This window comes from Pseudomonas sp. JC1203 (assembly GCF_056175065.1).
Map to the genome: position 1 here is coordinate 332,234 of NZ_JBWCAM010000004.1, position 57,671 is coordinate 389,904.

46 protein-coding genes and 1 tRNA gene are annotated in these 57,671 nt (G+C 64.0%); 11 read left to right on the forward strand and 36 right to left on the reverse strand.

What is annotated here, in order from left to right; genetic code table 11:
- Positions 1–19 precede the first annotated feature (19 nt).
- From ptsP to AC0SZ7_RS09010, 4 genes are all read left to right on the forward strand, one after another.
- Positions 20–2,527: a phosphoenolpyruvate--protein phosphotransferase gene (gene ptsP / locus AC0SZ7_RS08995; protein ID WP_475504059.1), complete on the forward strand. Its 2,508-nt coding sequence runs from the start codon at positions 20–22 to the stop codon at positions 2,525–2,527.
- Between the two features lie 32 nt (positions 2,528–2,559).
- On the forward strand, positions 2,560–4,212 hold the full coding sequence (gene nagE / locus AC0SZ7_RS09000; protein ID WP_475504060.1) for an N-acetylglucosamine-specific PTS transporter subunit IIBC: 1,653 nt from the start codon (positions 2,560–2,562) through the stop codon (positions 4,210–4,212).
- 399 nt (positions 4,213–4,611) lie between these two features.
- Positions 4,612–6,234, forward strand: a complete 1,623-nt coding sequence (locus AC0SZ7_RS09005) for a ShlB/FhaC/HecB family hemolysin secretion/activation protein (RefSeq protein ID WP_475504061.1) — start codon at positions 4,612–4,614, stop codon at positions 6,232–6,234.
- A gap of 25 nt (positions 6,235–6,259) precedes the next feature.
- Positions 6,260–10,570 (forward strand): hemagglutinin repeat-containing protein, encoded by a 4,311-nt coding sequence (locus AC0SZ7_RS09010; protein ID WP_475504062.1) that lies wholly within the window; start codon positions 6,260–6,262, stop codon positions 10,568–10,570.
- Between the two features lie 79 nt (positions 10,571–10,649).
- On the opposite strand, the gene AC0SZ7_RS09015 is transcribed toward AC0SZ7_RS09010, so the two are convergent.
- On the reverse strand, positions 10,650–10,961 hold the full coding sequence (locus tag AC0SZ7_RS09015) for an NGG1p interacting factor NIF3 (protein ID WP_475504063.1): 312 nt from the start codon (positions 10,959–10,961) through the stop codon (positions 10,650–10,652).
- A 4-nt stretch (positions 10,962–10,965) separates the two neighbouring features.
- Complete coding sequence (gene purL / locus AC0SZ7_RS09020) at positions 10,966–14,862, reverse strand: phosphoribosylformylglycinamidine synthase (protein ID WP_475504064.1); 3,897 nt, start codon at positions 14,860–14,862, stop codon at positions 10,966–10,968.
- A gap of 215 nt (positions 14,863–15,077) precedes the next feature.
- Between purL and mltF the strand changes: the two genes are divergently transcribed.
- Complete coding sequence (gene mltF, locus AC0SZ7_RS09025) at positions 15,078–16,538, forward strand: membrane-bound lytic murein transglycosylase MltF (RefSeq protein ID WP_475504065.1); 1,461 nt, start codon at positions 15,078–15,080, stop codon at positions 16,536–16,538.
- 97 nt (positions 16,539–16,635) lie between these two features.
- Here mltF and tadA read toward each other — a convergent pair whose 3' ends face one another.
- Both tadA and AC0SZ7_RS09035 read right to left on the reverse strand, forming a co-directional pair.
- A complete protein-coding gene (tadA, locus tag AC0SZ7_RS09030; RefSeq protein ID WP_475504066.1) occupies positions 16,636–17,118 on the reverse strand; it encodes a tRNA adenosine(34) deaminase TadA in 483 nt (160 codons plus the stop codon).
- 1 nt (position 17,119) lies between these two features.
- Positions 17,120–18,496, reverse strand: coding sequence for a multicopper oxidase family protein (locus AC0SZ7_RS09035; protein ID WP_475504067.1), 1,377 nt, complete (start codon positions 18,494–18,496; stop codon positions 17,120–17,122).
- Between the two features lie 175 nt (positions 18,497–18,671).
- Between AC0SZ7_RS09035 and AC0SZ7_RS09040 the strand changes: the two genes are divergently transcribed.
- The gene (locus AC0SZ7_RS09040) at positions 18,672–21,551 is read left to right on the forward strand and encodes a dermonecrotic toxin domain-containing protein (protein WP_475504068.1); all 2,880 of its coding nucleotides are present in this window, start codon (positions 18,672–18,674) and stop codon (positions 21,549–21,551) included.
- Between the two features lie 171 nt (positions 21,552–21,722).
- On the opposite strand, the gene guaA is transcribed toward AC0SZ7_RS09040, so the two are convergent.
- The 4 genes from guaA to AC0SZ7_RS09060 form a co-directional block, all read right to left on the reverse strand.
- Positions 21,723–23,300: a glutamine-hydrolyzing GMP synthase gene (gene guaA / locus AC0SZ7_RS09045; RefSeq protein ID WP_455922349.1), complete on the reverse strand. Its 1,578-nt coding sequence runs from the start codon at positions 23,298–23,300 to the stop codon at positions 21,723–21,725.
- 105 nt (positions 23,301–23,405) lie between these two features.
- Positions 23,406–24,875, reverse strand: a complete 1,470-nt coding sequence (gene guaB, locus AC0SZ7_RS09050; protein WP_158154807.1) for an IMP dehydrogenase — start codon at positions 24,873–24,875, stop codon at positions 23,406–23,408.
- Between the two features lie 94 nt (positions 24,876–24,969).
- Positions 24,970–25,518 (reverse strand): sugar ABC transporter ATPase, encoded by a 549-nt coding sequence (locus AC0SZ7_RS09055; RefSeq protein ID WP_475504069.1) that lies wholly within the window; start codon positions 25,516–25,518, stop codon positions 24,970–24,972.
- 58 nt (positions 25,519–25,576) lie between these two features.
- Complete coding sequence (locus tag AC0SZ7_RS09060; protein WP_475504070.1) at positions 25,577–26,335, reverse strand: TSUP family transporter; 759 nt, start codon at positions 26,333–26,335, stop codon at positions 25,577–25,579.
- Between the two features lie 152 nt (positions 26,336–26,487).
- On the opposite strand from AC0SZ7_RS09060, the gene xseA reads away from it, so the two are divergent.
- Together xseA and AC0SZ7_RS09070 are read left to right on the forward strand one after the other, a co-directional pair.
- Positions 26,488–27,867: an exodeoxyribonuclease VII large subunit gene (xseA, locus tag AC0SZ7_RS09065; protein ID WP_475504071.1), complete on the forward strand. Its 1,380-nt coding sequence runs from the start codon at positions 26,488–26,490 to the stop codon at positions 27,865–27,867.
- A 3-nt stretch (positions 27,868–27,870) separates the two neighbouring features.
- Positions 27,871–28,695 (forward strand): peptidoglycan DD-metalloendopeptidase family protein, encoded by an 825-nt coding sequence (locus tag AC0SZ7_RS09070; RefSeq protein ID WP_475504072.1) that lies wholly within the window; start codon positions 27,871–27,873, stop codon positions 28,693–28,695.
- A gap of 140 nt (positions 28,696–28,835) precedes the next feature.
- On the opposite strand, the gene AC0SZ7_RS09075 is transcribed toward AC0SZ7_RS09070, so the two are convergent.
- Complete coding sequence (locus AC0SZ7_RS09075) at positions 28,836–29,171, reverse strand: hypothetical protein (RefSeq protein WP_475504073.1); 336 nt, start codon at positions 29,169–29,171, stop codon at positions 28,836–28,838.
- A gap of 344 nt (positions 29,172–29,515) precedes the next feature.
- Between AC0SZ7_RS09075 and leuA the strand changes: the two genes are divergently transcribed.
- Complete coding sequence (leuA, locus tag AC0SZ7_RS09080) at positions 29,516–31,186, forward strand: 2-isopropylmalate synthase (protein WP_475504074.1); 1,671 nt, start codon at positions 29,516–29,518, stop codon at positions 31,184–31,186.
- Positions 31,187–31,240: 54 nt separating this feature from the next.
- On the opposite strand, the gene AC0SZ7_RS09085 is transcribed toward leuA, so the two are convergent.
- The 21 genes from AC0SZ7_RS09085 to trmJ all read right to left on the reverse strand — a co-directional run bounded on the left by AC0SZ7_RS09085 (position 31,241) and on the right by trmJ (position 50,073).
- The gene (locus AC0SZ7_RS09085; RefSeq protein ID WP_475504075.1) at positions 31,241–32,032 is read right to left on the reverse strand and encodes an amidohydrolase; all 792 of its coding nucleotides are present in this window, start codon (positions 32,030–32,032) and stop codon (positions 31,241–31,243) included.
- A complete protein-coding gene (locus tag AC0SZ7_RS09090; protein WP_475504076.1) occupies positions 32,020–33,168 on the reverse strand; it encodes a pyridoxal phosphate-dependent aminotransferase in 1,149 nt (382 codons plus the stop codon). The genes AC0SZ7_RS09085 and AC0SZ7_RS09090 overlap by 13 nt, the downstream gene beginning before the upstream one ends.
- A gap of 185 nt (positions 33,169–33,353) precedes the next feature.
- Entirely contained in the window at positions 33,354–34,817 is a 1,464-nt protein-coding gene (der, locus tag AC0SZ7_RS09095; RefSeq protein WP_475504077.1) for a ribosome biogenesis GTPase Der, read from the reverse strand.
- A 145-nt stretch (positions 34,818–34,962) separates the two neighbouring features.
- Positions 34,963–36,114 (reverse strand): outer membrane protein assembly factor BamB, encoded by a 1,152-nt coding sequence (bamB, locus tag AC0SZ7_RS09100; protein WP_475504078.1) that lies wholly within the window; start codon positions 36,112–36,114, stop codon positions 34,963–34,965.
- Positions 36,107–36,748, reverse strand: coding sequence for a YfgM family protein (locus tag AC0SZ7_RS09105; protein ID WP_475504079.1), 642 nt, complete (start codon positions 36,746–36,748; stop codon positions 36,107–36,109). Before AC0SZ7_RS09105 ends, bamB begins: the two co-directional genes overlap by 8 nt.
- Before the next feature lie 40 nt (positions 36,749–36,788).
- Positions 36,789–38,078 carry a histidine--tRNA ligase gene (gene hisS, locus AC0SZ7_RS09110; RefSeq protein ID WP_475504080.1) on the reverse strand — a complete coding sequence of 430 codons (1,290 nt, stop codon included), beginning with the start codon at positions 38,076–38,078 and terminating at the stop codon, positions 36,789–36,791.
- A gap of 20 nt (positions 38,079–38,098) precedes the next feature.
- Complete coding sequence (gene ispG, locus AC0SZ7_RS09115; RefSeq protein WP_475504081.1) at positions 38,099–39,208, reverse strand: flavodoxin-dependent (E)-4-hydroxy-3-methylbut-2-enyl-diphosphate synthase; 1,110 nt, start codon at positions 39,206–39,208, stop codon at positions 38,099–38,101.
- A gap of 3 nt (positions 39,209–39,211) precedes the next feature.
- Positions 39,212–40,222, reverse strand: coding sequence for a RodZ domain-containing protein (locus AC0SZ7_RS09120; RefSeq protein WP_475504082.1), 1,011 nt, complete (start codon positions 40,220–40,222; stop codon positions 39,212–39,214).
- A complete protein-coding gene (gene pilW, locus AC0SZ7_RS09125; RefSeq protein WP_475504083.1) occupies positions 40,222–40,980 on the reverse strand; it encodes a type IV pilus biogenesis/stability protein PilW in 759 nt (252 codons plus the stop codon). Before pilW ends, AC0SZ7_RS09120 begins: the two co-directional genes overlap by 1 nt.
- Before the next feature lie 12 nt (positions 40,981–40,992).
- On the reverse strand, positions 40,993–42,141 hold the full coding sequence (gene rlmN / locus AC0SZ7_RS09130) for a dual-specificity RNA methyltransferase RlmN (protein WP_475504084.1): 1,149 nt from the start codon (positions 42,139–42,141) through the stop codon (positions 40,993–40,995).
- Positions 42,142–42,169: 28 nt separating this feature from the next.
- Positions 42,170–42,595 (reverse strand): nucleoside-diphosphate kinase, encoded by a 426-nt coding sequence (gene ndk, locus AC0SZ7_RS09135; protein ID WP_008366138.1) that lies wholly within the window; start codon positions 42,593–42,595, stop codon positions 42,170–42,172.
- A gap of 90 nt (positions 42,596–42,685) precedes the next feature.
- Positions 42,686–42,886 (reverse strand): Fe-S cluster assembly protein IscX, encoded by a 201-nt coding sequence (gene iscX / locus AC0SZ7_RS09140; RefSeq protein WP_416422726.1) that lies wholly within the window; start codon positions 42,884–42,886, stop codon positions 42,686–42,688.
- Positions 42,887–42,899: 13 nt separating this feature from the next.
- Positions 42,900–43,241: an ISC system 2Fe-2S type ferredoxin gene (gene fdx / locus AC0SZ7_RS09145; RefSeq protein ID WP_475504085.1), complete on the reverse strand. Its 342-nt coding sequence runs from the start codon at positions 43,239–43,241 to the stop codon at positions 42,900–42,902.
- A gap of 2 nt (positions 43,242–43,243) precedes the next feature.
- Complete coding sequence (gene hscA / locus AC0SZ7_RS09150; RefSeq protein WP_475504086.1) at positions 43,244–45,106, reverse strand: Fe-S protein assembly chaperone HscA; 1,863 nt, start codon at positions 45,104–45,106, stop codon at positions 43,244–43,246.
- A 41-nt stretch (positions 45,107–45,147) separates the two neighbouring features.
- Positions 45,148–45,669, reverse strand: coding sequence for a co-chaperone HscB (hscB, locus tag AC0SZ7_RS09155; RefSeq protein WP_475504087.1), 522 nt, complete (start codon positions 45,667–45,669; stop codon positions 45,148–45,150).
- Between the two features lie 8 nt (positions 45,670–45,677).
- Positions 45,678–46,001: an iron-sulfur cluster assembly protein IscA gene (gene iscA / locus AC0SZ7_RS09160; protein WP_475504088.1), complete on the reverse strand. Its 324-nt coding sequence runs from the start codon at positions 45,999–46,001 to the stop codon at positions 45,678–45,680.
- 31 nt (positions 46,002–46,032) lie between these two features.
- Positions 46,033–46,419, reverse strand: a complete 387-nt coding sequence (gene iscU / locus AC0SZ7_RS09165) for a Fe-S cluster assembly scaffold IscU (protein WP_093463004.1) — start codon at positions 46,417–46,419, stop codon at positions 46,033–46,035.
- Positions 46,420–46,521: 102 nt separating this feature from the next.
- Entirely contained in the window at positions 46,522–47,736 is a 1,215-nt protein-coding gene (locus AC0SZ7_RS09170) for an IscS subfamily cysteine desulfurase (RefSeq protein ID WP_475504089.1), read from the reverse strand.
- A 40-nt stretch (positions 47,737–47,776) separates the two neighbouring features.
- On the reverse strand, positions 47,777–48,271 hold the full coding sequence (gene iscR / locus AC0SZ7_RS09175; RefSeq protein ID WP_475504090.1) for a Fe-S cluster assembly transcriptional regulator IscR: 495 nt from the start codon (positions 48,269–48,271) through the stop codon (positions 47,777–47,779).
- 240 nt (positions 48,272–48,511) lie between these two features.
- Positions 48,512–49,297 carry a serine O-acetyltransferase gene (cysE, locus tag AC0SZ7_RS09180; protein ID WP_475504091.1) on the reverse strand — a complete coding sequence of 262 codons (786 nt, stop codon included), beginning with the start codon at positions 49,295–49,297 and terminating at the stop codon, positions 48,512–48,514.
- Positions 49,298–49,299: 2 nt separating this feature from the next.
- The gene (gene trmJ / locus AC0SZ7_RS09185) at positions 49,300–50,073 is read right to left on the reverse strand and encodes a tRNA (cytosine(32)/uridine(32)-2'-O)-methyltransferase TrmJ (RefSeq protein ID WP_475504092.1); all 774 of its coding nucleotides are present in this window, start codon (positions 50,071–50,073) and stop codon (positions 49,300–49,302) included.
- A gap of 144 nt (positions 50,074–50,217) precedes the next feature.
- On the opposite strand from trmJ, the gene suhB reads away from it, so the two are divergent.
- On the forward strand, positions 50,218–51,033 hold the full coding sequence (gene suhB, locus AC0SZ7_RS09190) for a type III secretion system regulator SuhB (RefSeq protein WP_475504093.1): 816 nt from the start codon (positions 50,218–50,220) through the stop codon (positions 51,031–51,033).
- Between the two features lie 69 nt (positions 51,034–51,102).
- On the opposite strand, the gene AC0SZ7_RS09195 is transcribed toward suhB, so the two are convergent.
- The 6 genes from AC0SZ7_RS09195 to queA form a co-directional block, all read right to left on the reverse strand.
- A complete protein-coding gene (locus AC0SZ7_RS09195; RefSeq protein ID WP_475504094.1) occupies positions 51,103–51,639 on the reverse strand; it encodes a glycine zipper 2TM domain-containing protein in 537 nt (178 codons plus the stop codon).
- Positions 51,640–51,759: 120 nt separating this feature from the next.
- The gene (gene secF / locus AC0SZ7_RS09200; RefSeq protein ID WP_416422715.1) at positions 51,760–52,671 is read right to left on the reverse strand and encodes a protein translocase subunit SecF; all 912 of its coding nucleotides are present in this window, start codon (positions 52,669–52,671) and stop codon (positions 51,760–51,762) included.
- A 9-nt stretch (positions 52,672–52,680) separates the two neighbouring features.
- Positions 52,681–54,549: a protein translocase subunit SecD gene (secD, locus tag AC0SZ7_RS09205; RefSeq protein ID WP_475504095.1), complete on the reverse strand. Its 1,869-nt coding sequence runs from the start codon at positions 54,547–54,549 to the stop codon at positions 52,681–52,683.
- Between the two features lie 63 nt (positions 54,550–54,612).
- The gene (gene yajC, locus AC0SZ7_RS09210; protein ID WP_008366112.1) at positions 54,613–54,951 is read right to left on the reverse strand and encodes a preprotein translocase subunit YajC; all 339 of its coding nucleotides are present in this window, start codon (positions 54,949–54,951) and stop codon (positions 54,613–54,615) included.
- 44 nt (positions 54,952–54,995) lie between these two features.
- Positions 54,996–56,111 carry a tRNA guanosine(34) transglycosylase Tgt gene (gene tgt, locus AC0SZ7_RS09215; RefSeq protein WP_199267081.1) on the reverse strand — a complete coding sequence of 372 codons (1,116 nt, stop codon included), beginning with the start codon at positions 56,109–56,111 and terminating at the stop codon, positions 54,996–54,998.
- Between the two features lie 14 nt (positions 56,112–56,125).
- Positions 56,126–57,190: a tRNA preQ1(34) S-adenosylmethionine ribosyltransferase-isomerase QueA gene (gene queA / locus AC0SZ7_RS09220; protein ID WP_475504096.1), complete on the reverse strand. Its 1,065-nt coding sequence runs from the start codon at positions 57,188–57,190 to the stop codon at positions 56,126–56,128.
- Positions 57,191–57,299: 109 nt separating this feature from the next.
- Here queA and AC0SZ7_RS09225 point away from each other — a divergent pair.
- Positions 57,300–57,384 (forward strand) — tRNA-Leu (locus tag AC0SZ7_RS09225).
- Positions 57,385–57,671: the final 287 nt, after the last annotated feature.

Genomic DNA, 57,671 nt, shown 5'->3' on the forward strand with positions numbered 1-57,671 from the left:
CCGAACGAGTACCGCGCCCATGAATAACAATAATGAAGTGACCCTAAGCGCCCCCTTGAGCGGCCCCGTACTCACCCTGGCCCAGGTCCCCGACCCGGTGTTCGCCAGCGGCACCATGGGCGATGGCATCGCCATCGACCCTACCGACAATTGCCTGGTGGCGCCCTGCGCCGGCGAGATCCTGCACGTGGCCCGCACCCTGCATGCCATCACCCTGCGCGCCGACAACGGCACCGAGTTGCTGATGCACCTGGGGCTGGACACCGTGCAGTTGAACGGCGAAGGTTTTCACCTGCTGGTGCAGCCTGGCATGCACGTAACCCCCGGGCAGCCCTTGCTGCGTTTCGAGATGGACCGGGTGGCGCGCCACAGCACCAGCCTCATCAGCCTGATCATCGTCACCAACGGCACGCACTTTCGCGCCGAACGCATGGCCGGTAGCCAGGTGCGCGCGGGCGAACCGCTGCTGCGCATCGTCGCCATCCAGGCCACCGGCGCAGTGGCCCAGGCCGCTGGTGAAACCGTGGAAGGCAGCGCCACCGTCGCCCACGTCGGCGGCCTGCATGCTCGCCCCGCCGCGCGATTGCGCGAAGTGGCGCAAGGCTTCGATTGCAGCGCGCAACTTCGCCACGAAGGGCAACTGGCCGACATCACCAGCCTGGTGGCCGTGATGGGCCTGGGCGTGGACGAACACGCCCAAGTGCAGGTGATCTGCCGCGGCCCGCAGCGTGAAGCGGCGCTGGCCGCATTGCTCAAGGCCTTGGGTACGGCCATCGCCGGCGACCACCCGGCCCCACCGCCCAAGCCCTTGCAAGCGCCAGCGGCGCAACAGCCCGGCATGCTCGCCGGGGTGTGCGCTGCCCCCGGCCTGGCCACCGGCCCACTGGTGCTGCTGGGCGGCATAACCCTGGCAGCCGACCCGGGTGGCCACGTCGCAGGCGAGCAGCAGCGGCTGCTGGACGCTGCGGTGGCCTGCGTCGCCCGCGCCCTGAAGCAAGCCCAGGCCCAGGCACAGCTACGCCAGGACGCTACCGAGCAGGCCATTTTCGCCGCCCACCTGGCGCTGCTCGAAGACTCGGCCCTGGCCCAGGCGGCCCAGGCTGCCATCAGCACCGGCAGCGCCGCCAGCCATGCCTGGAGTGACGCCATCGACGGCCAATGCCGCGTGCTGCAAGCCACCGGCAAGCCGCTGCTGGCCGAACGCGCCAATGACCTGCGCGACCTGCGCCAGCAGGTATTGCGCGAGTTGCTGGGCGACAGCGGCCGCGCGGCCCTGCCGCCTGGCGCCATCGTCAGCGCCCATGAACTGACCCCCTCCGACCTGCTGTACCTGCACGAACAGGGCGCGGCCGGCCTGTGCATGGCGGCGGGCGGCGCCACGGCCCACGTCGCCATCCTGGCGCGCGGCAAGGGCTTGCCCTGCCTGGTCGCCATGGGTGACGCGTTGCTGGCCCAGGCCATCGGCACCCAGGTGGTGCTGGACGCCGACAACGGCCGCCTGGAACTGACGCCCAGCGCGCAGCGCCTCGACCAGGTCGCCACCCAGCTTGCCGCCCGGCGGGCACGCCAGCAGTTGCAGCAAGCCCACGCCCATGAACCAGCGCGTACGCGCGATGGCAGCGTCATTGAGGTAGCCGCCAACATCGCCTCCCGCCAGGACGCCGAGCAGGCTCACCAGGCCGGCGCCGACGGCGTGGGCCTGCTGCGCACCGAATTCCTCTTCGTCACCAGCCACGCCGCGCCAGACGAAACCCGGCAACTGGCCGCCTACCAGGCCGTGCTGGAGGCCATGGGCGACAAGCCGGTGATCATCCGCACCATCGATGTGGGCGGTGACAAGCAACTCGACTACCTGCCCCTGCCAGTTGAAGCCAACCCGGTGCTGGGCCTGCGCGGCATCCGCCTGGCCAGCGTCAACCCGCAGCTGCTCGACCAGCAACTGCGCGCCCTGCTGCGCACCGGCCAGCCCGAGCGCTGCCGGATCATGCTGCCCATGGTCACCGAAGTGAACGAGCTGCTGCAGGTGCGCCAGCGCCTCGCCCAACTGGCGGCCGAACTGGGCATAACGCGACTGCCGCAGCTGGGGGTGATGATCGAGGTGCCCGCCGCCGCGTTGCTGGCCGCGCAACTCGCCGAGCATGCCGACTTCCTCTCCATCGGCACCAACGACCTGTCCCAGTACACCCTGGCCATGGACCGCGACCACGCAGGCCTTGCTGCCCGCGTCGACGCCCTGCACCCGGCGGTGCTGGCGCTGGTGGCCCAGACGTGCGCGGGCGCCCGCTTGCATGGCCGTTGGGTGGGCGTGTGCGGCGCGTTGGCTAGCGACCCGCTGGCCACCCCGGTGTTGATTGGCCTGGGCGTGCAGGAACTGTCGGTCAGCCCGCCCTTGGTGGCCGAGATCAAGGCACGGGTGCGCGACCTCGACCTCGCGGCCTGCCAGGCGCGAGCCCCGCAGTTGCTTGCCCTGCCCAGTGCCGCCGCAGTGCGCCAGGCCTGCCACCAGCACTGGCCCCTGAACGGCTAAGCCAATAACAACAACAGATCGGGAGACACGCCATGTACCAACACTTCATCGAAGGCCTGCAACGCCTGGGCCGCGCGCTGATGCTGCCCATCGCCATCCTGCCCATCGCGGGCCTGCTGCTGCGCCTGGGCGACACCGACCTGCTGAACATCGCCATCATCCACGATGCCGGCAACACCATCTTCGCCAACCTGGCGCTGATCTTCGCCATCGGCATCGCCGTGGGCTTTGCCCGCGACAACAATGGCACCGCCGGCGTGGCCGGCGCCATCGGCTACCTGGTGATGGTCTCGACGCTGAAGGTGCTGGACCCCAGCATCAACATGGGCATGCTCGCCGGCATCATCAGCGGCCTGCTGGCGGGCGGCCTGTACAACCGCTTCAAGGACATCCAGCTACCGGCCTACCTGGCATTCTTCGGCGGCCGACGCTTCGTACCCATCGCCACCGGGTTCGCCTCGGTGGGCCTGGGGGTGCTGTTCGGGCTGATCTGGCCGCCCATCCAGAACGGCATCAATAGCCTGGGGCAACTGCTGCTGGCCAGCGGCAGCCTGGGCGCGTTCATCTTCGGCGTGCTCAACCGCCTGCTGATCATCACCGGGCTGCACCACATCCTCAACAACATGGTGTGGTTCGTGTTCGGCAGCTTCACCAACCCGGTCACCGGCCAGGTGGTGAGCGGCGACCTGGCGCGCTACTTCGCCGGTGACCCCAACGGCGGCCAGTTCATGACCGGCATGTTCCCGATGATGATGTTCGGCCTGCCTGCCGCCTGCCTGGCCATGTACCGCAACGCCCTGCCCGAGCGGCGCAAGCTGATGGGCGGGATACTGCTGTCCATGGCGTTGACCTCGTTCCTGACCGGGGTCACCGAGCCCATCGAGTTCGCCTTCATCTTCCTGGCGCCGCTGCTGTATGGCTTGCATGCGTTGCTGACCGGCCTGTCCATGGCCATCACCAACCTGCTGGACATCCACCTGGGCTTCACCTTCTCCGGCGGCGCCATCGACATGGCCCTGGGCTGGGGCAAGTCCACCAACGGCTGGCTGATCTTCCCCGTGGGGCTGGTGTACGGGCTGCTGTACTACCTGGTGTTCGACTACTGCATCCGCCGCTTCAACCTCAAGACCCCGGGGCGCGAAGCCGTGGCCAGCAGCGAAAGCCCTGCGGTGGCTGACAGCGACCGCGCCGGTGCCTATATCCAGGCCCTGGGAGGCGCAGCCAACCTGCTCAGCGTCGGCGCCTGCACCACCCGCCTGCGCCTGCAACTGGCCGACCGCGACCAGGCCGACGACGCGCGGCTAAAGGCACTGGGCGCCATGGGCGTGGTGCGCCCCGGCCACGGTGGCAGCCTGCAGGTGATTGTCGGGCCGCTGGCCGACAGCCTGGCGGACGAGATTCGCCTGGCGTTGCCGGCGGCGGCCAAGCCCACACAACCGCTGCAATCCTGGCTGCAGGCACTGGGCGGGGCGGCCAACATCGACACACTGGAGTGCCTGGCCGTGACCCGCCTGCGCGTACAGCTCAATGGTGCGCCGCTGGACCTGCAAGCGCTGAAAGTGTTGGGCTGCCAAGGCAGCACCGACCTCGGCGATGGCGCCTGGCACCTGCTGGTAGGCGAACAGGCGCAGGGCCTGAGCCAGGCCCTGCAGCCACTACTGGCCCGCCGCGAAGCACTGGCCTGAACCACGCTCGCAACCGCTAACGTCTATGTGGGAGCTGGCGTGCCAGCGAGTTTTTGGGGGCCCCAACAGCTCGCTGGCAAGCCAGCTCCCACAGGACGCAGCCTACGGCGGCTGCTACGTCATCGGGGCTTCAGGCAAACGTTCAGGTCAACATGGCCCTCTGTAGGAGCGGCCCGTGGCCGCGAAGGCCTCACCGCGCAGGGCCTGAAAGCCTGCGGCGTCTGCTTCGCGGGCACAGCCCGCTCCTACAGGTGCCAGGCTGAACCCAACAGACAGTTGCTGCTACGGAGCCGAAACACCAGAGCCGTCCTACAGAAACCCTGGAAGCGTCTGAACTCATTTGAGTGGATATCTCGGTAGATTCCGTACCAACGGATAGCCACTCAAAAGAATAACAAGATGCCCAAGGTGACCGGCCTGCTGGCCTGCTGTGCCCTTTTTCTCGCCCCCCTGGCGCTGGCCGACGACACGTTGCGTTGGCTGGACCAGCAGCGCCGCGAACGCGAAACCCAGGAGCGCGACCAGCGCTTGCGCCAGCTGCAACAACCCCGGCCGGCGCCACAACCCGCCGAATCGACGGTGGCCGCCGAGGCCCGCTGCTGGCGCCTGGGCGGGCTGCGCCTGGCCGGCAACCGGCTGGTCGACGAGCGCACGCTACAAGGTGTGATCAGCCAGCGCCTGCGGCCGTGCATGGGCGTCAATGCCCTGCGCCAGGTACTCACCGACATCACCCAGGCTTATGTGCAGCGCGGTTACATCGCCGCCCGCGCCTACCCGGCGCAGACGCCAGTGGACGGCCAAGCGCTGGATATCGTCATTGAGGAAGGCTTTGTGGAGGCCATCGAACTGGCGGATGACAGCCTGCCAGTGTCCCTGGCAAGCGCCTTCCCTAACCTGGTCGGCCGCCCCCTGCACCTGCCCACCCTGGAGCAAGGCCTGGACCAGCTCAACCGCCTGCGCAGTGTCGACCTGCAGGCCCAGGTGCAGCCGGGCGAACTGCAGGGTGGCTCGGTCATCCGCCTGGTATCGCGCAGCCACCGCTCGCCATGGGGCCTGCGCGTGGGCTACGGCAACGCCGGCGACATCACCAACGGCCGCCACGGCCTGAGTCTGGTGGCCAGCCGCGACAACCCATTGCAGCTCAACGACAGCCTGCAACTGAGCGTGTTCGGCACCTTCGGCAACGCCCCCAACTACACCCGCGGCCTGGGCCTGTACTACAGCGTGCCCTACGGCCCCTGGACCCTGGGCGCCAGCCTGGGCCACAGCGAGCAACGGGCGTTCAGCGGCCAGCGCACACGCCACGACTACACCAGCGAAAGCCGCGGCCTGAGCGTGAGCCGCAGCCTGTGGCGCAACCAGCACACGCTGCTCGGGGCCAGCCTGCGGCTGAACCGCAAGACCCGCGAATACCAGCTCAACCACAAACCCATCACCCAGCAGGACGCCAGCCTGACCAGCGCCGGCCTCGACCTCAACCTGCTGTGGCTGGGCCGCGCCACCTGGAGCGCGCAACTGGGCTATGCCCACAGCCTGCCGTGGCTGGGCGCCGACACCCGCGCCTTCGAGCAATGGCGCCTGGGCGTACTACGCAGCCAGACCTGGCTCGGCAACCGCCATCAGTGGCGCTGGGACAGCAGCCTGGAAGCCCAGTACAGCCCCACCCTGCTGCCGGCCAGCGAACAGTGGCTGCTGAGCAGCCCCGGCAGCGTGCGCGGCCTGCGTGACAGCAATATCGCCGCCAGCAGTGCACTGGTAGTGCGCAATAGCCTGGGGCTGGCGCTGCCACTGGCGCCGGCGCTGGTACTGACCCCGGCCGTGGCCGTGGACTACGGCCGTGGCCGCGGTACCTGGAATGGCCGTGGCCGCCAGCATCCCGCCCTTGCCGGGGTCAGCGCGGGCGCCAGCCTGGGTTGGCGCGGCGGCGAAGTGAAACTCGATTATCGCCACGCGATGGTGATCAAGGATGGCCCTCCCTCAGAGCCCGGCTTCTGGAACATGGAGCTGAAACTGGACTTCTGATTCAACAATAAGAGAAATAAAAAACATGACTCAGCGACCCCCACGTTTTACTGCCAACCGCCTGCACTGGGCGATTTCCGTCGCCCTGCTGGGCACCAGCCTGCCCGCGCTGGGCGACGGCCTGGTGCCTGCGCCCGGCCCCAACGGCTATGCCGTGCTCAGTGAGCACAACGGCGTGCCCGCGCTGGACATCGTGCGCCCGGACGGCAACGGCCTGTCGGATAACCACATGAACCAATTCAACGTCGGCAACCAGGGCCTGGTGCTGAACAATTCGCTGGCCGCAGGCCAGGCGCAACTCGGCCCGCAGCTGGACGCCAACCCGCACCTGCAGGGCCAGGCGGCCAGCACCATCCTCATGCGCGTCGTCGGCCAGGGCGATTCGCGCATCGACGGCCCGCAGGAAATCTTCGGCCAACGCGCCGACTACCTGCTGTCCAACCCCAACGGCATCAGCCTCAACGGCGCCAGCTTCATCAATGCCAACCGCGCCACTTTCCTGGTGGGCATTCCCGAGCTTGAAGACGGCCGCATCGTGCGCCTGGACGCCAGCCTTGAGCGCGGCGTGCTGCAGGTGGGCGAACAGGGTGCCAGCAATACCGAGGGCGCCCTGGACGTGATCACCCCACGGCTGGACACCGAAGGGCGGCTGGATGCCCGCGATGACCTCAACGTGCTGATCGGCCGCAACACCGTGGCCTACGCCGACCGCAGCGTGCTCAGCACCGCACAGCCAGTGGCGGGCGCGGTGGATGCGCACCTGTTGGGCGCGATGCAGGCCGGGCGCATTCGAATCATCAGCACCACCGAAGGCGCCGGGGTGCGCATGCCCAAGGCCCAGCTGGTAGGCCGCGACGGCGTCGAGGTCGACAGCCGAGGTGGCCTGCAGATCAGCGGCAGCCAGACGCGCAACGGCATCGTCAGTTCTGCCGAGGGCAACGTGCGCCTGCACAGCGGCGCCGACATGCAGCTCACGGCCGTGGATGTCGAGGGTGGCACCATCACCGCGAAAGCGGGCAAGGCCCTGCGCATGGACACCCTGACCCGCGAGCAGGTCACCAAGAACCACGACCAGTGGAGCCGCAAGGCCTGGTTCATTCCCACCGAGGAATACTCCAAACGCACCACCGACACGATCCGCCAGCACCTGGCCACACGACTGGAGGCGCGCCAGGACATGACGGTGGAGGCCGGCACCGATATGCACCTGTCCGCCGCCCAGCTCAAGGCGCCTGGCGACCTGGGCGTGCGCAGCGGCGCCAGCCTGACCATCGATGCAGCCCTGGACAGCAAAGCCAGCTTCCAGACCGTCCGCCACCGCAAGCACTTGTGGCGCGGCGACAGCAACACCACCGACGTGCGCGAGACCGCGCGGGGCAGCAACCTGGAAGGCGGCACCGTGCAGGTCAGCAGCGCCGGTGACACCCACGTGCGCGGCAGCCGCCTGCACAGCCAGGGCCCCGGCACACTGCGCAGCGCCGGGGGCGTCACCCTGGACGGCGTCAGCGTGAAAACCAGCCACGACAAGGACGACTACCGCGGCGACCTGATCGGTGGCGCCTTCTTCAGCAAGACCGCCAACGACGAACGCCGCAGCAGCGCACCGCACCGCACCGAGGTGCGCTCGGAGAACAACCTGCAGATCATCGCCAATGAAAAAGTAGCGCTGGTCGGCCCCAAGGTCAGCGCCGCCGGCACCCTGGAGGTCAGCGCTGAAAAAGGCGTGGCGCTGCTACCCGCTGCAGCCGAACACACGAACACCTCCACCACCCGAACCCAGGGTTTCACCGTCAAGGCCGGTGAAACCAAGGCCGCCGCCGATGACAAGGCTGGCAGCAGGCAATACTTTGCTGAAGTCGGCTACACACAGGCAGACACCCGCAAGGCCAGCTCGGCCAAGAGCCACGTTGCCACCGAGGTGTCAGGCGTTACCGTCGACATCAGCGACAAGACCGCCATCAAGATGGTCGGCGCCAAGGTCGACAGCCAGCAGGGCACGCGCGTGCAGGCCCCTGATATCGCCATGCTGACGGCCGTCGACCAACAGCACGACAGCGAGCAGGCCACCACCAGGGACGGTGCCCTGCGCCTGAACGGCGGCATGGACCGGGTTGGAAGCGCATTCAGTGGCGGCATGGCCAACAAGGACAAAACCTCCGAACAGGCCACTCACCTGGCCACTACCCTGCGCAGCGAAGGCACCACCGATATCGTGGGCAAGACGCTGCACACCCAAGCCGCGAGTATCACTGGTGCAGGCGAAACCCGAATCCAGGCAGACAACGCCACCCTGGGCGATGCCCATGACCTGCACAAGGTCAAGGAATCGAGCAGCAGCACCCGTGGGCAACTGGGCGCCAGCCTGGAATACACCGACCTCACCCGCCCCATCGAGAAAGTGGTCAACGGCGAAGACCAGAGCCGCTTCCAGCACCAGGCGCTGGAAGACAACCTGTTCGCCCCCAGCGTGGGCGCCGACCTTGAGGTCAATCACCTCCAACGCAAAACCAGCGCTACCCATGAAACCGCGCGGGTTACCGAGGTGGGCGGTAGTGGCGTGACGGTGAACGTGGCGCAGCAACTGACTGACATTGGCACTGGCTACAAGGCTACCAGCGGCAAGCTGGCCATGAACCTGGGCAACCACCAGCAACATGCCAGCCACGACCGCGAAGCCAGCACCCTAGACCGCCTGGACGTGGACGTTCGCGCGCGCGTAGACACCAACAGCGGCAGCGACATCAACGCCAAGGTAGTGGGCAGCGGCGGCTCGCTGAACAGCAGCAGTGACAACAGCAAGGCCGTGCCCAGCTTGAACCAGGGCCACGCCGGGGTGCAGATTCAGTTGGGCACCGATGGCCGTTATGAAGGCTCGCGCTTCGCCAGCACCGATGGGCCGCTGACGGTAGACGCCGGCGGCACCGTGGCAATTGCGCAGGCCAACGATAAGCAGGTACACGCCAGCACCAGCATCGACGGCTCGGCCTGGGCCAAGGGCGGCACCAGCCCCACCGCCGGCAAGAGCATGGGCGGCAGCGCCATCGGCAAATACACCACCGCCAGCAGCGCCGACAACCAGGGCCGCGCCGCCCAGTTCCACACCCCGGGCGCAGTCAGCCTCAAGGCTGGCAAACAGGTAAACATGGATGGCCCACAGCTTGGCGCCATCGACCGCCCTGTGGCCAGCGTCGAGGTCAGCGCCGGCGACACCGCCAACATCGGCAGTGTCACCGACAGTCACCAGGCCGACGGCCGCGTGTATGGCGGTGGCCTGCAATTGAGCCTGGCGCGCAATGCGCCCCAGGGTGGCAAGGGCGGCGGCATCGGCGCCAGCCTGGAGCTGGGGCAGACCGACGAGCACAGCACCAGCGGCCGCCCGGGCGACTGGCACGTCAAGGGCACTGCCAGCGTCAAGGCGGGCAGTGGCGCCGACACGGCCATCGACATTGAGGGCTTGAACGTCAATGCCCAGCGCCTGGCGCTGAACGCCGAGAAAGGCGGTATTGCCATCAGCAGTGCCGGGACCGATGAACAGCGCAACAACAAGAGCGTGGGCGTTGGCCTGGGCGTCAACGGCGCCAACAGCACCGAGGGCAGCAAGGGCTACAGCGCCGTCCACGGCCGCGCCACCCTCGAACTCGACAAACTGGCCAGCACTACCCACCGCAACAGCGAGATCCGCGTTGAACAACTGGCCATCGACAGCCGCCGTGACACCCGCCTGAGCGGTGTGCGCGTGGAGGCGGACAAGGTGGCTGGCAATGTCGGCGGCGACCTGATTGTCGAAAGCCGTCAGGATCAGGTCAACGGCCATGCAGTGAAGCTGGACGCGCGCCTGAATGCCGAGAAAAACCCCCAGGGCCTGGTCAACGGTGCCACGGCCCTGGCTGGCCCGGCGGGCAGCAAGGTCAAGGAGAAGATCGGCACCGGCCTGCAGAAGGTCGACCTGGGCTTCGCCCCTACCCTGCACCTGGACGTGAACAAGACCCAACGCGACACCGCCGGCGCAGCCAGCGTGGTCACCGGCCGCGACGGCATTGCCCTGAACGTGGATGGCGACACCCATCTGCGCGGCGCGCAGCTGAAAAGCCCGCGTGGCCAGGTAGCGCTGGGTGGCAGCAACGTCAACAGCAGCACCTTGAGCGGCAGCGATTATTCGTTCGGGTTGGAAGGCAAGCTGTCACTGGTACCCGAGGAGATGACCCAGAACCTGGTCGACGCGTTTAGCGGCACGCCGGCCGGCAAGGACCGCACGTCCGACCTGGGGCTGTTGCGCACCAAGGGGCATGATCAGCAGCAAACGTTGGAGGGGGGGATAAAGCACAAGGAGGGGTGATGGGTGTGGACTGCTGACGCGGCCTTTGGCCGCTGCTACGAAAAACCGTAGCAGCGGCCGCAGGCCGCGTCAGGGAGGATCAGAAATCAGCCAGGCGCCACACTTCATAAGCCGGCGTCTCGTAGGGGTGGCTGGCCTTGAGGGCCGCCACCACCGGCTGGATCAACTCATCCGCCACCACAAGTTCCACCTTCCACTCTTCCACCCGCTCAAGCAGCCCAGCCTGGCCCAGGAACGGCGTTGCGCCGTCCATGGGCCGGAACTGGCCTTGCCCCAGCACCTGCCAGGCGCAGCTGTCATAGGCGCCGATGCGACCGCCACCGGCGGCAAACACGGCGCTTTTCACAGCTTCCACATGGCTGGGTGGCACGAAGAAGGCAAGCTTGTACACCGCCTTAGTTCACCCAGACGCGGGCGTTGCGGAACATGCGCATCCACGCCGCGTCTTCGTTCCAGTCATCGGGGCGCCACGAGTTCTGCACGGCACGGAACACACGCTCCGGGTGCGGCATCATGATGGTGACGCGACCGTCGCGGCTGGTCAGGCCGGTGATCCCGCGCGGCGAGCCGTTCGGGTTGGCCGGGTAGGCTTCGGTGACCTTGCCGTGGTTGTCGACGAAGCGCAGGGCCACGCAACCCGACACGTCGGCTTCAATCAGCGCCTGCTCGTTGGCGAACTCCGCATGGCCTTCGCCGTGGGCGATGGCGATCGGCATGCGCGAACCGGCCATGCCCTGCAGGAACACCGAATTCGACTTCTGCACTTCAACCATGGCCACGCGCGCCTCGAACTGCTCGGAGCGGTTGCGCACGAAGTGCGGCCAGAATTCAGTGCCCGGGATCAGCTCGTGCAGGTTGGACATCATCTGGCAACCGTTGCACACACCCAGGGTGAAGGTGTCGTTGCGCTCGAAGTACTGCTGGAACGCATCGCGGGCACGGGCGTTGAACAACGCCGACTTGGCCCAGCCCTCACCGGCACCCAGCACGTCGCCGTAGCTGAAGCCGCCGCAGGCCACCAGGCCCTTGAACTCGTTCAGGTCGACACGGCCAGCGAGGATGTCGCTCATGTGCACGTCGATGGCATTGAAGCCGGCGCGGTCGAAGGCAGCTGCCATCTCGACCTGGCCGTTGACGCCCTGCTCACGCAGCACGGCAACTTGTGGGCGAACGTTGGTCTTGATGTACGGCGCGCTGACGTTTTCGTTGACGTCGAAGCCCAACTTGACGCTCAGGCCCGGGTTGTCTTCTTCCAGCAGGGCGTCGAACTCCTGATCGGCACACTCGGCGTTGTCGCGCAGGCGCTGGATCTGGTAGCTGGTCTCGGCCCACTGGCGTTGCAGCAGGCGACGGTCGCCTTCGAACAGCTGCTCGCCGTTCAGGCTGATGTACACGTGGCCGTTGTTGACCGGCTGGCCGATCACGGCCACGCAGTCACCCAGGCCGGCAGCGCTGAATTGGGCGAGGATGTCGGCGGTGGCATCCTGGCGAACCTGGATGACCGCGCCCAGCTCTTCGTTGAAGAGGATGGCGTTGATCTCTTCCTTGGCGTGGGCCAGGGTGTCCAGTTGCAGGTCCAGGCCGCAGTGGCCGGCGAAGGCCATTTCCATCACGGTGGTCAGCAGGCCGCCGTCGGAACGGTCGTGGTAGGCCAGCAGGTGGCCGTCGGCGTTCAGGCCCTGGATCACGGCGAAGAAGGCTTTCAGGTCTTCGGCGTCGTCGACGTCCGGCGCAGCCTTGGCCAGCTTGGCGTGGGCCTGGGCCAGGATCGAGGCGCCCATGCGGTTCTGGCCACGGCCCAGGTCGATCAGGATCAGATCGGTCAGGCCCTTGTCCATGCGCAGTTGTGGGGTCAGGGTCTTGCGGATGTCCACTACCGGGGCGAAGCCGGTGATGATCAGCGACATCGGCGAGGTCACGCTCTTCTCGGCGCCCTCTTCGCTCCAGCGGGTCTTCATGGACATGGAGTCCTTGCCCACTGGAATGGTGATGCCCAGCTCCGGGCACAGTTCCATGCCCACGGCTTTCACCGCGTCGTACAGGCGGGCGTCTTCACCCGGGTGGCCGGCAGCAGACATCCAGTTGGCCGACAGCTTGATGTCGGACATCTTGGCGATGGACGAGGCAGCGATGTTGGTCAGGGTTTCACCCACGGCCATGCGCGCCGATGCCGGGGCATCCAGCAGCGCCAGCGGCGTGCGTTCGCCCATGGCCATGGCTTCACCGGTGTACACGTCGAAGCTGGTGGCGGTGACGGCAACGTCCGCCACCGGCACTTGCCACGGGCCAACCATCTGGTCACGGTTGACCAGGCCGGTGATGGTGCGGTCGCCAATGGTGATCAGGAAGCTCTTGCTGGCGACGGCCGGGTGGTGCAGCACGCGCTCGATCGATTCGGCCAGGTCCAGCTGGGCCGGGTCGAAGTCGTCGCCCAGTTCGTTTTCACGCACGGCCGAACGGTGCATGCGCGGGGCCTTGCCCAGCAGCACTTCCAGCGGCATGTCGACGGCGTTGTTGCCGAAGTGGCTGTCGGTCACGGTCAGTTGCGGCTCGGCGGTGGCCTCGCCCACTACCGCGAACGGGCAGCGCTCGCGCTCGCAGATGGCCTGGAAGCGCGCGAAGTCGGCGGCGTCGACGGCCAGCACGTAGCGTTCCTGGGATTCGTTGCTCCAGATTTCCAGCGGCGCCATGCCCGGCTCGTCGTTGGGCACGTTGCGCAGCTCGAAGCGGCCACCGCGGCCACCGTCGTTCACCAGTTCCGGGAAGGCGTTGGACAGGCCGCCCGCGCCCACGTCGTGGATGAAGCTGATGGGGTTCTTGTCGCCCAGCTGCCAGCAGCGGTCGATGACCTCCTGGCAGCGGCGTTCCATTTCCGGGTTCTCGCGCTGTACCGAGGCGAAGTCCAGGTCAGCCGAGCTGGTACCGGTGGCCATGGAGGAAGCCGCGCCGCCGCCCAGGCCGATGAGCATGGCCGGGCCGCCCAGCACGATCAGCTTGGAGCCGACGGTGATCTCGCCTTTCTGCACGTGTTCGGCGCGGATGTTGCCCATGCCGCCCGCCAACATGATCGGCTTGTGGTAACCGCGCACTTCTTCACCGTGCGGGGTGTCGATGGCCTGCTCGAAGGTACGGAAGTAGCCGGTCAGGGCCGGACGACCGAATTCGTTGTTGAACGCAGCGCCGCCCAGCGGGCCGTCGATCATGATGTCCAGCGGGGTGACGATGCGCTCGGGCTTGCCGTAGGCCTTTTCCCATGGCTGTTCGAAGCCGGGGATGTTCAGGTTCGATACGGTGAAGCCGGTCAGGCCAGCCTTGGGCTTGGCGCCGCGACCGGTGGCACCTTCGTCGCGGATCTCGCCGCCGGAACCGGTGGAAGCACCCGGGAACGGCGCGATGGCAGTCGGGTGGTTGTGGGTTTCCACCTTCATCAGGATGTGCACCGGCTCCTGCACCGCGCCGTACTGGCGGGTTTCAGGGTTCGGGAAGAAACGCCCGGCCACGCTGCCGACGATCACCGAGGCGTTGTCCTTGTAAGCGGACAACACGCCTTCGCTGTGCATCTGGTAGGTGTTCTTGATCATGCCGAACAGGCTTTTTTCCTGGCTCTGGCCGTCAATATCCCAACTGGCGTTGAAGATCTTGTGGCGGCAGTGCTCGGAGTTCGCCTGGGCGAACATCATCAGCTCGATGTCGTGGGGGTTGCGCCCCAGGCCTTCGAAGCTGGTCACCAGGTAGTCGATCTCGTCTTCGGCCAGGGCCAGGCCCAGCTCGACGTTGGCTTTTTCCAGCGCGGCACGGCCGCCGCCCAGCACGTCGATGGCGGTCAGCGGTTTGGGCTCGGCATGGCTGAACAGCCCGGCGGCCTCTTCCAGCTTGCTCAACACCACCTGGGTCATGCGGTCGTGCAGCAGGCCGGCAACAATGTGTGCCTCGGCTTCGCTGAACTCGCCAGTGACATAGAAGGCAATGCCGCGTTCCAGGCGCTGGACGTTGCCCAGGCCACAGTTATGGGCGATATCGCTGGCCTTGCTCGACCATGGCGAAATGGTGCCGAAGCGCGGCATGACCAGGAACAGGCGGCCCGCAGGCTCCTGGACCGGCACGCTCGGGCCGTACTTGAGAAGACGAGCAAGGACTTGCTGCTCATCGGCGGTCAGTTCGCCAGCTACTTCGGCGAAGTGGGCAAATTCAGCGTACAAGCCACTTACAGCGGGGACCTTCTGGCTCAGTTGCTCGAGTAATTTACCGTGGCGAAAGGCAGAAAGGGCAGGAGCGCCGCGCAGGATCAACATCTTCGGGACAGCCTCAGAAAGGGGTGTGCTTAGAGGCCGTGCATTCTAGCGTAAACCGCCGCCGCAGGCACCCAAAACGGTAATCGTGGCGCCAGCCGGGCATCGGAGCGCATATCCTGTCTTCCGAGTCAAATAAATTTCCCGCGCAATCCCTAGCAGAACGGCGTGATGCTGTCGAGATATGGCGCCCCTCGCGCTTTGCGTATACTGCAAGGATGCATTCAACGACTGCCTCACGCCCGCGCTTCGCCAAATGGCTGATCGCAACCGGTCTACTCCTACTGCTCAACGGCTGCGTCGACAAACCCAGCACGCTCGAGCGAGTCAAGGAGGATGGCGTATTGCGCGTGATAACCCGCAACAGCCCCGCCACCTACTTCCAGGATCGCAACGGCGAAACCGGTTTCGAGTACGAACTGGTCAAGCGTTTCGCCGATGACCTGGGCGTGGAGTTGAAGATCGAGACCGCCGACAACCTCGACGATCTGTTCAGCCAGGTGGGCAAGCCCAACGGCCCGGTGCTGGCGGCTGCCGGCCTGGTCAGCGACGACCAGCGCAAGACCCAGGTGCGTTTCTCCCACCCCTACCTGGAAGTGACCCCGCAGGTCATCTACCGCAACGGCCAATCACGCCCCACCGACGCCAGCGACCTGGTGGGCAAGAAGATCATGGTGCTCAAGGGCAGCAGCCACGCCGCGCAACTGGCCGAACTTAAAAAGCGTTATCCCGGCATACAATACGAAGAGTCTGACGCGGTGGAGGTCGTTGACCTACTGCGCATGGTGGACGAAGGTCAGATCGATCTGACACTGGTGGACTCCAACGAGCTGGCGATGAACCAGGTCTACTTTCCCAACGTACGCGTCGCCTTCGACCTCGGCGACGCCCAGCAGCAGCGCTGGGCGGTGGCCGCCGGCGAAGACAACAGCCTGCTCAACGAGATCAACAGCTACCTCGACAAGGTGCAGAAGAACGGCACCCTGCAGCGCCTGAAAGACCGTTACTACGGCCATGTGGATGTACTGGGCTATGTAGGTGCCTACACCTTCGCCCAGCACCTGCAGCAGCGCCTGCCGCATTTCGAGAAGAACTTCCACGCCTCTGCCAAGAACGAACAGGTGGACTGGCGCCTGCTGGCCGCCATCGGCTACCAGGAGTCCATGTGGCAGGCCGACGTGACGTCCAAGACCGGCGTGCGCGGGCTGATGATGCTGACCCAGAACACGGCCCAGGCCATGGGCGTGGCCAACCGCCTTGACCCCAAGCAGAGCATCGAGGGTGGCGCCAAGTACTTCGCCCTGGTGCGCGACCAGCTTGACGACAAGATTGTCGAACCGGACCGCACCTGGTTCGCCCTGGCTGCCTACAACGTGGGCAGCGGCCATCTCGACGACGCCCGGCAGTTGGCCCGGAACGAAGGCCTGGACCCGAACAAGTGGCTGGACGTGAAGAAAATGCTGCCGCGCCTGTCGCAGAAGCAGTGGTACCGCAAGACCCGCTACGGCTATGCCCGCGGCGGTGAACCGGTGCACTTCGTGGCCAACATCCGCCGTTACTACGACATCCTCACCTGGGTGACCCAGCCGCAGCTGGAAGGCGGCCAGGTGGCGGACAGCAACCTGCACACGCCGGGGGTCAACAAGGCCAAGCCGGCGCAGGACAACCCCTCACTCTGACCCGTAGCAGCGGCCGCAGGCCGCGTCCCCCACACCGCGGTTATGCAGGCCAATCGCGGGACGCGGCCTGGCGGCCGCTGCTACGGGTGCATTGGAGTCAGGGTTTCGCGCGGCGGGCCTTGAAGAATTCGCTCAAAATGGCCCCGCACTCCTCCGCCAGCACTCCACCCTCAATCATCACCCGGTGGTTGAGGAAGCCTTGGGTAAAGAACTGGCCCTGGCTTTGCGCCACGCCGGCCTTGGGCTCCAGCGCGCCATACACCACCCGGCTGACCCGCGAGTGCACGATCAGGCCCGCGCACATGCTGCACGGCTCAAGGGTGACGTACAGCGTGCTGCCGGGCAGGCGGTAGTTGCTCACTGCCTGGGCGGCGTTGCGGATGGCGACCATCTCGGCGTGGGCGCTGGGGTCGCTGCCGCTGATGGGGCAATTGAACCCACGCCCCACGATCTCACCGTTGTGCACCAGCACGGCGCCTACCGGCACCTCGCCCATGGCCGCGCCTTGGGCGGCCAGCGCCAGGGCCTCGCGCATGAAGTGCTGGTCGCGGCTGCGGTCGACAATCATCGGCTGACGCATCTCACGCCACCTCGATCGCGGCCATCAGGCCGGTTTCCATGTGGTCCACCACATGGCAATGGAACATCCAGGTGCCCGGGTTATCCGCCACCAGTGCCACCTGGGCCCGCTCATTCTTGCCCAGCAGGTAAGTATCGGTGAAATACGGCACGATCGTGCGACGATTGGACGCAATCACCTTGAAGGTCATGCCGTGCAAATGGATGGGGTGCTGGTACTGGGTCATGTTCTTCAGTTCGAAAATATAGCTGTTGCCCCGGGTCAGCCGGGCAATGGGCCGGTCGGCGCAGGTCTTGTCGGTAATGTCCCAGGCCTGGCCGTTGAACTGCCAGAAGCTGGGCGGGCGGCCATTATCCCCTTGCGCGGCCGCCGAGCCTACCCATTCCACGTTGAACACCAGCTTTTCGGCCCGGGCCAGGTCAGGTTCCGCCACCGGGTTGGCCGGCAGCGGTGGCGGCCAGGCCCCCGGCGGCAGTGCCGACGCCACTGAACGCAGCGTGCCCAGCCGCACCGGGCCGTCGCGCAGGGCAACCTCTTCACCGGCCGGCGGCATGCGCACCGCCACGCAGGCGCGCATGCCCGGCCCCAGCCAGTAATCGTCGCCGAAAGCGCGGGGCTCGATGGGGTTGCCGTCCAGGGCGTACAGGCGCAGCTCGGCGTTGCCGCGAAAATTCAGCCGGTAGGTGGCGGTGTTGTCGACGTTCAACAGGCGCAGGCGCACGATCTGCCCGGCAGGCAGGTCGATAGTCGCCTGCGGCATGCCATTGATACTCGACAGCCGCCCCAGGGTGCCGACCCGCGCCGCCTCCCGGGCAACGCTGAAAGGCACGAAGGCGCCCTGCCCATCGACGTGCCAGCTTTTCAGGCTCAAGGTAGCTTCATGCGCGAAGCCGGTGGGCTCGCGCTCCTCGACAATCAGCGGCCCCACCAGGCCGCGCCCCAGCTGTTCAGTGCTGGCCACATGCGGGTGGTACCAGAAGGTGCCGGCGTCGGGCACGCGGAAGCGATAGTCGAAATACTCGCCCGGAAGCACCGGCAGCTGCGACACGTAGGGCACGCCGTCCATCTCCAGCGGCAGGCGAATGCCGTGCCAGTGAATGGTGGTGGGCACCGGCAGGCGATTGATGAAGCGCACCCGCAGCCATTCGCCCTGGCGCGCCCGCAGCTCGGTGCCGGGCGCGCTGCCGCCAAACGCCCAGGCAGGGGTGAGGTGGCCAGGCACCAGCTCAAGGTCCAGCGGCGCGGCAATCAGTTCGTAGTCATGGCTGGCCTGGTCAGCCCGGCGGCCCAGCCAGTAACGCGCGGCGCCACCGGCACCGATACCAACCACCGCCAGGCCGGCGACGCCAGCGAGCATCTGGCGACGGGTGAAAGACATGGAAGTGCCCCCTTCGAATACGGCGAAAGCGGGCACGATACACCCCGACGCGGCGCGCGAAGGCCATCGAAACATCTTGCGAAAAAATCCTTCTGCCAATGGGTGCATGGCTACCACCCTCTGATGCAGGGCCCGGCCCATAGTCCTACCTTTCTCACCCCAAGGAAGGCCCACCATGACCAACGCCCAACAGCCAGGCGCCGCCGATCGCCAGGCCCTGCTAGCCATCGCCAAGCGCATCGCCGACACCCTGCCCGACATGCGCCAGAAAGCCCGCGACACCGCCAACCTGATCCTGCACCGACATACCGGGGCCTACGGCGAACCGGACCATATCTGGTGGCACCGCTGGAAAAACGGCAACACCAGCCCGCGCACCTATTCAGGCTGGGAACACTACGGCAAGCCAGTGGAATCCTTCACCCTGCCCCAGTTGGTCATGCACCGCTTCAACCCAGGGGACCAGGACAACGCTGACCTGCTGCACATGTGGGGCGGGTTCTACAGCAAGGGGCCCAACGAGCGCTTCTACGACGAGAAAACCGAGATTCGCCTCGAACCCCAGGATGTGCTCAATGACTTCTGGGGCCTGGACTTCGCCGGCCACTACCGTAAAGACCTCGACCAGTTCTGGGCCCAGCACGCTGGCGACTTCCGGGTCATGGCCAAGGCTAACTTCCTCGCCAAAGCGCTGGAAGATCGCGAGGCGCGGCGGCTGTCCGATGCCCAATTCCAGATACTGGTGAAAGCCGTGGCCGGCGAAGTCACCTGGCCGATCACCCTGCAGGCACTGCGCACCGAGATATCCCCCAGCACCACCCTGAAGGTCTACGCCTTCGACATCGCCGGCCATATCGCCACCGACATCCTGCGCATCGTCGACCAGGACGGCTGGCAATACCTGTACATGCCCGGCACGGTGAACACGTTCCATGCCTTCGAAACCGACCAGGACCTGTACTGGTGGGTGCTGTCGGAAACCAACATGGCGCAGAACCGCGCGCATTTCATGAGCCACTGGCCGCTGGCCGCCAATGACGGCGACGATGCCCTGCACCACAGCCTCGACCTGCTGTTCCAGGCCTGGGGCAAGAACCACGCAAAGCCCATCAACCGCCTGAAAATAAGCTTGTCGGAGGACCCGTTCACCTTCCTCGCCGACACCAGCCGCCAACGCATGTACGACGACATGCAGATGCTGCTGCACACCAATGGCCAGCTGCGCGAGCAAATGTGGGTCGGCTATCTGAAAGCGTTCGGCCAGGCGTTCGGGGGGCTGGCCGCCCTGCACTGGCCCATCGCCCTGGCGGTAGTGGGCGCTGGCATTGCCGAGATGGGGCTGCACATCGATGAGGCCGTCAATGGCCACGACACCGCCGAGCGCAAGCAGGCCGTCATCGCCGCCATCACCAGCGCCGTCGAAGTGCTGTTCAATGCGACTTACCTGTGGGTACCTGCGGAAGAAGCTGTCGCCAGCGAGTTCCAACCGCCGGCCACGCACATCGCCATGCCCGATATCGCCCCGCAGCTTCCCGCCCAGTACAGCGCCGTGGAAATTGCCGAACTGCTGGCACCACTGGAAACCAATGAACTGATCGAGGGCAAATCCCTGGGCACCAATGGCCGCAGGCAGGGTGTCTACGAGGACAGCCATGGCCAGGACTACATCGAAATGGGTGACATGACCTATCAGGTGCGCTATGCCAGCGACATCAACCGCTGGACCATCATCGACCCCGCCAACCCCTATTCCTTCTACCAGAGCGTGCCCGTGCAACTGAATGCCGAAGGCGCGTGGGAACCATTGGAGCGCCTGAAACTCAAGGCCGGCGGCAAAATTTTCGGCAAACTGCCTTGGGGTAACCCGATTTCCCGGCCAAGCGTGGCCCTGACCCCCAGGTTTCGCTACGACGTGCCAGAGACGCTGCGCCCGCTATTGCAAGACGGCGCCAATGGCTCGGCCGACCTGCTGATCAGCGGCGCCCACGCCGACATCCATACCCCGGGCTCGATGCAGGCCTACAGCGAATTTCGCGCCCTGCGCGACCAGCTCGGCACCGACACCCAGGCATTCTTCCAGGACTTCACCCCACCTGCTCGCCCGGCGATCCCCGAACTCGACCCCGTGGCTGCGCAGCCAACGATCATCAAGGGCATCTACGCCAAGACCGACGGCCTGGTGATTGGCGAATCCCACAGCAGCGTCGCCAGCAAGAAATTCCTCATCGACAACATGCCGCTGCTGGCCAGGGAGAAGGTGCGTACGTTGTTCATGGAGCATTTGCTGACGGACTTTCACCAGGTGCACCTTGACGCCTATGCCCGCACCGGCAACCTGCCGGACGAACTGCAGGCCTACCTGCGTAAAATGGACGGCGGCTTCCATACCGACCCATCCGGCCGCTACACCTTCCTGGAACTGGTGAAGGCCGCGCACCGCAACCATATCCGCATACAGGCCATCGATTGCATGGCCAGCTACCGCCAAGCAGGCCTGCTGGACACCACCGACACGCTGCGCCAGAAGACCATGAACTACTTCGCCCACACCGTCATCGCCGCCGACCGTGAAACCCGTGGTGCCAGCAAGTGGGTGGCACTGATGGGCAATACCCACGCCAACACCTTCAAGGGCGTGCCTGGCATGGCCGAACTGGAAGGCGCCATCGGCCTGCGTGTAGCCGATGTCCCAAGCAACGCGGCCCGCGGCGTGCGCGCGGACACCGGCGTGCACCCCGCAGGTTCCGGCTTCGACGGCCCCGGCGGGCTGGTAAAGGGCGACCTCTACTACCCCATGGGCACCCTGCGCCAGGCCCGCGACCTGGAGCATGAGCTGTCGGCACCCGGTATGTTCACCATCGACACCGTGCAAGTGTTCAAGGAGCTGATTCACCGCAGCGCCGATGGCTCGCTGGTGTTCACTGAATTGAAGAAGGACGGGCAGATGATTTATATAGAGCGGCCGCGCTGGGCCACGGTGCATAAGCGACGCTTCGACAACACGCGCGAGCTGATCACGGCGTTGACGATGATTGGGTTGAAGTACGTCGGGTGACTATCGGTGCAACAGCCGTAGCAGCTGCCGAAGGCTGCGTCGCGCCGCGCGGGCGGCGCTCGATCTCTAAAACAGCAAAAGAGCCTGTTTCCAGCATCCCATAAAAAAACCGCCCGAGGCCAAAGCCCCGGGCGGTTCTCATTGCTGCCATCGGCCCTCAGGCCAACCGCATCATTCCCACTCGATCGTCGCAGGCGGCTTGCTCGACACGTCGTAAGTCACGCGCGAAATGCCTTCGATTTCGTTGATGATGCGGCCGCTGACGGTTTCCAGCAGCTCGTAAGGCAGGTGTGCCCAACGTGCAGTCATGAAGTCGATGGTTTCCACGGCGCGCAGCGCCACGACCCAGGCGTAACGACGGCCGTCGCCTACCACGCCTACCGATTTCACCGGCTGGAACACCACGAAGGCCTGGCTGACCTTGTGGTACCAGTCGGCCTTGCGCAGTTCTTCGATGAAGATGTGGTCGGCGCGACGCAGCAGGTCGGCGTATTCCTTCTTCACTTCACCCAGGATGCGCACGCCCAGGCCCGGGCCCGGGAACGGGTGACGGTAGACCATGTCGTACGGCAGGCCCAGTTCCAGGCCCAGACGGCGGACTTCGTCCTTGAACAGCTCACGCAGCGGCTCGACCAGCTTGAGGTTCATCTCCTCCGGCAGGCCACCCACGTTGTGGTGCGACTTGATCACGTGGGCCTTGCCGCTCTTGGCGCCAGCCGACTCGATCACGTCGGGGTAGATGGTGCCCTGGGCCAGGTACTTGATGTTGTCCAGCTTGCAGGATTCGGCATCGAACACGTCGATGAAGGTGCGGCCGATGATCTTGCGCTTCTTCTCCGGGTCGGCTTCGCCGGCCAGGTTGTTCAGGAACTGGTCTTCGGCGTTGGCGCGGATCACCTTGACGCCCATGTTCTCGGCGAACATGGCCATCACCTGCTCGCCTTCGTGCAGGCGCAGCAGGCCGTTGTCGACGAACACGCAGGTCAGCTGGTCGCCGATGGCCTTGTGCAGCAGGGCTGCAACCACCGAGGAGTCGACGCCGCCGGACAGGCCCAGCAGGACGTTGTCGGTACCGACCTGGGCACGGATGTTGGCGATGGCGTCTTCGGCGATCTTCGAAGGCGTCCACAGGGCTTCACATTCGCAGATGTCGAGGATGAAGCGCGACAGGATGCGACCGCCCTGCTTGGTGTGGGTCACTTCCGGGTGGAACTGCACGCCGTAGTAGCCACGGGCGTCGTCGACCATGCCGGCGATCGGGCAGCTTGGGGTGCTGGCCAGTACGTGGAAGCCTTCCGGGATCTTGGTGACCTTGTCACCGTGGCTCATCCACACGTCCAGGCCGAACACGCCGTCGGCGTCGACGTGGTCTTCGATGCCGTCGAGGATGCGGCTCTTGCCGACCACGTCCACGCGGGCGTAGCCGAATTCACGCAGCTCGGAACCTTCAACCTTGCCGCCCAGTTGCTCGGCCATGGTTTGCATGCCGTAGCAGATGCCGAATACCGGCACGCCCAGGTCCCACACCGCTTGCGGTGCGCGCGGGCTGTTGGCTTCGTGCACGGATTCCGGGCCGCCGGCCAGGATGATGCCGCGCGGGGCGAATTCGCGAATCGCTTCGTCGTCCATGTCGAAGGGGTGCAGCTCGCAGTACACGCCGATTTCGCGCACGCGACGGGCGATCAGCTGGGTGTACTGGGAACCGAAGTCCAGAATCAGGATTCGGTGGGCGTGAATGTCGAGGGCCATGACTAGTTCTCGTCAGTGGTAATCGGAAACAACACGGGGCTGCAATGAACAGCCCCGCCTAAAAATTCAGCAAGCGCCCGGGGCGGTGGCCACGGGCGCTTGAGATCAACCTACGCGATAGTTCGGCGCTTCCTTGGTGATCTGCACGTCGTGGACGTGGGATTCGGCCATGCCGGCACCGGTGATACGCACGAATTCAGGCTTGGTGCGCATTTCCTCGATGTTGGCGCTGCCGGTGTAACCCATGGAAGAACGCAGGCCACCCATCAGCTGGTGGATGATGGCGGTCAGGGTGCCTTTGTACGGCACGCGGCCTTCGATGCCTTCCGGTACCAGTTTCTCGGCGCCAGCGGCCGAATCCTGGAAGTAGCGGTCGCTCGAACCCTGGGCCTGGGACATGGCGCCCAGCGAACCCATACCGCGGTAAGCCTTGTACGAACGGCCCTGGAACAGCTCGATCTCGCCCGGGGCCTCTTCGGTACCGGCGAACATCGAACCCATCATCACGCAGGAAGCACCGGCGACGATGGCCTTGGACAGGTCACCGGAGAAGCGGATGCCACCGTCGGCGATCAGCGGCACGCCCGAACCTTCCAGGGCGGCGGCGACGTTGGCGATGGCGCTGATTTGCGGCACGCCTACACCGGCGACGATACGGGTGGTGCAGATGGAGCCAGGGCCGATACCGACCTTGACGGCGTCTGCGCCGGCTTCAACCAGGGCCTTGGCCGCAGCGCCGGTCGCGATGTTGCCACCGATGACCTGAACGTGCGGGTAGTTGTCCTTGACCCAGCGAACGCGGTCGATCACACCCTTGGAGTGACCGTGGGCGGTGTCGACCACCACCACGTCAACGCCGGCGGCTACCAGGGCGGCAACGCGCTCGCCGGTGTCCTTGCCAGTGCCTACGGCCGCGCCGACGCGCAGGCGAGCCTGGTCGTCCTTGCTGGCCAGCGGGTAGGCCTTGGCCTTTTCGATGTCCTTGACGGTCATCATGCCCTTGAGCTGGAACTTGTCGTCCACGATCAGGACTTTTTCCAGGCGGTGCTTGTGCAGCAGCTCGCGCACTTCGTTCTTGTCGGCGCCTTCGCGCACGGTGACCAAACGCTCTTTAGGCGTCATCACTTCGCGAACGGTGGCTTCCAGGCGGGTTTCGAAACGCACGTCACGGGAGGTGACGATGCCGACCAGGTCGCCATCGTGCAGCACCGGCACGCCGGAGATGTTGTGCTGGCGGGTCAGTTCGAACAGGTCACGTACGGTGGCGTCAGCCTCGATGGTGATCGGGTCCTTGACCACGCCGGCCTCGAACTTCTTGACCTTGCGCACTTCGGCAGCTTGCTGCTCGATGGTCATGTTCTTGTGGATGATACCGATACCGCCTTCCTGGGCCATGGCAATGGCCAGACGGGCTTCGGTAACGGTGTCCATGGCGGCGGAGACCAGGGGAATATTCAGCTCGATGCCACGGGTCAAACGGGTCTTCAGGCTGACTTCATTAGGCAGTACTTCGGAATAACCGGGTACGAGGAGAATGTCGTCGAAGGTCAGTGCTTCTTGGCTGATACGCAGCATCGCGGGGGCTCCCGAGCGGGAAAATTGGAAGCGCGCCATTATACCTATCCCCCCGCCGATGCTCAACGTAAACCTCCAGCGATTTCGTCGCAGCCTAAATGTCGACGCGCACCTCGCGAACCTTGCGCTCCAGGCGCTCGCCAAACTCGAAGAGAAATTCACGCTTGAACCGCGCGTCGGCCCAGCCGTTGAAGATGAAGCCCAGGTTGGAAAACGCGCAGGGCTGCAGGAACAGGAAGCCGTTGATGTCATCTTCGTGGCGGCATTCGGGGCACATGAAGTTATCGGTGTGGCCGGGCATCCAGTCTTCCAGGCTGTCAAACAGCGCCTCGCCGATTTCCTGGCGGCACTCGGGGCAGCCGGCTTCTTCCTTGAAACCCGTGGTGGGGGTGAAGATGCAGCGCTTGGTCACCAGCTCAAGGCCGTTCACGGGCTGGCCATAGGGCAGCAGCTCGGGGTGCTCGACCACATTGCGCGCGCCAGGGCCGATGGCGTAGCCCATGCCGTTGCCGGTGCGGCCGCAGGTGGTGAGCTGTTCCTCGATGATGTTTTTCTGCCACAGCCAGCGCAGCACCCGCCGGGCCTTGCCTTCGCGCCCGGGAAAACTGGAGATCAACGGGACGATAATGCTTTGCGAACTCATGGCGACGGACCTGCGTGGGCGTGTAAATGGGCGCAGCATAATCCCGTGAGCCCGCAGGTCAAGCACCCAGGTAGCGACCGATCAGCGCGATACCGCTGGCCAGCACCAGCCAGTTCACCAGGCGCACGAAGGCCTCGCGCGACAGCCCCATGGTCAACCGGCGCCCCAGCCACAGCCCCAGCGCCATGGCCGGCAGCAAGGCGGCGGCCAGCACCAGCAAGCCGCCGTCGGTGTACACCCCGGCGATCACGAACAGCCCCAGGCGCACCACGGTGCTGCAGCTGATCAATGCGCTTTGGGTGGCGCGGGCCGGCTCCTTGTCCAGCCGGGCATTCAGATAAATGGCATATAGAAAGCCGCCACTGCCGAACAACGCCCCGAACAGGCCACCCGTCACGCCCATGGGCAGCGCCCAGATGGCCCGCAGGCTGGCGGGGCGCACCTTGACCAGCAGCCCGTACAGGGCGTAAGCGCTGATGAACAGCCCCATCAATAACAGCAGCAGGCGCGACTGCAGGTTGAGCAAGAACACCACGCCAACCGTGCAGCCGACTGCCATGCACGGCAGCAGCCGTTTCAGCTCCACCCCAGCCACGGCCTTGCGTGACGGCAGCAGGTTGCCAAACGCGGCGATGAAATCCAGCAGCACCAGCAACGGGATGATCCGCGCCAACGGCATGAAACAGATCAACACCGGCCCGGCCACCAGCGCCGTGCCGAAGCCGGCGATACCGAACACCACGTAGGCAACCGCCACCCCCAAAAGCATGCAAGCCCAATCCGCCCCGGTGAACGGCAAGGCACTCAGCAACTCCATCGGTTATCCCTCCTCCTTGGTGGTACATCATCGTAGCAGCGGCCCCCAGGCCGCGTAACAGGCGCCGTGACACTGCATCAAGGCGGGACGCAGCCTTCGGCAGCTGCTACGGGGCATGGCTCCGGCGGCGTATTGGCCTTATGATGCCCGCCATGAACAAAGACCCCTTTGCCGTACTCGGCCTGGACCGCGAGGTCCTCACTGTCAGCCAGCTCAACGGCCGCGCACGCGTGCTGCTTGAAGACGTGTTCAGCAGCATCTGGGTGGAAGGCGAAATCTCCAACCTCGCCCGCCCGGCGTCCGGCCACGTGTACTTCACCTTGAAGGACAGCGGCGCCCAGGTGCGCTGCGCGCTGTTCCGCCAGAACGCCCAGCGCGTGCGCCAGGCGCTGAAGGACGGGCTGGCGGTGAAGGTGCGCGGCAAGGTCTCGCTGTTCGAAGGCCGTGGCGACTACCAACTGATCCTCGACACCGTGGAGCCGGCCGGCGACGGCGCCCTGCGCCTGGCGTTCGACGCACTGAAAGAGAAACTCAGCGGCGAAGGCCTGTTCAGCAGCGAACGCAAGGTGCCCCTGCCCGCCCACCCGCAACGCATCGGCATTGTCAGCTCGCCCACCGGTGCGGTGATCCGCGACATCATCAGCGTGTTCCGCCGCCGCGCGCCGCAGGTCGAACTGACCCTGATACCCACCGCCGTGCAGGGCCGCGAGGCCATCAACCAGATTGTCCGCGGCATTCGCCTGGCCGACGCCGCTGGCTTCGATGCCATTATCCTCGCCCGTGGTGGCGGCTCCCTTGAAGACCTGTGGTGCTTCAACGAGGAAGCGGTGGCCCGCGCCATTGCAGCCTGCGTCACGCCTATCGTCAGCGCCGTGGGCCACGAGACCGACGTGTCCATCAGTGACTTCGTCGCCGATGTGCGCGCACCCACGCCGTCCGCCGCTGCCGAACTGCTGGCGCCCGACAGCAGCGACCTGCAACGCCGCGTGGAAAGCCTGCAACGGCGCCTGCTGATGCGCATCCAGAACCGCCTGGCCCACGACCGCCTGCGCCTGGAAGGCCTGACCAAGCGCCTGCGCCACCCCGGTGAACGGCTGCGCCAGCAGGCCCAGCGCCTGGACGACCTGGACATGCGCATGCGCCGCGCCTTCGAGCAGCGCCTGAACCTGCGCAAGCACCGCCTGGCGCAACTGGAAACGCGCCTGGCCGGGCAACACCCGGGGCGCACCCTGGCCATGCTGCGCCAGCGCATCGACAGCCTCGCCGAACGCCTGCCGCGGGCCATGCGCGAAGGCCTCAAGGCCCGCCGCGTGCAGCTGAACAATCAGATGCAGACCCTGCACATCGTCAGCCCGCTGGCCACCCTCAGCCGTGGCTACAGCATCCTGCTGGATGAACGCGGCCAGGCCGTACGCCGCGCCGAGCAAACCCGCACCGGCCAGCGCCTGACGGCCAAGCTGGGCGAAGGCGAGCTGCAGGTGCGGGTCGAAGACAACCACCTGACTCCGGTCACCCTCTCGCTTCTGGACTGAACCATGCCGCGCCTGCTGACCGCCCTGTTATTGCTGTGCCTGACCTTCACCGCCCAGGCCGACAGCTACCTGACCCGCCTGCTGAACAAGCCGGTACCCGGCGGCGTGGCCGTGGTCGACCTGGGCAGCGCCGCGCAGGCCCCCAAGGCCTTCTTCGACGGCAAGCCGGTGCTGGTGGTGCGCGAGCAGCAGAACTGGCGCGCCATCGTCGGCCTGCCGCTGACCCAAAAGCCCGGGCCGGCGCGCATCACCACCGCCGACCAGCGCAGCCTGGGCTTCGTGGTGGGCAGCAAGCACTACCCCGAGCAGCACATCACGCTGAAGAACAACCGCCAGGTCAACCCCAACCCGGCTGACCTGAAGCGCTTTGAAGTGGAGCTGGCCGAGCAGCTCAAGGCCTACCGCAGCTTCAGCCCCGGCACACCCAGCAACCTGCTGTTGGACAAGCCGGTGAACGGCCCGCTGTCGAGCCGCTTCGGCGTGCGTCGATTCTTCAATGGCGAAGAGCGCAACCCCCATGCCGGGCTGGATTTCGCGGTGCCGGCGGGTACGCCAATCAAGACCCCGGCGGCGGGCAAGGTCATATTGGTGGGCAACTACTTCTTCAACGGCAATACCGTGTTCGTCGACCACGGGCAGGGCTTCATCAGCATGTTCTGCCACATGTCGAAGATCGACGTGAAGGTGGGCCAGGATCTGGCGCGCGGAGCCGTGGTCGGCCGCGTGGGTATGACCGGCCGGGCGACGGGGCCGCACATGCACTGGAACGTCAGCCTGAACGATGCCCGCGTGGACCCCGCCATCTTCATCGGCGCGTTCCAACCCTGATAGCTGTAGCGCGCTGTCGAGTCTGCCCCCCCTTTACTCCCACCGTAGCAGCTGCCGAAGGCTGCGTCCCAGGCGGCGCGGTGTGTCAGAAGCCATGCGTTGCCTGCGACGCCGCCTTCGGCAGCTGCTACAGGAACGAGTTAGCCCGCCTTGTTGAAATACTTCAACGCGTCCCTCAGCTTCGCCTGCGTTTCTTCGCTGAATGATGCCACCTCCTCCTCGGTAACCAGCCCCCTCACATAAGCCGCCTGCAGACCAATAGAGGCATGTCCTCGCGAATGGGGAAAGTTGTCGAACACCCGCACCACCTCCTCGTTCCCCTCATTGCAAAGGTTTCGAACGGCCTGAAAATGCTCCCGCGCCAGCGCCGAATCATCCTTGGCCGCCGCCATCATCTTGCGCCGTAGCCGTTCATACAGGCGCTCAACGGCCAATGGGCGATATCGACTCCACAGTTTCCACTCAGCTTCAGTCATGACTCTGCTCCGCTTTGCTTGACCCGAGCCAATATACGAGATTGCGCACCCCGAATCACTCGAACAATTTCCTATCAAAAAAACCTAATTAACGAGCACAAAAAACCATAAAAACGCCAACAGAGATAACTTATCTCAAAGTTTTACAGATGCTTGCCATCCCCTGCCGCAATGGTTAGGGTTGAAGGCATGAAAACTCTTCACACCCTCATTCTCCTTCGTCAACACCGCTGCCTAAGCTTGGTCAGTGCACGACTGCCACGCTGAATCGCGTCGCCTCGCCCTTCTACCTTTGCATTATTCGGCAGGCCCTTTTCAAGGCCGCACAACAAGGATTGCCCATCATGACCATGCTCAAAGACCCGTCTTCGAAATACCGCGCCTTCGCCCAGGTCAACCTGCCTGACCGCACCTGGCCGAACCAGACCATCACCACCGCGCCTATCTGGTGCAGCTCCGACCTGCGCGACGGCAACCAGTCGCTGATCGAGCCGATGGATGCGGTGAAGAAGCTGCGTTTCTGGAAGACCCTGGTCAGCGTGGGCGTGAAGGAGATCGAGGCGTCGTTCCCTTCGGCGTCGCAAACCGACTTTGACTTCGTTCGCACCCTGATCGAAGACAATCACATCCCGGAAGACACCACCATCCAGGTGCTGACCCAGGCCCGCGAAGACCTGATCGCGCGTACCTTCGAATCGCTGAAAGGCGCCAAGAAAGCCATTGTCCACCTGTACAACGCCACCTCGCCGTCCTTCCGCAAGATCGTCTTCAACCAGGACAAGCAGGGCGTGAAGGACATCGCGGTGAACGCGGCCAAGCTGTTCGTCAAATATGCCGCCCAGCAGCCGGAAACCCAGTGGACCTTCCAGTATTCGCCGGAAACCTTCAGCGCCACCGAGCTGGAGTTCGCGAAGGAAGTCTGTGACGCGGTGATCGAGGTGTGGAACCCGACGCCCGAGCACAAGATCATCCTCAACCTGCCGGCCACTGTAGAGGTCAGCACCCCGAACATCTACGCCGACCAGATCGAATGGTTCGGCCGTAACGTGTCGCGCCGTGACAGCGTGATCATCAGCCTGCACACCCACAACGACCGTGGCACCGGCGTGGCCGCCACCGAACTGGGCCTGATGGCCGGCGCCGACCGTGTGGAAGGCTGCCTGTTCGGCAACGGCGAGCGCACCGGCAACGTCGACCTGGTGACCCTGGCACTGAACCTGTACACCCAGGGCGTCGACCCTGAACTGGACTTCTCCGACATCGACGGCGTGCGCAAAGTGGTCGAAGAGTGCAACCAGATCGCCGTGCACCCACGCCACCCCTACGTTGGCGACCTGGTTCACACCGCGTTCTCCGGCTCGCACCAGGACGCCATCCGCAAGGGCTTCACCCAGCAGAAAGAAGATACCCTGTGGGAAGTGCCTTACCTGCCAATCGACCCGGCCGACATTGGCCGCAGCTACGAGGCGGTCATCCGCGTCAACAGCCAATCGGGCAAGGGTGGCATCACCTACCTGCTGGAACAGGAATACGGCATCAGCCTGCCGCGCCGCATGCAGATCGAGTTCAGCCAGGTGGTGCAGGGTGAAACCGACCGCCTGGGCCTGGAAATGACTGCCCAGCAAATTTATGCGCTGCTGCACAAGGAATACCTGCAAGCCAACGCCCCGTACGCGCTGGTCAGCCACCGCCTGCAGGAAGAGAACGGCAACAGCAAGGTCGACGTCGAAGTGCACAGTGACGGCGAGACCGTGCACTGGCGCGGCAAGGGCAATGGCGCCCTGGAAGCGCTGGCCTCGGCCATGCCGGTACCGGTGGAGATCATGGACTACAACGAACACGCCATCGGCGCCGGCACCAACGCCAAGGCCGCGGCCTACATCGAGCTGCGCGTGGCCGGTGGCCGTGCGGTGCACGGCGTGGGCGTGGACGAGAACATCACCACCGCCAGCTTCAAGGCACTGTTCAGCGCATTGAATCGCTCGTTGAGCCAGCAGGAAGCAAAGGCGGCGTAAGCCTTCCTTGCCTAAAAAAACCGGCCCATGTGGCCGGTTTTTTCATGGGTGAAATCATGAGAACGTGAAGGTATCCGCATCCAGGTGCGCCGGGAAGCGCGTGCGGTAGGCGGCCAGTTCCGCGGCGCTGAGCGCTACGTGGAACACGCCATCGGCCTCCCCCGCGCTCAGCAGGCTCTCGCCCTGAAAATCCAGCACCTGGCTGTCGCCGGTATAGGCGAAACCCTTGCCGTCGGTGCCCACGCGGTTCACTGCCGCCACGTAGCACAGGTTCTCGATGGCACGCGCCGGCAGCAACCGGTTCCAGTGCAGGCGACGCGCGCCGGGCCAGTTGGCGGTGTACAACAGCAGGTCGGTGTCCTGGGCGTCGCGGCTCCACACCGGGAAGCGCAGGTCGTAGCAGATCAGCGGGCGAATGCGCCAGCCGTTCAGCTCGAACTGCACCTGACGCTCGCCAGGGGTGTAGTGCTTGTGCTCGCCGGCCATGCGGAACAGGTGGCGCTTGTCGTAGTGCAGCAGTTCGCCATCGGGGCGCGCCCACAGCAGGCGGTTGCGATGGCTGCCGTCGGCGGCCTGGATGATCACGCTGCCGGTGACCACCGCGTTCAGGCGCACGGCCTGCGCACGCAGCCACTTGCTGGCAGGGCCATTCTCCGGCTCGCACAGACCGGCCGAGTCCATGGAAAAGCCGGTGGTGAACATCTCCGGCAGAATGATCAGGTCCGCACCGCGGGCCTGCTCCAGCAGGGCCTCGAAGTGCTCGAAATTGGCTGTGCGGTCATGCCAGGCCAGGGTGGTTTGCACCAGGGCCAGGTTCAGGTTCGCCAGCGTACTCAAATCACGCATAGTTTCTTCGCCGCTTCCCGCAGCGTCTCCTCGCGTTTGGCGAAACACAGGCGTACCAGGCGCTGTTCCGGGATGGGTGTCTGGTAGAACACCGACACCGGAATGGTCGCCACGCCGTGCTCGCGGGTCATCCACAGAGCCATGTCGACATCGTTCAAGTCGGGGCGGATCTGCGAGTAATCCACCAGCTGGAAATACGTGCCCGCCACCCGGGTGAAGCTGAACCGCGACGGTGCCAGCAGGTCGCAGAACAGATCACGCTTGGCCTGGTAGAACCCGGGCAGTTCTTCAACATGCTCGGGGCAGGCCGCCATGTAGTCCGCCAACGCCCACTGCAGCGGGGTCACCCCACAGAAGTTGACGTACTGGTGGACCTTGCGCAGCTCTGCGCTCAAGGCCGGGGGGGCGATCACATAACCCGTCTTCCAACCGGTGACGTGGTAGGTCTTGCCGAACGAGCTGACCACGAAAGCCCTGGAATAGAGCGCTTCGTTGGCCAGCACGCTGGCATGTCTGACCCCATCGTAGACCAGGTGTTCATACACTTCATCACTGATCAGGTAGATATCGCGACCTTCGATCAGTTGCGCCAGCTGCGCAAGGTCGGCGGCGCTGATCAAGGCGCCGCTGGGGTTGTGCGGGCTGTTGAGGATGATCATCCGCGTGCGCGGGCTCAGGGCATCGCTGAGCTGCTGCCAATCGATGGAAAAATCCCGGGCATCGAGCTGCACATGCACGCAGCGGCCGCCGGCCAGTTCCACCGAGGGCTCGTAGCTGTCGTAGCAGGGGTCGAAGACGATTACCTCGTCACCAGCACGCACCACCGCCTGCACCGCACAGAAGATCGCCTCGGTAGCGCCTGGGGTGATGGTGACTTCGGTGTCGGCGCTGACGGTGGCGCCATACTGGCGCAGCACCTTGGCGGCTACCTGTTCGCGCAGGGCCGGCAAGCCGGTCATGGGCGCGTACTGGTTGTGGCCAGCGTTGATATGGCGCACCACGGCATCACGCAGGCCTTGGGGGCCGTCGTAGTCGGGGAAGCCTTGGGACAGGTTGAGCGCACCCGTCTCGGCGGCGAGCTGGGACATGGTGGTGAAGATGGTCGTGCCGACATTCGGCAGCTTGCTGGTGATCATCGGGCCTATCCCTGACAACTGGGGAGCCCAGCAGGATAGCCCAACGAACAGCGGGAAAACCAGTACAGAACCACCCGTGGGAGCGGGCTCTGCCCGCGAAGGCTACACCGTATGAGCCCAGAGACTATGCGGTGCTTTCTTCGCGGGCAGAGCCCGCTCCCACGGGGTATCGCGAAAACCGGGGATCAGCGCTTGTCGCGGCGCTTCTTGTCGGCTTTCTTGTGGTGCGACATCAAGCGACGCTTCTTGTTGACCTGGCGGTCGGTCAGCGTGTTCTTGTTGCCTTCATACGGGTTGTCGCTGCCCTTGAACTCGATGCGGATCGGCGTGCCGACCAGCTTCAGGACGCGGCGGTAGGTGTTTTCCAGGTAACGAACGTAGCTGTTCGGCACCTTTTCCACCTGGTTGCCGTGGATCACGATCAGCGGCGGGTTGGCACCACCCAGGTGGGCATAGCGCAGCTTGATGCGGCGGCTGTTGACCATCGGCGGCTGGTGCTCCTGCACCGCGTCCTCGAGGATCTGGGTCAGGCGGCTGGTCGGCCAGCGAGTGATCGCCGACTTGAACGAGGCCTGCACCGAACCGTACAGGTTGCCCACGCCGGTGCCATGCAGCGCCGAGATGAAGTGGATGTCGGCGAAGTCGACGAAGAACAACCGGCGTTCCAGCTCGGTCTTCACGTAGTCGCGCTCGCTCGGCTGCATGCCGTCCCACTTGTTCAGTGCGATGACGATGGCACGGCCCGATTCCAGCGCGAAGCCCAGCAGGTTCAGGTCATGGTCCACCACGCCTTCACGGGCGTCCATGACGAAGATCACGACGTTGGCATCCTTGATGGCCTGCAGCGTCTTGACCACCGAGAACTTCTCGACTTCTTCATGGATCTTGCCGCGCTTGCGCACACCGGCGGTGTCGATGAAGGTGTACTTCTCGCCGTTGCGCTCGAACGGGATGTAGATGCTGTCACGGGTGGTGCCGGGCTGATCGTAGACGATTACCCGCTCTTCACCGAGCATGCGGTTGACCAGGGTCGACTTGCCCACGTTCGGACGGCCGATGATGGCGATCTTGATGCCATCCTTCTCGCTCGGGCCAGGAATACGGACTTGCTCTTCGCCTTCGGCGACGCCTTCAGCCAGGTCTTCCTCTTCCACGTCACGCGGGAATTCGCTCAGGGCGGCTTCCAGCAGCGTGTTCACGCCACGGCCCTGCGCACCGGCGACGCCGATGGCGTGGCCCATGCCCAATGGGGCGAATTCGGCGCGGGCCATTTCCGGATCGATGTTGTCGATCTTGTTGGCCACCAGGATAGAGCGCTTGTTGCGCTTGCGCAGGTGCTCGGCAATCATCTGGTCGGCGGCGGTGAAACCGGCACGGGCATCGACCAGGAACAGCACGACATCGGCTTCTTCGATGGCCAGCAGCGACTGCTCGGCCATCTTCTCGTCCATGCCGTGCTCGTCACCGGAAATACCGCCGGTGTCGATCAGGATGTAGGAACGCCCTTGCCAGTGCGCCTCTCCGTATTGGCGATCACGGGTAAGACCAGACAGGTCGCCGACGATGGCGTCGCGGCTTTTGGTCAGGCGGTTGAACATGGTGGACTTGCCGACGTTCGGTCGGCCCACCAGGGCGATTACGGGAACCATTAGGCTCTCCACTGCGTTATTTCAGAAAATACAAAGGCCGCTGCAGGCAGCGGCCGGAGTTCGTGACGGCATGCGAACATGCCGTTGACCCTGCCGGGGGCGGGGCCGCTGGAGGCCATGGCTGACCTCCAGCATAGTCAAAGCCTTACTTGATGGTGAGGGCTTCGAGCTTGCCGCTGTTGCCGAACACGTAAATCATGTTCCCGGCCACCAGCGGACGGGCTCGCAGGCCGTCGCCGTCAATTTTTTCACGACCGACGAAGCGGCCATCGACCTGGCTCAGCAGGTGCAGGTAGCCTTCGAAGTCACCCACGGCCACGTAGCTTGAGAACACCTCGGGCGCCGACAGCTGGCGGCGGGCCAGTTTGTCGTTGCTCCACAGCGCGGTGGTGGTGCGCTCGTCGACGCCTTCCACGGTGCCGGAAGCCAGCGCCACGTAGACGCTGCCGAAGCCTTGGGCCACGCCGGCGTAGCTGGAAGCGTCACGCTGCCACAGCACGCGGCCGCTTTCCAGATCCAGGCCCGCCATGCGGCCCTGGTAGCTGGCGACGTACAGGGTACCACCGGACAGCAGCAGGCCGCCGTCGATATCGACGACACGCTCAAGTTCCGAGCGGCCCTGCGGCACGGCAATGCGTTGTTCCCACACCGGCACACCGTTGCTGATGTCCAGGGCAACGACCTTGCCGGTGGACAGGCCAGCCACTGCCAAGTGGTTGGTGACCAGCGGGGCACTGGTGCCACGCAGGGTCAGTACCGCAGGGGTGCTGTCGTAGATCCAGCGCTGGGTGCCAGTGTTGGCGTCCAGGCCGACCAGGCGGTCGTCCTGAGTCTGCACCACTACCACGTCACCGTTGCTGGCAGGCGGCGCCAATACTTCGCTGCCCACCTTGGCGCGCCATTTGACTTCACCGTTGGTGGCGTCCAGGGCAATGACTTCACCACTGATGGTGCCCAGCATGACCAGGCCGTAACCGACACCGACCGCGCCCGACACCGAAGTGTCGAGGTCTTTCTTCCAGATCACGTCACCGTTCAGACGGTTCAGGTCCATGACCACGCCGGTCACGTCAGCGGCGTAGATGCTGTCGTTCTCGATCGCTGGAACCAGCATGTTGTAGGTTTCGCCCTGACCGTCACCGATCGAACGACTCCACTCCTTGTGCAGGACCACTTCTTCCTTGAACTTGGTCAGCTCGGCAGGAGGCAATTCCTTTTTGCTGTTGCTGCTGCAACCCGCGGCCAGAATGGCCAGAGCCAGCAATGCTGCATGTTTCCAACGGATCACGTCACGCATCTTTTTTCGCCAGGTCGTCGAGTTTGATTTGCAAGCCACCCACTGCTGCCTCATCGGACAGGGCTGCCTTGGCCTTCTGGTACGCCGCGTAGGCGTCGTCAGTACGGCCCAGCTGCACCAGCAGGTCGCCCTTGAGTTCTTCGCGGCTGGCCAGGAACGCCTTGTCGGCGTCACCGTCCAGCAGCTTCAGGGCGTCTTCAGCCTTGTTCTGCGCAGCCAGGACCTGAGCCAGGCGCTGACGGGCGATTTCACCCAGCATGGCGTCCTTGGGCTTGTCGACCACGGCTTTCAGCTCGTTGGCGGCGTCGTCCAGCTTGCCGGCGTCCACGGCCACCTTGGCCACGAACAGGCTGCCATACTGCGCGTACTCGCTGTTGCCGTACTCGGTCTTGAGCTTGTTGGCCAGGTCCGCAACCTGCGCGGTGTCAGGCTTGCCGGCAGGGTTCAGCGCGGTTTCCAGCAGTTGCTGGTACAGGCTGGACGCACCTTGCGACTGGTTGGCCTGGTACTTGTGCCAGGCTTGCCAGCCAAACACCACCACCAGGGCCAGCAGCACGCCGGTGACCAGAGGCTTGCCGTTACGCTGCCAAAAGTCCTTCAACTCGGCGAGTTGTTCATCTTCGGTACTCGACACCCCAATACTCCTATTTCGCAAATTCGGCCTGAAGCCTGCCTCAACCCTGCACGACGCAAGTCGCCAGATGCTCACCCAGAGCATCCCAGGCAATGTTTTGTTGTTCGCCCTGGCCACGCAGGGGTTTGAAACCTACCACTTGTTGCGCCAGTTCGTCGTCCCCCAGGATCAAGGCGTAGAGCGCACCGCTCTTGTCCGCCTTCTTGAACTGGCTCTTGAAGCTGCCGGCACCGGCATTGACCTGGATGCGCAGTTGCGGCAATGCATCGCGCAGGCGCTCGGTCAGGGCCAGGCCGGCCAGTTCGGCCTGCTCGCCAAAGGCGCACAGGTAAACGTCAACGGTACGGGCGATGGACTCAGGTACCTGCTCCAGGGTTTCCAGCAGCAGGATCAGGCGCTCGATGCCCATGGCGAAACCGACACCAGGGGTAGGCTTGCCGCCCATCTGCTCGACCAGGCCGTCGTACCGGCCGCCAGCACACACGGTGCCCTGGGCGCCGAGCTTGTCGGTGACCCACTCGAATACCGTCTTGCTGTAGTAGTCCAGGCCACGCACCAGCTTGGGGTTGATCACGTAGGGAATGCCGGCGGCGTCCAGGCGGGCCTTCAGGCCCTCGAAGTGCACGCGCGACTCTTCGTCCAGGTAATCGGCCAGCTTGGGTGCGTTGACCAGCACGGCCTGGGTCTCAGGGTGCTTGGTGTCGAGCACGCGCAGCGGGTTGGTCTTCAACCGGCGCTGGCTGTCTTCGTCAATCTGGTCCAGGTGCTCGGTCAGGAACGCCACCAGTGCTTCGCGGTAGCGGCCACGGGCCTCGGAGGTGCCCAGGCTGTTGAGTTCCAGTTTCACCGCGTCGCGGATGCCCAGGGCACCCCACAGGCGCCAGGTCAGCACGATAAGCTCGGCATCGATGTCGGGACCGTCGAGGTTGAACACCTCGCAACCGATCTGGTGGAACTGGCGGTAGCGGCCTTTCTGCGGGCGCTCGTGACGGAACATGGGGCCCACGTACCAGAGCTTCTGCACCTGGCCACCACCGGTAATACCGTGCTCCAGCACCGCGCGCACGCAGGCAGCCGTGCCTTCAGGGCGCAGGGTGAGCGAGTCGCCGTTGCGGTCCTCGAAGGTGTACATCTCTTTTTCGACGATGTCGGTGACTTCGCCGATGGAGCGCTTGAACAGGTCGGTGAACTCGACGATCGGCATGCGGATCTGCCGGTAGCCGTAGGTGTCCAGCAGGCCTGCCACGGTGCCTTCGAAGTAGCGCCACAGGGGCGTCTGGTCGGGCAGGATGTCGTTCATGCCACGGATGGCTTGCAGCGTCTTACTCACGAGAAATCCTTAGTGTTCTGTCAGCCGCGGGCGATCAGCGCCGCGTCGGCCTCGACCTTTTCGGCCGCCTTCTGGCGAATCAGCTTCTCGAGCTCTTCCACCAGGTTGTCGTTGGTCAGCTTCTGCGCCGGCTTGCCGTCGATGTAGATCAGGTTCGGGGTGCCACCGGTCAGGCCCACGTGGGCTTCCTTGGCTTCGCCAGGGCCGTTCACCACGCAACCGATCACCGCCACGTCCAGCGGCACCAGCAGGTCTTCCAGGCGCCCTTCCAGCTCGTTCATGGTCTTCACCACATCGAAGTTCTGCCGCGAGCAACTCGGGCAGGCGATGAAGTTGATGCCACGCGAGCGCAGGCGCAGGGACTTGAGGATGTCGTAGCCAACCTTGATCTCCTCCACCGGGTCTGCCGCCAGGGAGATGCGGATGGTGTCGCCGATGCCATCGGCCAGCAGCATACCTAGGCCCACGGAGGATTTCACCGTGCCCGAGCGCAAACCACCGGCTTCGGTGATGCCCAGGTGCAGCGGCTGGGAGATCTGGGTGGCCAGCAGGCGGTAGGCAGCAACGGCCATGAACACGTCGGAGGCCTTCACGCTGACCTTGAAGTCCTGGAAGTTCAGGCGCTCCAGGTGCTCAACGTGGCGCAGGGCCGACTCCACCAGTGCCTCAGGGGTAGGCTCGCCGTATTTTTTCTGCAGGTCCTTTTCCAGCGAACCGGCGTTCACGCCGATGCGAATCGGGATGCCACGGTCGCGGGCGGCATCGACCACGGCGCGCACACGGTCTTCGCGACCGATGTTGCCCGGGTTGATGCGCAGGCAGTCGACGCCCAGTTCGGCCACGCGCAAGGCGATCTTGTAGTCGAAGTGGATGTCGGCCACCAGCGGCACGCGCGATTGCAACTTGATCTTGCCGAACGCCTCGGCGGCGTCCATGTCGGGCACCGAGACGCGGACGATGTCGGCGCCGGCCTCTTCCAGGCGGCGGATCTGCGCCACGGTGGCGGCGACGTCATTGGTATCGGTGTTGGTCATGCTCTGTACAGCGATGGGGGCATCGCCGCCCACCGGCACATTGCCAACCCAGATTTTACGGGATTCGCGACGTTTGATCGGGGATTCGCCGTGCATGATTTATTGTCCCACTTTCATGCGAGCAGTCTCGCCAGAGGTGAAAGGTGCAACGTCGACCGGCTGGCCGTTGTAGCTGACCTGCGCGCCACGGGCATAGCCCAGGCGCACGGCGAACGGCGGCTTGCCGTTCAGGTCGACGGTCTCGCCCTTGCGCTTGAGTGCGCTGAGCAGCACCTTGCCGTTGCCGTCGGTGACCTGGGTCCAGCAATCGGCGATGAATTTCAGTTGCAGCTGGCCAGCACCGGCTACCGGGGCCTGGGCTGCCGGCGCCGCAGGGGCAGCCACGACAGGCGCAGCAACCGGCGCCGCCGGCTGGTGAACCAGCGCCGGCGCGTTCGGGGCAGCCGGGGCCGGGGCGGTTACCGCAGGCGCAGGTGCCACGGTAGGCGCGGCGGGCTGAACGCCGGCTGTCGCAGGCACGGCCGGCGCCTCGGTGGTGGTAGTGGCTTCAGCCGGGGCCGTTTCAGCTTCAGGCTTCTGCCCCTCGGCCACGGCCTGGTCTTCAGGCTCGTCGATCGGGTGGATCTGGGTGGTGCCGTCGGCGCTTTCGACCTCGACGTGCTCCATGGCCAGGCCGGCCTGGTCCTTGCCGCGCTGGGCGGTCTGGTCCTGCCACCAGAAGAAGCCGCCACCCACCACCAGTACCAGCAACAGCAGGCTCACGCCACGCAAGATGTTGTGGGACAGGCGCACCGGCTCCTCGATGCGGCCCAGCGCGTGCACTTCACTGCCCTGCGCGTGGCTGCCGGTGGCCTGGTCGAAGGCCTGCACCAGGGGCGCCTGGTCCATGCCCAGCAACTTGGCGTAGGCACGGATATAACCGCGGGCGAAGGTGTGCCCCGGCAGCTTGTCGAAAGCACCGGCTTCCAGGTTGCCCAACGAAGTGGCCGTCAGGTTGAGTTTCACGGCCACGTCGGCCAGCGACCAGCCTTTGCTCTCGCGGGCCTGGCGCAAGGTGTCACCAGGGTTCACGCGAGTCGCTGCTACAACTTCGGGATGCGCCGCTTTCATCATTGCTCCGACAGGTATTGCTGATATTCCGGCGTACCGGGATAGAGTCTTCTAAGTTGCAGGCCGAAACTGGCGGCCTTGTTCTTGTCCTGGAAAATCCGTGCCAGGCGCGTGCCCAGCAACAGGCTGCGGGCGTTCTGCTCGCTCAGCTGGCTGAAGCGGTCGTAGTAACCGCGCGCCGGCACATAATGCCTGTCTTCGTAAGACAACTCAGCCATTTCCAGCAAAGCCTGGGGCTGATCGGCCTTGAGCCGCAACGCCTTGTCGAACAATTGCACCGCCAACGGCTTGTTACCCATGGCCCGGGCCGTCAGGCCAAGGTTTTCGAACACCCGCGAGCGCTCAGGATACAGGGGATCGTCGGCTGCTTTCTCAAAGGTTTCGTAAGCTTCCTGATACCGCTTCTGCTCGTACAGGAAACCGCCGTAATTGTTGAGGGTGCGGGCATCTTTCGGGCGGCTGGACAGCGCCTTCTTGAAGTACTGCTCGGCCAGTTTGGGCTCAAGCTCGGCCTGGAACACCAAACCCAGGGCCGCATTGGCCTCCGGGTCCGAGCTGTCGATTTCCAGCGCCTGCTTGAGCGGCACCTTGGCCTGTTCGGCCTGGCCGGTCTGCAGGTAGCCGATGCCCAATTGGACCAGAGCCTTGCGCGCCTCTTCGCGTCCCTTGCTGGTTTCCATCGGGTTGACTTTACCCGTGGAAACGCAACCAACCAGCAGGTTGAAGAACAATAGCAACAGCGCGGCGCGCACGGTCATGGAGATCCTCTCTCAGGGCCGGTTGTCGGCGTTCAGCGGCATATCGGCGTCGGCTGCCAGCTGGCGTACGGCGATATAGCGTTCGCTACGGCGGGTGCGGTCCATCACCTGCCCTACCAATTGACCACAGGCGGCGTCGATGTCTTCGCCGCGGGTAGTGCGCACCGTGACATTGAAACCGGCCTGGTGCAAATGATCCTGGAAACGCCGGATGGCGTTGTTGCTCGGACGCTCGTAACCGGAGTGCGGGAACGGGTTGAACGGGATCAGGTTGATCTTGCACGGTACGTTCTTGAGCAGCTCGACCATTTCCACCGCGTGCTCGAGCTTGTCGTTGACGTCCTTGAGCAGGGTGTACTCGATGGTCAGCACGCGCTTCTCGCCCAGTTGGGACATGTAGCGCTGGCACGACTCGAGCAGCATCTTGAGCGGGTATTTCTTGTTGATCGGCACCAGTTCGTTGCGCAGCGCGTCGTTCGGCGCGTGCAGCGACAGGGCCAGCGAGACGTCGATGTGATCGGCGAGCACGTCGATCATCGGCACCACGCCCGAGGTGGACAGGGTGACCCGGCGTTTGGAGATGCCATAGCCCAGGTCATCCATCATCAGCCGCATGGCGGAGATGACGTTGTCGAAGTTCAGCAATGGCTCGCCCATGCCCATCATCACCACGTTGGTGATGGCGCGGTCGATGGTAGCCGGGACACTGCCGAAGGATTTGTTGGCAATCCACACCTGGCCGATGACTTCGGCGGCGGTGAGGTTGCTGTTGAAGCCTTGCTTGCCGGTGGAGCAGAAACTGCAATCCAGCGCGCAGCCCGCCTGGGACGAAACACACAAGGTGCCACGCTTGCCCTGCGGGATGTAAACGGTCTCGACGCAGCTGCCGGACGCCACGCGCACCACCCATTTACGGGTGCCGTCGGTGGAGATGTCTTCGCTGACGACTTCGGGACCACGAATTTCGGCACAGGCCTTGAGCTTTTCGCGCAAGGCCTTGCCGACGTTCGTCATGGCGTCGAAATCATCGACGCCAAAATGGTGAATCCACTTCATGACCTGACCGGCACGAAAGCGCTTCTCCCCGATCGAGTCGAAGAACTGTTCCATCTCTGGTTGGGTCAAGCCCAATAGGTTTGTCTTGCCAGTCATTACGGTCATGGTTTCACCTTCACTCGTTGGCCGTGGCTTAGCGAGTGGTTACTTCGGTAGCAGCGAAGAAGTACGAGATTTCGCGGGCAGCAGCGGCTTCGGAGTCCGAACCGTGAACAGCGTTGGCGTCGATGGAGTCAGCGAAGTCAGCACGGATGGTGCCGGCAGCAGCTTCTTTAGGGTTGGTAGCGCCCATCAGCTCACGGTTCAGAGCGATGGCGTTTTCGCCTTCCAGAACCTGAACAACGACAGGACCGGAGATCATGAAGGCAACCAGCTCGCCGAAGAAGCCACGAGCGCTGTGCTCAGCGTAGAAACCTTCAGCTTCGGCCTTGGACAGTTGCTTCAGTTTCGAGGCAACGACGCGCAGACCGGCTTTTTCGAAACGAGTGGTGATCTCGCCGATGACGTTCTTGGCAACAGCGTCAGGCTTGATGATGGAGAAAGTACGTTGAACAGCCATGGTGAAACTCCAGAAACAGTGATTGTTGCGAAAAATTAAACCCGCGAATTATACGCGGGTTCTGGGGTAATGCCTAACCTGCAAAGATGATCAGTCTATTTCGTCGGCCCAAAGGGTCTGGACCGCTTCCAGCACCTTCTCGCCTACCCGGCCAGAAGTGCTGTCGAAACCAGGCAAATCCTTGATCCATTGCTGCAGATCGACGAAATTCACCGAATACGGGTCAACGCCCGGCTTGGCTTCGGCCAATTCCTCTGCAATACGTTGTACATCATTCCAACCGTAGCTCATGACAGCTTCCCGATCAGTGCGGCGCTTCGGCCGCATGGTTAAGCGAATATTTCGGGATTTCGACCGTCAGGTCCTCGGTACCCACCACGGCCTGGCACGCCAGGCGCGAGTGCGGCTCCAGCCCCCAGGCCTTGTCCAGGTAATCTTCTTCCAGCTCGTCGGCTTCTTCCAGCGAATTGAAGCCCTCGCGGATGATGCAGTGACAGGTGGTGCAGGCGCACACGCCACCGCAGGCGCTTTCGATCTCGATGTGGTGGTCGTGGGCCAGCTCAAGGATCGAAGTACCGGTGGGAGCCTCGACTACCAGCCCTTCAGGGCAAAACTTTTCGTGGGGCAGAAAAATGACCTGCGGCATCGTTATTCCTCAATCTCATTCAGGTTGCGCCCGGCCAACGCGGCTTTCACCGTCGAGTCGAGGCGGCGGGCCGCGAAGGCGTCGGTGACCTGCGACAGACGCTTGGTCTGCTGCTCGATGGCCGCGCCGTCGGTACCGCTCATCAATTCACGCAAATCGGTCATTTGCAGCTCGATTACCAGGCGCTCTTCGGCGTCCAGCAGGCGGTCGCCATCAGCTTCCAGGGCGCCCTGCACCGCTTCCAGCAGGCGCTCGGCGTCTACCTGGTGCTCGCGCAGCTGGCGCGCGACCTTGTCGTCGCCGGCGTACTGGAACGAATCCTTGAGCATGCGGGCGATTTCGCCGTCGGTCAGGCCGTAGGACGGCTTGACCTGGATGCTGGCCTCGACGCCCGAACCCAGCTCACGCGCGGAAACGCTGAGCAGGCCGTCGGCATCGACCTGGAAGGTGACGCGAATTTTCGCCGCGCCCGCCACCATGGCCGGGATGCCACGCAATTCGAAGCGTGCCAGCGAGCGGCAGTCACTGATCAGTTCACGCTCGCCTTGCAGCACGTGAATCATCATGGCCGACTGGCCGTCTTTATAAGTCGTGAAGTCCTGGCCACGGGCAACGGGGATGGTGGTGTTGCGCGGAATCACCTTCTCCATCAGCCCGCCCATGGTTTCCAGCCCCAGAGACAGCGGGATCACGTCCAGCAGCAACAGCTCGGCGCCGTCGCGCTTGTTGCCGGCCAGGGTGTCGGCCTGGATGGCAGCGCCGATGGCGACCACCTGGTCCGGGTCGATCTCGGTCAGGGGCTCGCGACCGAACAGCTCGGCAACGGCCTGGCGCACACGCGGCACACGGGTGGAACCGCCGACCATGACCACCGCGGCCACCTCGTCGATTTCCACACCCGAGTCACGCACGGCACGGCGGCAGGCCTTCAGGCTGCGGGCAACCATCGGCTCGACCAGGGCGTTGAACGCCTCGCGGCTCAGCGCGGCTTTCCACTCGCCGTACACCACTTCAACCGACGCTGCGTCAGTCAGGGCTTCCTTGGCGGCGCAGGCCACTTGCAGCAGATGGCGCTGCGCACCCGGGTCGAGGTCGGCGGACAGGCCAGCCTGCTCGACGATCCAGCTGGCGATGGCATGGTCGAAGTCGTCACCACCCAGGGCGCTGTCGCCACCGGTGGCCAGCACTTCGAAAACACCGCCAGTCAGGCGCAGGATAGAGATGTCGAAGGTACCGCCACCTAGGTCGTAGATGGCCACCAGGCCTTCGGCGTGCTGGTCCAGGCCATAGGCCACGGCGGCTGCGGTAGGTTCGTTGAGCAGGCGCAGCACGTTGAGGCCGGCCAGTTTGGCGGCGTCCTTGGTGGCCTGGCGCTGGGCGTCGTCGAAATAGGCCGGCACGGTGATCACCGCACCCACCAGCTCGCCACCCAGGGTGGCTTCGGCGCGCAGGCGCAGCACCTTGAGGATGTCGGCGGAGACTTCGACCGGGCTCTTGGCGCCCTGCACCGTCTCGATGAACGGCATGTGCGACTCGCCACCGACGAAGCGGTAGGGCAGTTGCTCGCCCAGCTGCTTGACGTCAGCCAGGCCGCGGCCCATCAGGCGCTTGACCGAGACGATGGTGTTGAGCGGGTCACTGGCGGCGGCAGCCTTGGCGCTGGCGCCCACTTCGACGCGGTCAGCGTGGTAGCGAACGGCGGACGGCAGGATGACCTGCCCCTGCGCGTCGGCCAGCGGCTCGGACAGACCACTGCGCAAGGCAGCGACCAGCGAATTGGTAGTGCCAAGGTCGATACCCACAGCCAGCTTGCGCTGGTGCGGTTGAGGACTCTGGCCGGGTTCGGCGATCTGCAGTAGGGCCATGCTTATCTGAATATCAGGCGTGCAGCCGTAGCAACACTGGGTTAATCGTCGAGGCGCTCTTCTAGCTGGCGCACTTCGTAGGAGAGCTTGTCGAGGAACTGCATGCGCCGCATCAGGCGTTCGGCCTGGTCACGTTGCGCCGCATCATCCCAACAGCCGGCGAAGCTTTCGTTCAGTTGCTCATGGGCAACCTTCAAGCGCCGCTTGAACTGCGCCACACCATCAAGGTCGGCACTGTCCTGCAGGTCTTCGAGCTCTTCGCGCCACTGCATCTGCTGCATCAGGAACTCAGGGTCGTGGACCGTGACTTCCTGGGGCACTTCGTGGCCACTGATGGCCAGCAGGTAACGGGCACGCTTGGGCGCGCTCTTGAGCGTCTGGTAGGCCTCGTTCAGGCCCGCCGACTGCTCAAGCGCCAGGCGCTGCTCGCGCTCGCTGCCATCGGCAAAGCGGTCGGGGTGCACGGCGCGCGCCAACTCACGGTAGCGCGCGGCCAACTGGTCGAGGTCCAGGCGGAAGCTCGGCTTGAGGTCGAACAAGGCAAAATGACAAGGAGTACCCACGGCCGGCCTCAAACGTTGAAGCTTTCGCCGCAGCCACATTCACCGCGTACGTTGGGGTTGTTGAACTTGAAGCCTTCGTTCAAGCCTTCCTTGACGAAGTCCAGTTCAGTGCCGTCCAGGTACGACAGGCTCTTGGGGTCGATGATCACTTTCTCGCCGTGACTTTCGAACACCTGATCGTCCTCGCCCAGCGCGTCAACGAACTCCAGCACATAGGCCAGGCCCGAACAGCCGGTGGTACGGACGCCCAGGCGGATGCCCTCGCCCTTGCCGCGGCCATCCAGCGAACGGCGGATATGCTTGGCGGCGGCTTCTGTCATGCTGATAGCCATCGAGACTCCTTACATCGTGCGATGTGTACGGTTAGAGCAAGCCTTTCTTCTGCTTGTAATCGTGAACGGCGGCCTTGATGGCGTCTTCAGCGAGTACGGAGCAGTGGATTTTCACCGGCGGCAACGCCAGTTCTTCGGCCAGCTGGGTGTTCTTGATGGTCTCAGCCTCGTCCAGCGTCTTGCCCTTCATCCACTCGGTGGCCAGGGAGCTGGAGGCGATGGCAGAGCCACAGCCGTAGGTCTTGAACTTGGCGTCTTCGATGATGCCCTGCTCGTTGACCTTGATCTGCAGGCGCATTACGTCGCCGCAGGCTGGAGCGCCAACCATGCCGGTGCCCACGTCCGGGTCTTCGGCATTCATCTTGCCGACGTTGCGTGGGTTTTCGTAGTGGTCGATGACCTTTTCGCTGTAAGCCATGATTCTCAATCCTCACTCATCAGGGCCGCTCTGAAGGCCCTGTAGGTACGCCTGCGGTAACGCCACGTCTCTACAGGATCTGGATGGTGGCGGCTTCTTTGTTTAGTGTGCCGCCCACTCGATCTTCGAGATGTCGACGCCGTCTTTGAACATATCCCACAGCGGCGACAGTTCGCGCAGCTTGGTCACGGCCTCGCAGACTTTCTGCGCGGCGTAGTCGATTTCTTCTTCGGTGCTGAAACGGCCGAAGGTGAAGCGGATCGAGCTGTGTGCCAGTTCGTCGTTGCGGCCCAGGGCGCGCAGCACGTAGGACGGCTCCAGCGAGGCCGAGGTGCAGGCCGAACCGGACGAAACGGCCAGGTCCTTGAGCGCCATGATCAGCGACTCGCCTTCGACGTAGTTGAAGCTCAGGTTCAGGTTGTGCGGCACGCGGGCAGTCAGGCTGCCGTTCACGTACAGCTCTTCCAGGTGCTCGACCTGCTTGAAGAAACGGTCGCTCAGGGCCTGCAGGCGGGCGTTCTCGCTGGCCATTTCCTGCTTGGCGATGGCGAAGGCCTCGCCCATGCCGACGATCTGGTGGGTAGCCAGGGTGCCCGAACGCATGCCGCGCTCGTGACCGCCGCCGTGCATGGTGGCTTCCAGGCGCACGCGTGGCTTGCGGCTGACATACAGCGCGCCAACGCCTTTCGGGCCGTAGGTCTTGTGGGCCGAGAACGACATCAGGTCGACTTTCAGCTTGGTCAGGTCGATGTCGACCTTGCCGGTGGACTGGGCTGCGTCAACGTGGAACATCACACCGCGCGAGCGGGTCAGCTCGCCAATGGCGGCGATGTCGTTGATGGTGCCGATTTCGTTGTTCACGTGCATCACCGAAACCAGGATGGTGTCGTCGCGCAGCGCGGCTTCGATCATGGCCGGGGTGATCAGGCCGTCTTCCTGAGGGTCCAGGTAGGTGACTTCGAAGCCTTCACGCTCCAGTTGGCGCATGGTGTCGAGGACAGCCTTGTGCTCGATCTTGGAGGTGATGAGGTGCTTGCCCTTGGTGTGATAGAAGTGCGCGACACCCTTGATGGCCAGGTTGTCGGACTCGGTTGCACCGCTGGTCCAGACGATTTCACGCGGGTCGGCGCCAACCAGGTCAGCCACCTGGCGACGGGCGTTCTCGACCGCTTCCTCGGCTTTCCAGCCGAACACGTGGGAACGCGATGCCGGGTTGCCGAAGTTCCCCTCGTTGGTCAGGCATTCAATCATCTTTTGCGCTACACGCGGGTCAACCGGCGTGGTGGCGGAGTAATCGAGGTAAATCGGCAACTTCATTGAAATTCTCCTATCAGGCGGGCTAGCCACAGTCGCTTCGTCATTCGACGAAGGACGTTTCGATCTTGTCCAGGCGCGGGCTCTTGGTGGTGTTGCAACGGCGCAGGTCCTGGCGCTGGGCGACCTCTTGCACTTCACGGCGAGTGACAAGGTCAGCCAGACTGATACCGCTCAAAAATTCATGAATCTGCTGGCTCAGGTCGCACCACAAGTGGTGCGTGAGGCACGTATCGCCAGCATGACAATCACCCAATCCCTGGCAACGTGTTGCGTCGACCGATTCGTTGACGGCGTCGATAACCTGAGCCACCTGGATGCCCTGCATGTCGCGGGACAGCTGGTAGCCACCCCCTGGCCCGCGCACGCTGGACACCAGGTTGCTGCGACGCAGCTTGGCGAACAGTTGCTCCAGGTACGACAGGGAGATGCCTTGGCGCTCGGAGATATCGGCCAATGAAACCGGCCCATGCTGCGCGTGCAATGCCAGGTCGAGCATGGCAGTGACGGCGTATCGGCCTTTAGTTGTCAGTCGCATGGCGAGTACCACGGTTACACGAAAAAGGGAGGAGCGGATGAGCTGTGAGTATGCAATTCCCGAGTATTTAAGTCAACTTTAAGACCTACCACTTTAGTCGGGAATAGCGGTAAAACGGGCGGCATACTATAGCACGGGATTTCTGATTTGCCCCGTTCCTGTGGGAGCTGGCTTGCCAGCGAGATTCTTGCAACACCCAAAAGCTCGCTGGCAAGCCAGCTCCCACAGGCTCCCCAAGCTTCAGCGGGCTTCGGCGGCGGGAGCTTCGACTTCACCTTTCACGCACTTGAAGTCTTCGTCGCGCAGTTGCGGCAGGTCCTTGGCGCAGTAGTCACTGCCCATGCGGGTCATCGCCCCGCACATGTCCTCCAGGCGCCCGTCAACGGCGTGCAGGTGGTCCAGCAGCTGGCCGATGGCACGCGCTACCGGGTCGGGCATGTCTTCGGTGACGCCATAGGCCTCGAAGCCAATCTTCTCAGCCATGGCCTTGCGCTTGGCGTCCACGGCGTCATCGCTCTTGACGATGATGCGCCCCGGGATACCCACCGCAGTGGCGCCCGCCGGCACCGGCTTGGTCACCACGGCATTGGAGCCGATCTTGGCGCCGGCACCCACGGTAAACGGGCCCAAAACCTTGGCGCCCGCCCCCACCACCACGCCGTCTTCCAGCGTGGGGTGGCGCTTGCCCTTGTTCCAGCTGGTGCCGCCCAGCGTCACCCCCTGGTACAGGGTGACGTCGTCGCCGATCTCGACGGTCTCGCCAATGACGATACCCATGCCGTGGTCGATGAAGAAGCGGCGGCCAATGCGCGCGCCCGGGTGAATCTCGATGCCGGTCATCCAGCGGCCGAAGTTGGAGACCATGCGCGCCAGCCACTTGAAGTCGGCCTTCCACAGTTTGTGCGCGCCACGGTGCAACCAGATGGCGTGCATGCCGGGGTAGCTGGTGAGCACCTCGAAGGCGTTGCGCGCCGCCGGGTCGCGATGGAATACGCTTTGAATGTCTTCTCGCAAACGCTCGAACATGACTAATCCTTCCGCTTATGCGGCTCGCCACGGGCCACTTTCTGGGTCTCCGTGAGAATGCCGCGCAATATGTTCATTTCCGCCTTGGCTACCGAGCTGCGGCCGTACAGGCGGCGCAAACGCGCCATCAGGTGCCGGGGGCTTTGCGGGTCGAGGAAGCCGATCTCCACCAGGGTGTTCTCCAGGTGTTCGTAGAAACGCTCCATCTCGTCACTGGTCGAGAGCTCTGCGCTCTTGACCGACGCCACTTCGACCTTCTCGGTCTTGGACGCCTGCCCTTCGGCTGCCAGCCAGGCCATACGCACTTCGTAGGCCAGGACCTGCACCGCCGCACCCAGGTTCAGCGAGCTGAAATCGGGGTTCGACGGGATATGCACGTGGAAATGACATCGCTGCAGCTCGTCATTGGTCAGCCCGGCGTGTTCGCGACCAAACACCAGGGCAACCTCGCCACCCAACTGGGCAGCTTCTTCGACGCTTTTGCTGCCGCATTCGCGGGGGTCCAGCAACGGCCAGGGAATACGCCGCTCGCGGGCGCTGGTGCCGAGCACCATGGTGGTGCCCACCAGGGCCTCTTCCAGGGTGGCGACCACCTGGACATTTTCCAGCACATCGTCGGCGCCCGAGGCGCGAGCGCTGGCCTCGTGGGACGGGAAATCCAGCGGGTCTACCAGCACCAGGCGCGACAAGCCCATGTTCTTCATGGCGCGCGCAGCACCACCGATGTTGCCGGGGTGGCTGGTGTTGACCAGGACGACACGAATATTTTGCAGCAAGGCGAGCGCTCACAGACCGGGGGAAAGAAATGAAATCTTACCGAACAGATACCGCTTACGCTACGAATGCTGACTACCCTCTTCTGCAAACTTACTTTTCTGCTAGAATGTTCGGCTTTCTTTAACGACCTAGGTGAAACGTCCATGCAGCCCATGCTGAATATCGCGCTGCGCGCCGCCCGCAGCGCCAGTGAATTGATTTTCCGCTCCATCGAGCGCCTGGATACCATCAAGGTTGATGAAAAAGACGCGAAGGATTACGTCTCTGAAGTCGATCGGGCGGCCGAGCAGAAAATCATCGACGCGCTGCGCAAGGCGTACCCTACCCACACCATCCGTGGTGAAGAAACCGGGCTGCACGCCGGCAGCGGCGAAGGCGCCGAATACGAGTGGATCATCGACCCACTGGACGGCACCACCAACTTCCTGCGCGGCGTTCCGCACTTTGCAGTCAGCATTGCCTGCAAATACCGCGGCCGCCTGGAGCACGCCGTGGTCCTGGACCCGGTTCGCCAGGAAGAATTCACCGCCAGCCGTGGCCGTGGCGCCCAACTGAACGGCCGTCGCCTGCGCGTCAGCGGCCGCACCAGCCTGGAAGGCGCCCTGCTGGGTACCGGCTTCCCGTTCCGTGACAACCAGATGGCTGACCTGGACAACTACCTGGGCATGTTCCGCGCCCTGGTGGGCCAGACCGCCGGCATCCGCCGTGCCGGCGCTGCCAGCCTGGACCTGGCCTACGTGGCTGCCGGCCGCTTCGACGCCTTCTGGGAGTCGGGCCTGAGCGAGTGGGACATGGCCGCAGGCGCCCTGCTGATCCAGGAAGCTGGCGGCCTGGTGAGCGACTTCACCGGTGGCCACGACTTCCTGGAGAAAGGCCACATCGTGGCGGGCAACACCAAGTGCTTCAAGGCAGTACTGACGGCCATCCAGCCGCACCTGCCGGCTTCGCTGAAGCGCTAAGCTTTAGCCAGGCACAAAAAAAGCACCCTTCGGGGTGCTTTTTTTATGCCTGAAGAATCACCGACACCTTTACTGCTGGGTCAGCACCAGCTGGCCATCCTTGTTCACCGGGATCTTCGAACCGGGGTCACGGTCCATCTTCACCTGGCCAACCTGGCCGTTCAGCTGGTATTTCACGTTGTAGCCGACCACCTTGCTGCTGATGTCGTTCACCGTGTTGCAGCGGCTTTCGGTGGTGGTGTAGGTATCACCGTTCTGCATGTGCTCCTGCACCTTGTTCCCCGCGTAACCACCCCCAACGGCGCCGGCCACGGTGGCCAGGGTCTTGCCCTTGCCGCCACCGACCATATGGCCCAACAGGCCACCGCCCACGGCGCCCAGCACGGTACCTGCGACCTGGTGCTGGTCCTGCACGGCGCGACGGTGGGTTACCGCTACGTCATGGCACTCCTTGCGGGGTGTCTTGATCTCTTGATTGATAGGGTCTACAGCCAGTACTTCAGCATACTCTGGGCCACTTTTAACGAGGCTGTAGGTCGCGACAGCACCACCGGCGGTCACCGCCACGGCACCCAACACTGCACCAACCAGCAACGATTTGTTCACTTGAACCTCCTGACCTTCTTTTACGGATCAAAGTCCGCGCTTCTCCCAGCCTTGGAGCACAAAAAAAGGCGCGAGTTCAAAACTCGCGCCTTTTCAGGGAATTAAGCGACGAAGATCACATTATGGGCGATCGTCGACCTTATCCTTGGTGACCGGGGCAATCAGGTCATCGCTGTTCAGGTTCAGCCAGATCAACACCACGTTGGCGATGTAGATCGAGGAGTAGGTACCTGCCAGCACGCCGATGAACAGCGCGATGGAGAAACCGAACAGGTTGTCGCCGCCGAAGAACAGCAGCGCGGCAATGGCCAGCAACGTCGAGATCGAGGTCGCCAGCGTACGCAGCAGGGTCTGGGTGGTCGAGACGTTGATGTTCTCGATCAGCGAGGCCTTGCGCAGTACGCGGAAGTTCTCGCGCACCCGGTCGAACACCACGATGGTGTCGTTCAGCGAGTAGCCGATGATGGCCAGCACCGCCGCCAGCACCGTCAGGTCGAAGGTGATCTGGAAGAACGACAGGATACCCATGGTCACGACCACGTCGTGCACCAGGGAAGCGATAGCGCCTACCGCGAATTTCCACTGGAAGCGGAAAGCCAGGTAGATCAACACGCCGCCCAGGGCCATGAGCATGCCCAGGCCACCCTGGTCACGCAGCTCTTCACCTACCTGCGGGCCGACGAACTCGGTGCGGGTAACCTTGGCCGGGTTGTCGCCACCCACCTTGGCCAGCGCTTCAGCTACCTGGGCGCCCAGCTTGGGGTCGTCGCCCGGCATGCGCACCAGCAGGTCGGTGGTGTCACCGAAGTTCTGCACGATAGCTTCGTGGTAGCCGGCGGCTACCAGCTCGCTACGCACCTGGGTCAGGTCGGCCGGCTTCTGGTAGTTCAGCTCGATCAGCGTACCGCCAGTGAAGTCCAGGCCGAAGTTGAGGCCCTTGTGGAACCAGCTGAACAGCGCCAATGCCGTGAGGAACAGTGTCAAGGCGAACGCAATATTGCGAACGCCCATGAAGTTGATGGTACGTTTCATGGCAGCCCCTTAAATCCACAACTTCTTGAAGTCACGACCGCCGTAGATCAGGTTGACCATTGCGCGGGTCACCATGATGGCTGTGAACATCGAGGTAAAGATACCCAGGGACATGGTCACGGCGAAGCCTTTCACCGGGCCGGTGCCCATGGCGAAAAGAATGCCGCCTACCAGCAACGTGGTCAGGTTGGCGTCGACGATCGCGGTGAACGCGCGGCCGAAACCTTCGTTGATCGCACGCTGCACGGTCATCCCGGCGGCGATTTCCTCACGAATACGCGAGAAGATCAGCACGTTGGCGTCCACCGCCATACCCATGGTCAACACGATACCGGCAATACCCGGCAGCGTCAGGGTGGCACCCAGCACCGACATCAGCGCCAGCAGCACAACCATGTTCAAGGCCAGTGCCACGGTGGCGATCAGGCCGAAGAAGCGGTAGATGGCCATGATGAACAGCGACACGAACAGCATGCCCCACAGGGATGCATGGATACCCTTGGTGATGTTGTCGGCACCCAGGCTTGGGCCAATGGTGCGCTCTTCAGCAAAGTACATCGGTGCAGCCAGGCCACCGGCACGCAGCAGCAGGGCCAGTTCCGACGATTCACCCTGGCCGTTCAGGCCGGTGATGCGGAATTGGCTACCCAGCGGCGACTGGATGGTTGCCAGACTGATGATTTTCTTCTCTTCGGCGAAGTCCTGCACAGCCACGTCTTTCTCGACGCCGTCGACAGTCTGCTTCTCGTAGCGGGTGAACGGCTTCTGCTCGATGAAGATCACCGCCATGCTGCGGCCGACGTTGCTGCGCGTGGCGCGGCTCATCAGGTCGCCACCATGGCCATCAAGCTTGATGTTCACTTGCGGCTGGCCGTGCTCGTCGAAGCTGGCCGAGGCGTCGGTCACCTGGTCACCGGTGATGATCAGGCTGCGCTCGACAGGGGCTGGCGGACGGCTGCCATCACGGAACTCGAAGGTTTCGGTGGTGGCACGCGAATCATCCGGGCCTGCGCCCAGGCGGAACTCAAGGCTGGCGGTCTTGCCCAGGATGCGCTTGGCTTCGGCAGTGTCCTGCACGCCTGGCAGCTCCACCACGATGCGGTTGGCGCCCTGGCGCTGTACCAGCGGCTCGGCCACGCCCAGCTCGTTGACACGGTTACGCACGGTGGTCAGGTTCTGCTTGATCGAGTATTCGCGAATCTCGGCCAGCTTCGCTGGTGTCAGCGTCAGCGACAGTACCTGCAGGTCGCCACGGGTAGTGGCGGCCACGTCGAAGTCGGTGTAGTTCTTGCGGATCAGGGTTTGCGCCTGGGCCAGGGTATCGGCATCGCTGAAGCCCAGCTGAATCGCACTGTTCTGCTGCGGCATGCTGCGGTAGCGGATTTTTTCCTTGCGCAGTTCGGTCTTGACGTCGCCTTCATAGATCTTCAGGCGGGCATCAATGGCCTTGTCCATGTCCACGGCCAGCAGGAAGTGCACGCCACCGGACAGGTCGAGGCCCAGTTTCATCGGGTGCGCGCCAATGCTGCGCAGCCACTGGGGCGTGGTCGCCGCCAGGTTCAGTGCAACTACATAGTCGTCGCCCAGGGTTTTGCGGACCACGTCCTTGGCAGGCAACTGGTCATCACGCTTGGCCAGACGCAACAAACCGCCCTTGCCATTCTCGGCCAGCGTTGCCGCCTTGACCTCGATACCGGCATCGGTCAGCGCCTTGGCGCTGCGGTCCAGATCAGCCTGGGTGACTTGCAGGGCGGAACTTGCGCCCGAGACCTGGATGGCCGCGTCATCAGGATAGAGATTGGGTGCGGAATAAATAAAACCGACCGCCAGCACCGCCAGGATCAGTAGGTATTTCCACAGAGGGTATTTGTTCAGCATCACGCCGCCCGTTCAAGACGCGGGGCGCCTTGCGCGCCCCGTCGATTGGTAAAAGTCTGAAGCTTAGATCGCTTTGAGCGTGCCTTTCGGCAGGGTCGCGGCAATGGCGCCCTTCTGGATTTTCAGCTCTACAGTGTCCGAAACCTCGATCACCACGAAGTCGTCGGTCACTTTGTTGATCTTGCCGGCGATACCACCGGTGGTCACAACTTCGTCACCTTTCTGCAGGTTGCCCAGCAGGTTTTTCTGCTCCTTGGCGCGCTTGGCCTGTGGACGCCAGATCATCAGGTAGAAGATGACCAGGAAGCCGACCAGGAAAATCCACTCGAAGCCGCCGCCCATCGGGCCTGCCGCTGCCGGTGCACCAGCATCGGCCAAAGCATCAGAGATAAAAAAGCTCATTTAGCACTCCAGTTGCAAAATTGTTGACTCAAAGGGTCACGAAATCAGTCCAAAGGCGGCGTTACAAGCCCGCGCTTGGCATAGAAGGCATCGACAAAGGCGGCCAATGTACCTTGTTGAATAGCCTCGCGCAAACCAGCCATCAGCACCTGGTAATGACGCAAATTGTGGATCGTATTCAACATGCTCCCCAGCATTTCGCCGCACTTGTCCAAATGGTGCAGATAAGCACGGGAGAAGTTCTGGCAGGTGTAGCAGTCGCAGGTCGGGTCCAGCGGCGAATTATCATGGCGATGAAACGCGTTGCGGATCTTCAGCACGCCGGTGTCGATGAACAGATGCCCATTGCGGGCATTGCGGGTTGGCATCACGCAATCGAACATGTCCACACCGCGGCGCACACCCTCCACCAGATCTTCCGGCTTGCCAACACCCATAAGGTAACGAGGTTTGTCAGCAGGCATCTGGCCTGGCAGGTAGTCCAGCACCTTGATCATTTCGTGCTTGGGTTCGCCCACCGACAGGCCGCCAATGGCCAGGCCGTCGAAGCCGATCTTGTCCAGGCCTTCCAGCGAGCGCATACGCAGGTTCTGGTGCATGCCGCCCTGGACGATGCCGAACAGCGCCGCAGTGTTGTCGCCGTGGGCGTTCTTCGAGCGCTGGGCCCAGCGCAGCGACAGCTCCATGGACACGCGGGCCACGTCTTCGTCGGCCGGGTACGGGGTGCATTCGTCGAAGATCATCACCACGTCGGAACCCAGGTCGCGCTGCACCTGCATCGACTCTTCCGGGCCCATGAACACTTTCGAGCCGTCCACCGGGGAGGCGAAGGTCACGCCCTCTTCCTTGATCTTGCGCATGGCGCCCAGGCTGAACACCTGGAAACCACCCGAGTCGGTCAGGATAGGGCCCTGCCACTTCATGAAATCATGCAGGTCGCCGTGGGCCTTGATCACTTCCATGCCCGGGCGCAGCCACAGGTGGAAGGTGTTGCCCAGGATCATGTGCGCGCCGATGGCCTCGATGTCACGCGGCAGCATGCCCTTCACCGTGCCATAGGTGCCCACCGGCATGAACGCCGGGGTTTCCACCACGCCACGGGGGAAGGTCAGGCGGCCACGACGGGCCTTGCCGTCGGTGGCCAGCAGTTCGAACGACATACGACAGGTGCGACTCATGCGTGATCCCCTGGCGCCGCTTCGCTTGGACCGCGGGGCGCCGGATTGCGGGTGATGAACATGGCATCACCGTAACTGAAGAAGCGGTAACCGTTGGCCACGGCAGCCTGGTAGGCGGCCATGGTCTCGGGATAACCGGCGAAGGCCGACACCAGCATCAACAGCGTGGATTCCGGCAAATGGAAATTGGTCACCAGGCAATCGACCACATGGAACGGCCGGCCCGGGAAAATGAAGATATCGGTGTCACCGCTGAACGGCTTCAACACACCGTCGCGCGCCGCGCTTTCCAGCGAACGCACGCTGGTGGTGCCCACGGCTACCACACGGCCACCACGGGCCTTGCAGGCATTCACCGCGTCCACCACCTCCTGGCTCACCTCCAGCCACTCTTTATGCATGTGGTGATCTTCGATCTTTTCCACACGCACCGGCTGGAAGGTGCCAGCGCCCACGTGCAAGGTCACGAAGGCGCTTTCCACGCCCTTGGCCTTGATCTGCGCCAGCAGCCCTTCATCGAAGTGCAGGCCGGCGGTAGGCGCCGCCACCGCGCCGGCACGCTCGGCGTACACGGTCTGGTAGCGCTCGCGGTCGGCGCCTTCGTCGGGGCGGTCTATATAAGGCGGCAACGGCATGTGGCCGACGCGATCCAGCAGCGGCAGCACTTCTTCATTAAAGCGCAGCTCGAACAGCGCATCGTGGCGCGCCACCATCTGGGCCTCGCCGCCGCCGTCGATGAGAATCATCGACCCCGGCTTGGGCGCCTTGCTGGCGCGCACGTGGGCCAGCACCGAGTGGCTGTCCAGCACGCGCTCAACCAGAATCTCCAGCTTGCCGCCGGAGGCCTTCTGGCCGAACACACGGGCAGGAATGACCCGGGTGTTATTGAACACCATCAGGTCGCCGGGGCGCAGGTGCTCCAGCAAATCAGTGAACTGACGGTGGGCCAGCGCACCGCTGGGCCCGTCCAGGGTCAACAAACGACTGCCATGACGCTCGGCCAGCGGGTGGCGTGCAATCAGGGAATCGGGAAGCTCGAAGGAAAAATCGGCGACGCGCATGATGGGGTTCGGTTCGACAGGGCCGCAAAGTTTAGCCCAAAATGCACAAATTGACCACGCAGGAGAGTTGACCAACGGTCGAGGCCTCTCTATACTCCGCGGCCATTGAGCCCTGATGGCGGAATTGGTAGACGCGGCGGATTCAAAATCCGTTTTCGAAAGGAGTGGGAGTTCGAGTCTCCCTCGGGGCACCATACATAGATCCCTTCTACCGGGGATCGCAACAGAGAAACCGACCTTGAGTCGGTTTTTTTGTGCCTGGGATTTGGCTGGGGCCTCCAATTCCCGTAGCCTCATGCCGAACCCACAAGGCTCACAATGCCAATCCCACAGGCCATGGCACGTTGCAACAAATGTGGGACCGGGCTCTGCCCGGGAAGCGCCGCGCGGGCGGCGCTCGATCTCAAGACCGCCAGAAAAACCACGGCATGCACCTTTAAGCCCTGATGCGTTTTCACGACAGGCATATCGAGCGTTCTTC

Coding starts and splice junctions, on each gene's coding strand:
- ptsP (WP_475504059.1), top strand. CDS start 20: ATGAATAACAATAATGAAGTGACCCTAAGCGCCCCCTTGAGCGGCCCC.
- nagE (WP_475504060.1), top strand. CDS start 2,560: ATGTACCAACACTTCATCGAAGGCCTGCAACGCCTGGGCCGCGCGCTG.
- AC0SZ7_RS09005 (WP_475504061.1), top strand. CDS start 4,612: ATGCCCAAGGTGACCGGCCTGCTGGCCTGCTGTGCCCTTTTTCTCGCC.
- AC0SZ7_RS09010 (WP_475504062.1), top strand. CDS start 6,260: ATGACTCAGCGACCCCCACGTTTTACTGCCAACCGCCTGCACTGGGCG.
- purL (WP_475504064.1), bottom strand. CDS start 14,862: ATGTTGATCCTGCGCGGCGCTCCTGCCCTTTCTGCCTTTCGCCACGGT.
- mltF (WP_475504065.1), top strand. CDS start 15,078: ATGCATTCAACGACTGCCTCACGCCCGCGCTTCGCCAAATGGCTGATC.
- tadA (WP_475504066.1), bottom strand. CDS start 17,118: ATGCGTCAGCCGATGATTGTCGACCGCAGCCGCGACCAGCACTTCATG.
- AC0SZ7_RS09035 (WP_475504067.1), bottom strand. CDS start 18,496: ATGTCTTTCACCCGTCGCCAGATGCTCGCTGGCGTCGCCGGCCTGGCG.
- AC0SZ7_RS09040 (WP_475504068.1), top strand. CDS start 18,672: ATGACCAACGCCCAACAGCCAGGCGCCGCCGATCGCCAGGCCCTGCTA.
- guaA (WP_455922349.1), bottom strand. CDS start 23,300: ATGGCCCTCGACATTCACGCCCACCGAATCCTGATTCTGGACTTCGGT.
- guaB (WP_158154807.1), bottom strand. CDS start 24,875: ATGCTGCGTATCAGCCAAGAAGCACTGACCTTCGACGACATTCTCCTC.
- AC0SZ7_RS09055 (WP_475504069.1), bottom strand. CDS start 25,518: ATGAGTTCGCAAAGCATTATCGTCCCGTTGATCTCCAGTTTTCCCGGG.
- AC0SZ7_RS09060 (WP_475504070.1), bottom strand. CDS start 26,335: ATGGAGTTGCTGAGTGCCTTGCCGTTCACCGGGGCGGATTGGGCTTGC.
- xseA (WP_475504071.1), top strand. CDS start 26,488: ATGAACAAAGACCCCTTTGCCGTACTCGGCCTGGACCGCGAGGTCCTC.
- AC0SZ7_RS09070 (WP_475504072.1), top strand. CDS start 27,871: ATGCCGCGCCTGCTGACCGCCCTGTTATTGCTGTGCCTGACCTTCACC.
- AC0SZ7_RS09075 (WP_475504073.1), bottom strand. CDS start 29,171: ATGACTGAAGCTGAGTGGAAACTGTGGAGTCGATATCGCCCATTGGCC.
- leuA (WP_475504074.1), top strand. CDS start 29,516: ATGACCATGCTCAAAGACCCGTCTTCGAAATACCGCGCCTTCGCCCAG.
- AC0SZ7_RS09085 (WP_475504075.1), bottom strand. CDS start 32,032: ATGCGTGATTTGAGTACGCTGGCGAACCTGAACCTGGCCCTGGTGCAA.
- AC0SZ7_RS09090 (WP_475504076.1), bottom strand. CDS start 33,168: ATGATCACCAGCAAGCTGCCGAATGTCGGCACGACCATCTTCACCACC.
- der (WP_475504077.1), bottom strand. CDS start 34,817: ATGGTTCCCGTAATCGCCCTGGTGGGCCGACCGAACGTCGGCAAGTCC.
- bamB (WP_475504078.1), bottom strand. CDS start 36,114: ATGCGTGACGTGATCCGTTGGAAACATGCAGCATTGCTGGCTCTGGCC.
- ispG (WP_475504081.1), bottom strand. CDS start 39,208: ATGCACGGCGAATCCCCGATCAAACGTCGCGAATCCCGTAAAATCTGG.
- AC0SZ7_RS09120 (WP_475504082.1), bottom strand. CDS start 40,222: ATGAAAGCGGCGCATCCCGAAGTTGTAGCAGCGACTCGCGTGAACCCT.
- pilW (WP_475504083.1), bottom strand. CDS start 40,980: ATGACCGTGCGCGCCGCGCTGTTGCTATTGTTCTTCAACCTGCTGGTT.
- rlmN (WP_475504084.1), bottom strand. CDS start 42,141: ATGACCGTAATGACTGGCAAGACAAACCTATTGGGCTTGACCCAACCA.
- ndk (WP_008366138.1), bottom strand. CDS start 42,595: ATGGCTGTTCAACGTACTTTCTCCATCATCAAGCCTGACGCTGTTGCC.
- iscX (WP_416422726.1), bottom strand. CDS start 42,886: ATGAGCTACGGTTGGAATGATGTACAACGTATTGCAGAGGAATTGGCC.
- fdx (WP_475504085.1), bottom strand. CDS start 43,241: ATGCCGCAGGTCATTTTTCTGCCCCACGAAAAGTTTTGCCCTGAAGGG.
- hscA (WP_475504086.1), bottom strand. CDS start 45,106: ATGGCCCTACTGCAGATCGCCGAACCCGGCCAGAGTCCTCAACCGCAC.
- iscA (WP_475504088.1), bottom strand. CDS start 46,001: ATGGCTATCAGCATGACAGAAGCCGCCGCCAAGCATATCCGCCGTTCG.
- iscU (WP_093463004.1), bottom strand. CDS start 46,419: ATGGCTTACAGCGAAAAGGTCATCGACCACTACGAAAACCCACGCAAC.
- AC0SZ7_RS09170 (WP_475504089.1), bottom strand. CDS start 47,736: ATGAAGTTGCCGATTTACCTCGATTACTCCGCCACCACGCCGGTTGAC.
- iscR (WP_475504090.1), bottom strand. CDS start 48,271: ATGCGACTGACAACTAAAGGCCGATACGCCGTCACTGCCATGCTCGAC.
- cysE (WP_475504091.1), bottom strand. CDS start 49,297: ATGTTCGAGCGTTTGCGAGAAGACATTCAAAGCGTATTCCATCGCGAC.
- suhB (WP_475504093.1), top strand. CDS start 50,218: ATGCAGCCCATGCTGAATATCGCGCTGCGCGCCGCCCGCAGCGCCAGT.
- secF (WP_416422715.1), bottom strand. CDS start 52,671: ATGAAACGTACCATCAACTTCATGGGCGTTCGCAATATTGCGTTCGCC.
- secD (WP_475504095.1), bottom strand. CDS start 54,549: ATGCTGAACAAATACCCTCTGTGGAAATACCTACTGATCCTGGCGGTG.
- yajC (WP_008366112.1), bottom strand. CDS start 54,951: ATGAGCTTTTTTATCTCTGATGCTTTGGCCGATGCTGGTGCACCGGCA.
- tgt (WP_199267081.1), bottom strand. CDS start 56,111: ATGTCGTTCGAACTGCTGGCCACCGACGGCAAGGCCCGTCGTGGCCGC.
- queA (WP_475504096.1), bottom strand. CDS start 57,190: ATGCGCGTCGCCGATTTTTCCTTCGAGCTTCCCGATTCCCTGATTGCA.